This window comes from Gordonia jinghuaiqii, from assembly GCF_014041935.1.
Taxonomy (GTDB): Bacteria; Actinomycetota; Actinomycetes; order Mycobacteriales; family Mycobacteriaceae; genus Gordonia; species Gordonia jinghuaiqii.
The window spans coordinates 806255-863444 of record NZ_CP059491.1 but is presented as its reverse complement, the minus strand read 5'-3'; the positions used below and the strand labels follow the sequence as shown (position 1 = coordinate 863444).

Sequence of the window (57190 nt, the reverse complement as noted above, 5' to 3'; positions counted from 1 at the left end):
ACGAAACGCGGGTCGCCGAGCATCTGTCGTGCGACGGCGTTCCGGTGGATGATCCAGGCGTCGCCGCCGTAGGGCATCGTGATCCTGGTCATCGGCCGGTCTTCGGCGATCGCCTTGTATCGCAGTGCCGCCTCGGACGGGGACACGGGCGCGAACGGGTACACCGTGTACTCCTCGCCCAGGTCGCTCGCGCCGGCGGTGGTTTCGGTACTCATGTCAGAACTCCAGTGCTGTGGGGGTGTTCGGTGCGGGTCAGACCGGCATCTGCGCCGGCGCGACGATCTGCGGGATCGCGTCGGGGGTGATGGCCATGATCCGGTCCCACTGCTCGGCCACCGTCTCGACCGTGAGCGACGGGTCGTGGATGCCGGTGGTGTTGACGAGGGCGAGCCGGTTCACGATGCCGCCGGCGACGTTGAACACCTCGCCGGTGACCTCACATGACGGGTGCACCAGGAACGCGGCGACGGGCGCGACATGCTCCGGCAGGAGCTGAGTTCGCATGTACTCCATGATCTCCGGCGACAGCGTATCGGCGGCGGCCTCGGCCATCCGGGTGCCCGCACCGGGTGCGATCGCGTTCACCTTGACGCCGGCTTCGAGGCCCTCCAGGGCGAGGTTGCGGGTGAGACCGAAGAGTGCACCCTTGGACCCGCCATAGTGCGACATGCCGGGATTGCCCAGCATCGCCTGAGAGATGGTGTTGACCACGCGCGGCGCGGGCGAGGAGAGCAGGTGCGGCCACGCGGCACGCAGCACCCGCATCGGTCCCAGGTAGTGCACATCGAGGTGGCGCTGGTACTCCTCGTCAGGCACCTCACGGAATGGCGCGGCACGCACGATGCCCGCGTTGTTGATCACGGCATCGAGGCTGCCGAAGTTCGCGATGGCGGCGTCGACCAGTGCCGCCGCGCCCTCGTCGGTCGTGATGTCGGAGCTGACCGCGACGGCCTTTCCGCCCGCGGCGACGATCTCCGCGGCGACGTCGGCAGCCGGGTCACCCGACTCGACGCCCGAGCCGTCGGTGGTGGAGCCCAGGTCGCCGACCACGACCGAGGCGCCCCGCGAGGCCAGGAGGAGGGCATGTGCGCGGCCGATCCCGCGGCCCGCGCCGGTCACGATCACGACGCGATCGGTGAAGTCGAGTTGTGCTGTCATGTTGTCGTCCTCGAATCGATTCGAAACAGATGGGTGGTTCGGAGATCAGGGCCGCGTCTGGCCGCCGTGGTTCTTGACGTCGGCGACCCAGATCCCCCCGAGCGCTTCGCGGGCGGATTTCTCGAAGTCGAAGACCTCGTAGCCGACCGTCATGTAGAGCGTGCTGCGGTCGGGTCCTCCGAGCAGGCAGGCGGATGCGATCCCGCCTTCGAGCGGCATCGGCACAGCGTCCGTCAGACCGTCCTCGGTGAACCGGGCGACGTATCCGCCACCGGGCATGGCCGCCCAGACCCCGTCTTCCTCGTCGAGCCCGATACCGTCCGGCATGAACGGACATGTGGCGAAATCCCTGGCATTGGACAGGGTTCCGTCGGCGGCCCGGTCGATCACGGTGATCTTCTGTGCCATCACCTCGGCCACGAAGACCTTCGCGCCGTCTGCACTGATCCCGATACCGTTGCCACAGTTCAACTCCGGAATCCCGGCAGGGGTGTGCACAGTGCCGTCGGGCTCGACGACGATCAGCGACGACGTGATCGGTGTCTCGCCCTGGAAGATGTCGAAGCCGAGCTGGGTGATGTAGGCACGGCCGTCGGCGTCGACGACCATGTCGTTGACGGCCTTGATCGCGAACTCGCCGACGTCGGCGTACACGCTGAGATCGTCGATCCCGTTGCCGCCGTGGACGAGGACCTTCTGCTCATGCATCGAGTTCACGATCAGACGACCGTCGGGCAGCCACCCGAACCCGCCGAGAACGATCGGAACATCGGTGTTCGCCGAACGCCCAGTGGCGTCGATGACCACGGTTGCGTTGCCTTCTGCGTCCAGGGTCTTGAGCGTCCCGGTGTACATGTCCGAGAACCAGAAGGCCCCGTCGTGCCAGCGCGGACATTCCGGCCAGGAGAACCCAGTCGCGATCTTGCGGGCCTCGAACGTGGGGGCATCCGCGGCGGCTACAGCCGCTGCGACGGCGTCGACAGGAGTGGTCATCGGTGAACCTTCCGGAGCATGGATTTCTGAGTTGTGTTGTGCGACAGAGGGTGCGGGCTCCGATGATCGCCGTGACATGGATCACAGGTCCGCATACAGACGTACGTTAAGTGCTCGGCGGCGGGGCGGCCGGGGCCGTCCCATTCAGTGGACCCCCCACCCGAACTGATCAGTCGGGGACGGTCTCGGGATACACCTGCTGGAACCACGCCCGCTGTTGTTCGTCGAAGGTCCCCAGCTCCATCGCACGGCGCCCCCACGCCTTGATGAGGTCCAGGAAGCTCGTGACGTCGTAGACGTCCCGCTGCTGACAGAACTTCCCGTCACCCGCGTAGGTGAGGACGCTGATGTGCGGAGCCCCGAATCGGCTCCCGTCGCCGGGATCGCTCATCACGTTGTCGAGCCGCGCAACGATCGTCGCGTTCGTCTCGTCGATGACATGCCAGTGCTCGGGGAAACTCTCGGTGTGCGAGCCCGGGAATTGCGCGAGGCTCGGTTCGGCCCACGCCCAGATCCCCTCCTTGCCCTTCAGTTCACCCGCCATCTGCTCGTGATAGACGACATCATCGGTGAACAGGTCGAGGAAGTCCCGCCAACTCCCCTCCCCCGAGCCCGCTCGATTGATGGTGGTGAACCACCGCTGGTACGCGTCTTCGAGTTCCTGCCTGGACCACGTGTTCGTCATGCCGGCACGGTATGCCCGGCGCCTCCGCCGGTCGTGGGCCTGATTCCACTCACCGGGAGATCGGAAGGCCTTGTCGCTCGACCTGTCCGACAACTCATCTCATCCGACCACGGTGCCCGTGACGTGGTTCCCATTCAGCGGAAGGGCTCGGCCACGACGGCTGCCGATGAATCACCATGCAGAAGGCCCCACCGCGGGGCGGACGGAACGAGTCGTCACCACAAAGGACTGAGACCCACCATGACCATCGACACGGGCACGGCCGTCGACACCACTGCGCTGGTGTCCCGATACCTGGCGACCATCTCGAACGGAAGCTCGACCGACATCGCGGCGCTCTACGCCCCCGACGCGCGTCTCGAGGACCCCGTCGGCGCCGAACCCCGGATCGGCCGGACCGCGATCGAGGAGTTCTATCGCGGGCTCGACGGCACAGACACGACCGCAGAGCTTCTCGTCGTGCGTGCGGTCGGCCGCGAGGCCGCATTCCACTTCCGGGTCACCACGAAGCTGCCCGAGGGTTCCTTCGTGGTGGAGCCGATCGACGTGATGACCTTCGACGCCACGGGTGCGATCACGAGCATGCGCGCTTTCTGGGCGCCCGGTGACATGAAGACGCAGGACAACCCCACGCCCATGAGTTCCGGCGACTGAGTCGACTCACCCTGGCGGCACGTTTCTGTAACGTGTTCTAATTCAGGTAGAACACGTTCCAGCTGCGTGCACGAAGGGGACCCCATGGCCGGCTCGACCGAACCACACTCGACCGATTCACCGCAGACCACCACCGAACCCGAGACCTATGACGTGATCGTCGTCGGTGCAGGTGGCGCGGGGTTGAGTGCGGCGATCACCGCAGCTCAGAAGGGCCTGAAGACCGTTCTGATCGAGAAATCGCCGTACTGGGGCGGCTCGACGTCGCGATCGGGCGGCGGCGTGTGGATTCCGAACAACTCGGTGCTCCGCCGCGACGGCGTGACCGATACGCCGGACAAGGCGCGCGAGTATGTCCACGCGATCATCGGTGAGCACGCCCCGGCCGACCGCATCGACGCCTACATCGACCGTGGACCCGAGGCACTGGACTTCCTCATGGCCCACGCACCGCTCGACCTCGAATGGGTGAAGAACTACTCCGACTACTACCCGGAGGCACCCGGGGGCCGCATCGGCGGACGGTCGGTGGAGCCGCGGCCCTTCGACGCGCGGCGCCTCGGCGACGACCTCGACACCCTGCACCCGCAGTACACCAAGGCACCTCTGAACATGGTCGTGCTGCAGTCGGACTACCGCTGGCTCAACACCGGCATGCGGCACTGGCGCGGCCCGCTGCGCATGGCCAAGGTCGGCAGCCGCTTCTTCTGGGCCCGTAGCCGCGGCAAGAAGCTCATCGCCATGGGCGCCGCGCTGGCCGCCGAGCTCCTCATCGGCGTGCGCCAGGCAGGCGTACCGGTGCGGCTGAACACCGGGCTGATCGACCTGATCACCTCCGACGACCGCGTGGTCGGCGTGATCGCCGAATCCGAGGGCAAGCGCTTCGAGATCCGCGCCCGGCACGGGGTGATCCTGGCCTGCGGCGGTTTCGAGCACAACGACGAGATGCGCAAGAAGTACCAGCGCGAGCCGATCGGCTCGGACTGGACCACCGGCGCCCCGAGCAACACCGGCGACGGCATCAACGCCGGCCTCAAGATCGGCGCCGCGGTCTCGCTGATGGACGACGCCTGGTGGGGCCCGACGATCCCGTTGCCGCGCGGCCCGTGGTTCGCGCTGTCGGAGCGGTCGGTGCCCGGCACGTTCATCGTGAACATGCGCGGACAGCGCTACATGAACGAATCGTTGCCGTATGTCGAAGCGGTACACCAGATGTACGGCGGGGAGTTCGGGCAGGGCGAGGGCCCCGGCGAGAACGTGCCGTCGTGGCTGATCTTCGATCAGCGTTGCCGCAACCGGTACCTGTTCGCCGGGATCACCGCGCGACAGCCGTTGCCCAAGAAGTGGTACGAGTCCGGCGTCGTCGTCAGGGCCGACAGCATCGCCGAACTCGCGGAGAAGATCGGCGTCCCCGCCGACGCACTGACGGCGACCACGGAACGGTTCAACGGGTTCGCCCGGTCGGGCACCGATGAGGACTTCGGCCGCGGCGCAAGCGGTTACGACCACTACTACGGCGACATCACCAACAAACCCAACCCGAGTCTCGGCGAGGTCAGCAAGGGCCCGTTCTACGGGGTCAAGATGGTCCCCGGTGACCTCGGCACCAAGGGCGGCATCACCGCCGACGCCTCGGGCCGCGCGCTCCGGGCCGACGGCTCGGTCATCGACGGCCTGTATGCGGCCGGCAACACCAGCTCGCCGGTGATGGGTCACACCTACGCGGGTCCCGGCGCGACCATCGGTCCGGCGATGGTCTTCGGATACCTCGCCGCCACCGACATCGCCGCCAAGGCCGCCGCCCAGACATCTTCAGGAGCCTGAACCCATGCCGATCGATCCTGCCGTCGCCGTCGGAGCCGAACTCCCCGAGGTGAGTTTCGAGTGGTCGGCGTCGGACGCCGCGCTGTACAACCTCGCGGTGGGTGCCGCGGCCGATCCGATGGACACCACCGGCCTCGGGTACATCCACGACGTGACACCCAAGGTGCTGCCGACGTTCGCGACGGTGGCGGCCGGGTTCCACACGACCGAACCGCCGAAGGTCTCCTTCCCCGGCGTCGACATCGACCTCGCCAAGGTGGTCCACGGGAGCCAGCAGGTCAGCGCCTTCCGACCGCTGCCGGCCCACGGGAAGGCGACCACCCGGACCCGGATCGCCGAGGTCCAGGACAAGGGGTCGGCCGCGGTCATCGTGCAGGAGTCGGTGACCTCCGACGATGCCGGCCAGACGCTGTGGACGGCACGCTCGTCGATCTTCGCCAAGGGCGAGGGCGGTTTCGGCGGTGAGCGGGGATCGTCGGCCAAGGTCGACTACCCCGACCGCGCGCCGGATCATCGGCTGCTGGTGGCCACGCTTCCCCAGCAGGCGTTGCTCTATCGGCTCTGCGGTGACCGCAATCCGCTGCACTCCGATCCCGGCTTCGCCTCGGGCGCCGGTTTCCCCCGGCCGATCCTGCACGGCCTGTGCACATACGGGATGGTGTGCCGCGCCATCATCGACGAGGTGCTCGGCGGCGACGTGGCCGCGGTCGCCGACTACTCGGCGTCGTTCGCCGGTGTGGTCTTTCCCGGTGAGACCCTGGAGGTCGCGGTCTGGGACGACGGTGCCCGGCTGCTGGCCACCGCGACGGTCGCCGAGCGGGACGGCGCCAAGGCCCTTGCCAATGTGGTCTGCGCGCGCAACTGACCCGCGCGGCGCAGCCCGGAGACGGAACGGTTCCGGGCCAGTACGCTACACACGCGGACCGGGATCCGGTCCGCGTGTTCTACGCACATCCCTGAGGAGACCGCATGAGCGATTCGCTGACGCCCCTACTCGCCGACAACCGCAGCGCCCTGGTGACCGACCTCGTCGGTGTCATCGACGCGGAGGTGGCCGACCAGTCGGGTCTGAGCGGCGCCGCTGTGAAGACCGCCTACGCGGCGGTGCAGAAGGTGAAGCCCGGTGTCGTGACCAATGCCACGAATCACATGGCGGAGGATTTCCTGGCGGCACTCGCACCGTTCTGGGATTCCAAGCCCGCCGGTGTGGCCTTCGGCGATCACCTCTCGGCCAACGGCGATGCCGCGGCCGAGGCCCTGCTGTCTGTCACCGATCAGCAGGCCGACACCGCCAAGCCCGCGCTCGCGAAGGCGTACAACTCGCTGCGCGGCAAGGGGAAGAAGTATGTGACCGCGGCGCTGCCGCGGCTGGGTGCCGCTATCGAGCGGCACGCGGCCTAGTCGGTCCCGCGTCGTCGGCGGTTCACGCCATCCCGACGGAGTCGGCCCAGACGATCCCGACGGAGTCGGCCCAGACGATCCCGACGGAGTCGGCCCGGACGACCCGTCTTGTCAGACCGCCGACGACGCAATGACCACGAGGACCATGACGATGCCGATGAGGGCGAACAGCATCGACAGCACGCGCCAGACATGGACGCGTGCGGGCGAGATCTCGGCACCGTTCACGTCCGAGACGGCCGATGTCGACGCGCCGGTTGTCGCCGCGATTCCTGTAGTCGACGCAATCCCTGTAGTCGACGCAATCCCTGTAGTTGACGCAATCCCTGCAGTTGACGCAATCCTTGGTGAGGCCATGACCTGTCACCACTTTCGGTTGTTCGGAGCCGATCGGACCGGGACGGTCACATGTTCGCCCGGTATCGGTACTGCAGTGACAAATGTGTCACAAGTTACGCACGTTGCGTGGGCGCGCACCCTGCGTGTCGCGATAACGAAACCGCAACACGATGATTCGCCCGGGCGATCGCACCACTGACCGAGCACGTCCCGAAGCAGACACGGAAAGCACAGGGCGCAGATGAAATTGCCGAATGCCATACGTCTCGACGCCAGGTCCGCGTGGCTCGTCCTCATCTCGTGCCTCTCGGTCAGCATGGTCGTCGCGGCCATGGCGGCACTGAACACCGCCCTGCCCGACATCGCCATCGACACCGGCGCCGACGCCGGCCAGATGACCTGGATCGTCGATGGTTACACGCTCGCGCTCGCCGCACTGCTTCTTCCGGCCGGCGCGATCGGTGACCGGTTCGGCCGCCGCGAGGTACTCATCGTGGGCCTGGTGCTGTTCGGCATCGCCTCACTCGCGGCCATCTGGGTCGACGGCCCGACGCAACTCATCGGAGTGCGTTGCCTCGCGGGTGCGGCGGCCGCCCTGATCATGCCGACGACGTTGTCGCTCATCACCTCCGGGATGCCCGAGGGCAAGCGCGCGGTCGGTATCAGCATCTGGTCGGCCATCGCCGGCGGCGGCGCCATCGCGGGCTTCTTGGTCACCGGTGTGCTCCTCGAGTTCTTCTCCTGGCACTCGATCTTCATCACCTTCGCCGCCTCCTCGGCGGTCGCGGCCGCCCTGTGCCTCACCATCGGGACATCCAAGGACGCCGACCCCGGCAGATTCGACATACTAGGAACCCTCTGTTCGGTCTTCGCCATCACCGGCGTCGTGCTCGGGCTCCTCGAAGCGCCACATCGGGGGTGGGCCGATCCACTGGTGCTGGGTTGCATCATCGGCGGTGTGCTGCTGGCGGCAGCCTTCGTCGTGGTCGAGCTCCGTTTGGCGTCACCGCTTTTCGACGTCCGACTGCTCCGCAATCGAGCATTCGGATCCGGATCGCTGTCGGTCGCGGTCCAGTTCCTCGCCTCGTTCGGCATGTTCTTCCTGATCCTGCAGCTGCTGCAGCTCGTCTTCGAGTACACGCCGCTGCAATCCGCCCTGGCGCTGATGCCGTTCGTCGCCGGTGTGGGTATCACCACGCTGATCGCGAACTGGCTGGCCGTCCGCCTCGATTCGCTCAAGTTCGTCATCGCCGGCGGGGCACTCGTGTCGGGTGTCGGGCTGATCCTGCTCGGCCTGTTCCGTTACGAGACGTACTGGGCGCTGGCCGGGGTGGTCGCGGTCATCGCGGTGGGCATCGGACTGGCGTCGGCTCCCGCGACGACCGCGATCATGTCCAACACCCCGCTCGACAACCAGGGCGTCGGGTCGGCGGTCAACGACACCGCACGCGAGATCGGTGCCGCGATCGGTATCGCCATCGCAGGCAGCATCGTCGCCGCCGGGTACCAGTCCCGGATCGGCGAGACCGCACAGCTGGCCCGCGATCAGCTCACCGCCACCGGAACGCAGCAGATCGCGGCCGGCGACACCGCAGCCGGCCAGGCGACGATCGCCCAGGCAGAACAGGCCGGCACGCTCATCGAGCGGTCACTGGCCGAGGCCAGCGTCGTCGTGGAGAGATTGTCGGGACAAGCCGCACCGCTCGCCGAGAAGATCGCCGAGGGCAGCCAGGACGCTTTCTACGCGCCGTTCGAACAGGCGTGCCTGGTACTCGGCGCCATCCTGCTGATCAATTCGGTGTTCCTGCTGTGGTTGACGCCCCGCCGCGTCGTGGAAGGTCCGGTTGTCGTCGAGCGCCGGGGCGAGCCGGACCCCGGCAATCCCACAGCTCACAACCCCACACCCGGCAACCCGGCGTCCGGCAACGCAGTACCCGCCGACTCCCCCGGCTCCCCGGACAGCGACGACAGTTACGCCCGCGACTGACTCACGTAACCTGTCCCGGTGATGCTCACCGTGGACAGCGTCGGCGGCACGGCCGTCAGCATCGCCGCCCTGGTGGTGGTGATCGTCACGACCGTTGTCGCGCAGCGTGTCCCGGCGGTGGTCGTGGCCGCGCCCGTCGCCCTGGTGCTGATCGCCCTCGGTCTCACCGACGTCGCGGACGCGGCCGACGAGGTCCTGAGGATGGCGCCCACCATCGGCTTTCTCGCCGCGATGCTCGTGATCGCCGACGCCTGCGCTCGCGGCGGCGTGTTCACCTGGATCGGTTCGGTCCTGGCGGCGTGGAGCCGCTCATCCCCACATCGGCTGTTGCGCATCGTGTTCGTCGCGGCGGCACTCACCACCGCCGTCCTCAGCCTCGACACGACGATCGTGTTGCTGACGCCGGTCGCCGTCGCCACCGCCCGCCGGATCGGGGCGCGCGTGACTCCGGTGGCGTTCTCGAGTGCGCACCTGGCCAACACGGCGTCGACGCTGATGCCGGTGTCGAACCTGACCAACCTGCTCGCCTTCTCGGCAACCGGGCTGAGTTTCCTCGGTTTCACCGGTGTGATGCTTGCGCCGTGGATCGCCGCGATCGTCGTCGAATACCTGATCTTCCGCTGGTATTTCGCACGGTCGCTCGCGGGCACGGTCGCCCCCTCGTCACCGGCGGCCTCACCGGCGGCCGGTACCGACTCCGATACCGGCGAACCGCATCGGCCCACCTTCATGCTGGTGGCACTGGGGGTGCTGCTCCTCGCGTTCGTGGTGACCGAGCCGCTGGGCATCCCGCTCGTCGCGGTGGCCGCGGTCGGCGCCGTCGTGTTCACGCTGCCGAGCCTGCTCGACGCCCCGCTGACGGCACTGCGGAGCACCGTGCGGTCGGTGAACCTCCCATTCCTGGGGTTCGTCGCCACGCTCGGCGTCGTCATCCTGCCGGTTCGCGACGGACCGCTCGGCGAGTGGATCGCCGGGCTGATCCCCGCGGAGTCGACGCTGCTCGGACTGCTCGTCGTCGCGGCGCTCGCGGCCGTCCTGGCCAACCTGGTCAACAACCTGCCCGCGACGCTGTTGCTCATCCCGTTGGTCGCCCACGAACCCGGACTCGTCCTGGCGATGCTGCTGGGTGTCAACATCGGACCCAACCTGGCCTACTTCGGCTCCCTGGCCAATCTGCTCTGGCGCGACATCATGCACCGCGACGGCTCCGAAGAGGGCAAGGGCTCCCCCACCTCGCGCGAGTATCTGCGGCTCGGCGCACTCACCGTGCCGGCGACGCTGGGGGTCGCGGTACTCGCACTGTGGGCGGGACTGCAGCTGACCTGACCGCACGTCCACACGAATCGACAAACGCACCCCCAGATGTGGACTCGGGGGTGCGTCTGTCCAGAACTGGTGGCTCTGCGGATCAGACCGGCGCGCTCTCCTGCGCCGCGGCGGCCTTGGCCCAGCGGTAGTCGGCCTTACCCGCCGGGGTGCGCTTGACCTCGTCGACGAAGATCACGGTCCGCGGCACCTTGTAGCGGGCCAGGGTTTCGCGGCAATGCTCCTGGATGTCGTCGAGGGAGGGCTCGGCCGCCCCGTCGGCGACCTTGACGACCGCGGCGACGCGCTGCCCGTACTTCTCGTCGGGAACCGGGACGACGAGGGCGTCGGCGATCGCCGGATGCGCGTGCAGTGTGGCCTCGACCTCTTCGGCGTAGACCTTCTCGCCGCCGGAGTTGATGCACTGCGAGCCTCGGCCGAGGAACACGATCGAGCCGTCGGCCTCCACCGTGCCCATGTCACCGAGGATCGAGATCCGGGTGCCGTCGGGCAGGGTCGGGAACGTCTTCGCCGTCTTCTCCGGGTCCTTGTAGTAACCGAGCGGCACGTTGCCGATGCGCGCGATGTAACCGACCTCGCCCGACCCGGGCTCGATCTTGTTGTTCCGCTCGTCGACGACCATCATGCGGTCGGTCGGCGGAACCTTCAGATTGCCGCTGTCGTCCATCATGATCTCGCCGTCGTTGCCCGACTCGGAGGCGCCGAAGTTGTCGCGCAGCACCAGATCCGGCTTCACCGCGAGCATCCGGTCGCGGACGTGCTGCGACCAGATCGCGCCGCCGGAGGTGATGGAGAACATCGACGACAAGTCGACCGAGTCCTTGCGCTTCTCCAGCTCCTCCACGAGCGGCATGCCCATCGCGTCGCCGACGATGAGCACGATGTTGACCTTCTCCCTCTCGACCTCGGTCACGATCGCCTCGGGGTCGAAGTCACGCTGGATCACGAGCCGGCCGCCGAGGGTGAAGAAGGTGAACAGCGAGTACGACGCCGCACCGTGCATCAGCGGCGCCGCCAGCAGGAACGCGATGGACGGGAAATCCTTGACCGCCGTACCGAGTTCGGCGAGATCCTGCCGCGGCTCGCCATACGGGTTGCCGCCCGAGAGCGGCTTGCGGAAGAAGTCGTCGTGCTGCCACATGACGCCCTTCGGGTAGCCCGTGGTGCCGCCGGTGTACAGCAGGTACAGCTCCTCACCGTTGCGCGGTTCGAAGTCGCGCCCGTCCGGCTGGGATTCGTGATCGGCGAACGACACGAGATCCACCGTCCGGCCGTCGGGTAGACCGGCGACAGCTGCGGTCAGCTCGTCGACGACCTGACCGATCACGAGAACCGTTCGCACGGTGTCGAGTTCGGCTAGCAACGCCGCGACGCTGCGCTGGTGCTCCGGGAGTTCGACGATGATGGCCCGCGAGTCGGAGTTGTCGAAGATGTACTGCAACTCGGCGTTGGTGTAGCGGTAATTGATGTTCACCGGCACCGCACGGACTTTCAGCAGACCGAGCAGGCTGGTCACGTGCTCGACACTGTTCTTCAGGAACAGGGCCACGTTGTCGAAGGCACCGATCCCGGCGCCGGCGAACAGGTGGGCCACCTGGTTGGACAGCGTGTCGAGTTCGGCGTAGCTGATCTGGCGTCCCTGGTAGCTGAGCGCGATCCGATCGGGAACCGAGTCTGCCACGGTCTCGAAGACATCGGCGAGGTTGAACTTCATCGTGCGCGCTCCTTGTTGGTGCGGAGTGGGTTGGTGGTGGGGGTTCGCCATCTGCTCCCTGAGGTGCGAGGAGCGATAGCGACGAGCCTCGAAGGGTCGTCCGGGGTTCTCGGATCGGCAGCTGTCATGCGCTCAGCACCAATCCGCTTGTGGGAACGCCGGTTCCGGCGGTGACGACGATCCTCTCGGCGCCCGCGACCTGGTTGACCGAGGTGCCCCGCAGTTGCCGGACACCCTCGGCGATGCCGTTCATGCCGTGGATGTAGGCCTCGCCGAGCTGGCCGCCGTGGGTGTTGAGCGGCAACCGTCCGCCCACCTCCAGGGCGCCGGGCTCACGGACGAAGTCCTTGGCCTCGCCGCGCCCGCAGAAGCCAAGCTCCTCGAGCTGCAGCAACGTGTACGGGGTGAAGTGGTCGTAGAGGATCGCCATGTCCATGTCGTCGGGACCGAACCCGGACTGCGACCAGAGCTGACGACCGACGAGCCCCATCTCCGGCAGGCCGGCGAGCTCGTCGCGGTAGTAGCTGGTCATGACGTACTGGTCGGCCGCGCTACCCGCTGCGGCAGCCGAGATCACCGCGGGCTTGTGCGGCAGGTCCTTCGCCCGCTCGGACGACACGATCACGAGCGCGACACCGCCGTCGGACTCCTGGCAGCAGTCGAGCAGATGCAACGGCTCGGCGATGTACCGCGAGTTCTGATGATCCTCGAGGGTGATCGGCTTGCCGTAGAAGAACGCGTCCGGGTTCACCGCCGCGTGTTTGCGGTCGACGACGGCGATCCGGCCGAAATCCTCACTCGTGGCACCGTAATCGTGCATATATCGTTGCGCGATCATCGCGACGAACGCCGCAGGCGTCGACAACCCGTGTGGATAGCTGAAGGCGTTCTCGGTGCCGGAGGAGTTCTCCTGGTTGGCCACCGCCGAGTTCACCTGCCCGAACCGGAGTCCCGACCGCTCGTTGAAGGCACGGTAGGCGACGACGACGTCGGCGACACCTGTTGCCACCGCCATCGCGGCCTGCTGCACCGTCGCGCATGCCGCGCCACCGCCGTAGTGGATGCGCGAGAAATAGGTGAGCTCACCGATTCCCACGGCGCGCGCCACGGAGATCTCGCTGTTGGTGTCCATCGTGAAGGTCACGAGACCGTCGACGTCGGCAGGTGTGAGGCCCGCGTCGGCGATCGCGGCAGACACCGCCTCGGCGGCGAGTCGCAACTCGCTGCGGCCCGAGTCCTTGGAGAACTCGGTGGCGCCGATCCCGGCGATCGCGGCCTGCCCGGACAGTGACCCCATCAGGACTCCCCTTCTCTGGTCTGGGTCGGGCCCCGATCACCGACGGTCAGCGTGACCGTCGAGATGACATGTTTGCCGAGCGAATTGGTGCCGGTCACCGCGACGGTGATCACCTCGTCGGAGACGTCGGTGACCTCCCCGGTGAAGGTGACCGAATCGTAGGCATACCAGGGCACACCGAGTTTCAGTGCAATCGAACGGATTCGGGCGCCGGGCCCCGCCCAGTCGGTGACGAACCGCTCCACCAGTCCGGTGTCGGTGAGGATGTTGACGAAGATGTCCTTCGACCCCTTGGCCTGGGCGAGGTCGCGGTCATGGTGCACGTCCTGGAAGTCGCGGGTGGCGATCGCCGTCGCGACGATGAACGTCGGACTGGCGTCGATGACCAACGGCGGCAACGTGGTTCCGACCGTCACGGGATCGGTGGCGACACTGGTCATGCGGACTCCCCTTCACCACTCGGGACCGGTTCCCACGCATACAGCGTCCACGCGGCCGCCCCGGTGGCGTCGTCGGCGGGAAAATCGAGGAACGTGGCACGGACCGGCATCCCGATCGACACCTCCTCGGGTTCGACGCCACGCAGCTCGCCGAGCATCCGGACCCCCTCGTCGAGTTCGACGAGGGCGACGACGAACGGCAACTGACGTCCCGGCACCTTGGGGGCGCGGTGGACGACGTAGCTGTAGACGGTGCCTGTTCCGGCGGCAACGGTGTAGTCCGTCTGCGGCACAGTGCCGTCGGGCTCGCGGGGCTTCCAGGTGGCGGGCACCGGCGGGTGGCGCAACACTCCGTCGCCGTCGCGCTGGATACGCAGTTCGTGAGCGGTCACGCCCTCCCAGAAGAAGGCGGTGTCACGCGACACACTGGGCTTCAGCAGCTTGCCCGCGTCCAGGTCGTCGGGCACGGTGCCGGTCGAGACCTGTTCGGGCTCTGTCTTCTTGGCCGCCGGACGGAACTTGAGGATCCGGAAGCGCATCTCGGCGACGACCTCGTCCGTCCCGTTCTCACCGGCAACCGACCACACGTTGCGGGTGGTGAAGAACCACCCCTCGCCGAGAGCGGTGTTCTTGGGGCCGACGACTTCGACGAGTTCGGCCGACAACGCCACCTCCTCGCCGGGCCGGGTGTAGCGGTGATAGACGGTGTCGCAGTTGGTCGCGACGACCGAGGTGAACCCGGCCTCGTCGAACAGCTCGGTGGCCCGCCCGAGCGGGTCGTCGGACGTGCGCACGCCGTGCAGGCCGCGCATCGTCCACACCTGGGCCATGGCCGGCGGGGCCACGATGCCCGGATGCCCGGCCTGACGTGCGGCGTCGGCGTCGGTGTAGACGGGGTTGGTGTCCCCCATCGCCTCGACCCAGTTGTTGATCATCGGCTGGTTGATCGGGTCACGCCCGCGGACCGGTGCACTCGCGCCGGAATCCATGATCGACTGCGCGGCTGCGCGAATCGCCTCGTCGCCGGTCAACTCGGGGGCGCTCACCGCTTGGCTCGCGGAAGTCCGAGACCGGCGGTCGCGATCATGTCCCGCATGACCTCGTTGACCCCGCCGCCGAACGTGATGACCACGTGGCGCTTCTGCTGGACGTCGAGCCAATCCACCAGCGCGGCGGTCTCCGGGTCGGTGAAATCCCCGTAGCGCCCGATGATCTCGTTGACCATGAGGCACACCTTCTGGATGCGCTCGGTGGCGAAGACCTTGGTCGCGGCCGCATCGGCCATCGAGATCGCCTCACCGGTGGAGGCGACCTGCCAGTTCAGCAGTTCGTTGATGCGACCGTAGGCGTCGATGGTCGCCAGCGCCCGACGCACGTCGGGGTGCTTGGCGATCACGGTGCCATCGGGTCCGGGACGCTGCGCCCAGGCGCGGACGCGCGCGGCCAGGCCGTCGATCCGGCCGGCGGGTCCGAGCATGACGCGTTCATGGTTGAGCTGAGTGGTGATCAGCCGCCAGCCGCCGCCCTCCTCACCCACGCGCATCGACACCGGGACCTTGACGTCGTTGTAGTAGGTCGCGTTCACGTGGTGCGCGCCGTCGGCGGTGATGATGGGCGTCCAGCTGAAGCCGGGATCAGAGGTGTCGACGATGAGGATCGAGATGCCCTTGTGCTTGGGGGCGTCTTTGTCGGTGCGTACGGCGAGCCAGATGTAGTCGGCGTCATGGCCGCCGGTGGTGAAGATCTTCTGACCGTTGACCACGTAATGGTCGCCGTCGCGAACCGCCGTGGTGGTCAGCGAGGCGAGGTCGGTACCGGCCTCGGGCTCGGTGTAACCGATGGCGAAATGCACGTCCCCGGCGAGGATCGCGGGCAGGAACTTCTTCTTCTGTTCCTCGGTGCCGTGGACCTGCAGGGTGGGGCCGACGGTCTGCAGGGTCACCGACGGCAGCGGCACGTCGGCTCGGACCGCCTCGTTGGTGAAGATCTGCTGTTCGATCTCCCCGAACCCTTTGCCGCCGAACTCCTTCGGCCACCCCACGCCGAGCCGGCCGTCGTCGCCCATACGCTTGATGACCTTGCGGTATGTCGGGCCGTGACGCTCCGTGAGCATCACCTGCGCCTCTTCGGGTGTGACGAGGTCGGCGAAGTACTCGCGGAGTTCGGCGCGAAGCGCGCGCTGCTCCGGCGTCAGATCAATGAACATCGGGCACCTCTGCGATCTGCTCGTCCGTGGCGGTGATGTCGGCGAGTTCGTCGAGGCGGACCCCGGAACCGCCGACGAGTCGCGCGAGATCTTTCGTGAGCGAGAAATACCGGTGCAACGGGTAGGTGATGTCGACACCGATGCCGCCGTGCAGGTGGGTCATCGTCCGCATGGTCGGCGGGATCTCTTCGGCCAGCCAGTAGGCGGCGATACCAAGATCTGTTGCGGCGTCCAGACCTTCGGACAGGCGCCAGGCCGCGGCGGTCGTGGAGAGTTCCATCGACCGGCCGATGACGTAGATGTCGGCGAGCTGCTGCCCCACCGCCTGGAACAGCGCGATGGGTTTACCGAACTGCTCGCGTGTGGAGACATGGTCGGCGGTCAGGCGGGTGGCACCGGCAACCAGTCCGTCGGCGTAGGCGCACAGCGCGAGCCGGTATCGGTCGCGGAGGATCGCCAGATCCCGGACCACGATGTCGGCGTCGTCGACCGCGACGTCGTCGAAGGTGACGGTGTACTCACCCCATCCGCTCGACGACGGTGTGCCGACGACGGTGACGCCGGAGGCCTCCGGCGACACGGCCACGACGCCGGCATCGGTGGCGACGAGGAGCAACGAGGCCCCCTCGGCGTGCAGGACGCCCACCTTGGTGCCGGTGAGGCGTCCGCCGCGGACGGTGGTCTGCGGTGTGGCGGTCAGGGTGTCGCCGTGTTCGCCGATCGCGATCGACGCCCAGTTGCCGCCGGTCACCGCCTGCCCCCACCTCGACCACACCGACCGATCACCGTCGGCCTCGGGCGTGTCGGCGTCGGCTCTGGCGAAGACCAGCGCGGCGGTCAGGGTGCCGAGCGCCGGGGTCACCGCCGCGGCGCGACCCATCCGGCGGAACAGCGGGAGCAGTCCCGACTCGTCGACCTCGTCGCCGTCGAGCGCGGCCGGTAGCGGCAGCGCGAGCAGTCCGGCCTCGACGAGGGCCTGCCATGCGTCGGCCTCGAAACCGCCGCCGCCGGGCTGCTCACCCGGCCCGTGTCGCTCCGAATCCCGCCTGCCGAACGTCGACTCCCAGTCGGGTTGTCGTCGTGCGAACACGTCCTCGGCCACATCGCGGACCGCGATCGCCGTGCCGTCCAGGGCAAAATCCACCCTGCGCCTCCCTCACCATGAACCGGTCAAGAACTAGAACCTGTTCTAGTTGTATCAGAGCCGATGCGCAAGGGTGTCGGAATCGGCGCTTATCTGCGCTTTCTCGCGAGGGCGAGCGGTCAGCCGCGCGGCAAACCGAGAATGCGTTCCGCGGCGGCCGTGCGGAGGATCTGCGTGGTCCCACCTGCGATCGACAGGCACCGGTTCTGCAGGACCGCCTCGGACGCCTCGGTGGCCGCGAGACCCTGCGCGCCGAGGAGCTCCAGCGCGAGATCGGGCACCGACTGGCGATGTTCGACGCCGATGAGCTTGCGCACGCTCGACAGCGCGCCGGGGTCCAGGCCCTCGAGCTGTTGCGTCGCGGCCCGCGCGTCGAGCACCCGGCCCACGTGCGCGTCGGCGAGCTGGGCGCCGAGCGCGGCCGATTGCGCCGGGGTCAGGGCGGCGGGCGTGTCCTGCACCTGCCGGAGCAGCGCCTCCATCTCCTTGCCGAGGCCGGTGCCGCCCATCGCCACCCGCTCGTTGGCGAGCGTGGTGCGGGCCAGTCGCCACCCGTTGTCGACCTCGCCGACCACGCACTCGTCGGGCACCACCACGTCATCGAGGAACACCTCGTTGAAGTTGGCCCGGCCGGTCAGCTCCCGCAGCGGCCGGATGTCGATGCCGGGCGAACTCATGTCGACGAGGAAGTAGGTGATGCCCTTGTTCTTCGGGGCGTCGGGGTTGGTGCGTGCGAGGCAGATCGCCCACTGCGCGTTGTGGGCCTGGGACGTCCAGATCTTCTGGCCGGTCAGTTTCCATCCGCCGTCGACCCGTTCGGCCCTGGTGCGCAGGGCGGCGAGGTCGGAGCCGGCCTCCGGTTCGCTGAAGAGCTGACACCAGACGATCTCGCCGGCCAGCGTCGGGGCGACGAAGCGTTCGCGCTGGGCGTCGGTGCCGTACTGCAGGATCGTCGGGATCGCCCAGGCCCCGATGACCAGATCCGGACGTTCGACGCCCGCGGCATCGAGCTCGGTGTCGATGAGCAGTTGCAGCGCGGCGTCGGCGCCGATTCCGTGCGGCGCCGGCCAGTGCGGGGTCAGGTACCCGCTCTCGGCGAGGAGCCGACGCCGGTCCGCCGGATCGGCGGCGGCGATCTCCGCGACGGTCGCGCGCACCTCCTCGCGCCGGTCCTCCACCTGCGAGAGATCCAGGCGAAAGCGGCGACGAGCACCGTCGAGGCCGAGCCCGGCCAGGGCGGCCGCGTGGGTCCGGGCGTTCTCGAGTCCGGCCTGCGCGGCCAGGGCGGACCGCAGATAGAGGTGGGCGTCGTGCTCGAAGGTGAAGCCGATGCCGCCGAGAACCTGGACGCAGTCCTTGGTGTTGGCGACGGGGTCTCTGCCGACGACGACATCGGCCGCCAGCCTGCTGATCTCCAGTTGCTCACGCGCCGTGGCGAGTTCGTCCTGGGTGGCCGCGGTGAGCACGTCGTCGACCGCGCGCGCGGCATCCCACGCGACGGCGGTCACCCGCTCGCTGCGGCACAACATCTCCGCGCAGATGTGCTTGATCGCCTGGAACGAGCCGATCGGGACGCCGAACTGCGTCCGGACCTTCGCGTAGTCGACCGCGGTGTCGAGGGCCCAGCGGGTGACGCCGCTCTGGTAGGCCGCGACGGTCGCCGACAACAGTCCGACGACGAGGGCGGCGTCGGGGAGCTCGATGAGATCGGCGGTCGAGATGCCCGACAACCGCACCCGCCCGACCGAGGTGGTGCCGTCCAGCGGCGCCTGCGGGGCGACGTCGGACGTCCCGACACCCGGCGGGATCATCCACCAGGCCGGCTCACCGTCGGCGGCGGCGATCATCGCGAGCACCGCGCATCCGTCGACGAAGCCGCCGACGAGTCCCAGGTCGAGCGAGCCGTCGACGAGCTCGGAGGCCGTCGACGTGCGGCTCCCCACGGGCGTCACCACCGGGACCGTGCCGCTCAGCACCCCGTCGAGCAGCGTGTTGGCGGCGTCGCTGCCGGACTCGGCCAGCGCGATGGCCGCGGTCACCGTCGGGGCGATCGGACCGGGGACCAGCTCGACGCCGCACTGTTCGACCATTGCCGCGACGTCGACGAAGCTCGCGCCGAGCCCGTCGGCGGCCTCCGGGACGGCGGCGGCGAACACCCCGAACTCGGCGAGCTGCGCGAACAGCCCGGTCCACTGATCACGGGGTTTGTCGATGTCGGCGCGGACGAGCTCGGTCGCCTTCTCCGCGCGGGCCCAGGACTCGATGCTGTGGCACACCGCTATTTGTTCGGACGACGTGGCGATTGTCACGGGGGATCCTCTGTATGTCGAGTTGTGACGCATAATTAGAACCTGTTCTAATATGCCATGGGTGGTTCCGGATCGGGTAGCCACTCGAATTTCACCCACCCGACGACTGATGACGTGAGGAAGCCCGAGCTCATGGCCCGTTCTGCACCTGGCAATGCCTCGGTCGATGCTCCCAACGGGACCACCGCTCCCGTCGCCGCGTCATCCGAAGCCGGTTCCACCGCACAGCGCGAACGGCGTCGCCGCATCCTCGACGCCACGCTTGCCCTGGCATCCAAGGGTGGTTACGACGCCGTCCAGATGCGCACCGTCGCCGACAAGGCCGACGTCGCGGTCGGCACGCTGTACCGCTACTTCCCGTCGAAGGTCCACCTTCTGGTGACCGCACTGGCTCGCGAGTTCGAACGGGTGGAGACCAAGGTCGATCGCTCACAACTGCGGGGCGACACCGCCATCGACCGCCTGCGCCACGTCCTGGACATGATCACCTTCGCCATGCAGCGCGATCCGCTTCTCACCGAGGCGATGACGCGCGCGTTCATGTTCGCCGACGCCTCGGCGACCGCCGAGGTCGACCAGGTCGCCGGGATCATCGACCGGCTCCTCGCCGGCGCGATCGTCGACGACGGCGAACCCACCGAAGAAGACCTCGCGATCGCGCGTGTCCTCTCGGACGTGTGGATGTCGAACCTCGTCCAGTGGCTCACGCGGCGCGCCTCGGCCACCGACGTCACCAACCGGCTGGAGCTGACAGTCCGTCTGTTGCTCAAGGACCGGGCCCAGTAGCCACGTCACAACTGCCTAACGAGAGCCGTCTCGACTTGGGCCCCCTCGAACATCTCGGCTACGTTTGTGAAGTCTGAGAATATTGTTAAGTAAAGGGGCTAGAGGTGCGATCCTCCTGGTTGCGGCGACTGAGTGTCGTCGGGTGTGCGGTTGCTGTCGCGATGACCGGATGGGCGCCTGCCGCCTTGGCCGAGCCAGAGCCCGACCCCGATGTCGCACGTGTCGACACCGTCATCCATGACTCCGCACAGCAGTCGACGCTCATCGTCTACTCGGCCGCTATGCGCAAACTCATCCCGGTCAACGTCCTGCGCCCCAAGGACACCACCAAGTCCCGTCCCACCCTCTACCTGCTGAACGGCGCGGGTGGCGGCGAGGACTCGGCGACCTGGGCGGCCAAGACCCAGTACGCGAAGTTCTTCTCCGACAAGCAGGTCAACGTCGTCACACCCATCGGTGGCGCGTTCTCGTACTACACCGACTGGCAGCACGACGATCCGGTGCTGGGCCGCAACAAATGGACGACCTTCCTCACCAAAGAGCTCCCGCCGCTGGTGGACAAGGAATTCGACACGACCCGCGTGAACGCGATCGCCGGCATCTCGATGGCGGGCACCTCGGTGCTGAACCTCGCGATCGCCGCACCGAAGCTGTACCGCTCGGCCGCCGCCTACAGCGGATGCGCACGTACAAGTGATCCGGTGGGACAGGCCTACATCCGGATGGTCGTCGCCGACCGCGGCCAGGGCAACCTGAACAACATGTGGGGCCCGGTCAATTCGTCGGGCTGGCGCGACAACGACCCGTACATCAATGCGGCCAAGTTGCGCGGCACCAAGGTCTACATGACCAGCGGCACCGGCATGCCGGGCATGTTCGATCGCCTCGAGGCACCGCTCGTCCAGGGCGATCCCGCAACGCTGGCCAACCAGATGGTCATCGGCGGCATCATCGAGGCCGCGGTCAACGAGTGCACCAAGCAGATGGTGGCGCGGATGAAAGCGCTCAAGGTCCCGCATCATGTGTCCCTGCGCCCCACCGGAACCCATTCGTGGGGTTACTGGGAGCGCGACCTCGAGACGACCTGGCCGATGATCGCCGCAGACCTGAGGTGAGCGACGACCCGGACAAGCTGTGGGCCGACGATCTCGCGGTGGGACAGGTCTTCGAGTTCGGCACACACCACGTCACCGAGGACGAACTCCTCGGCTTCGCACGCCAGTGGGATCCCCAGGACTTCCACGTGGACAAGGCCGCCGCCGAGAAAGGCGTCTACGGCGGCCTCATCGCGAGCGGACTGCACACGATGTCGATCTACCAGAGGCTCGCCGTCACCGGGGTGCTCGTGAAGTGGCGGGTGATCGCCGGAAAACGGCTGGGCGACGTGGTCTTTCTGCGTCCGGTCCGGCCCGGCGACACCCTCACCGGTTCGACGGTCATCGACGCGATCGACTTCGACGACCGTAACCGCGCGTTGGTCACCTCCTCGGCGGAACTGCGCAACACCGACGGAAAGCCGGTGATGCGCACCGTGGTCGAGGCATACGTCCACGCGCGACCCGACCGTACCGAGGACTGACGCACCTCAGCGCGGCTGACGGTGCACACATGTTCGGCGCGGCTGACCGTGCGGATGTTTCAGCGCGGCTGACCGTTCACATGTTTCAGCGCGGCTGAAAGCGCTGCGCCCCGTCGAGCCGGATGATCTCGCCGTTGATGTAGGTGTTCTCCAGCAGATGCTGGGCGAGCGCGGCGAACTCGTCGGGCAGGCCGAGCCGCTTGGGGAAGGGCACGCCGGCCGCGAACTTCCCGAGGGCGTCCTCGCCCATCGACTCCATGGTCGGCGTCCGCATCGTGCCGGGCGCAATCGTGTTGAGGCGCACGCCGACCGATCCGAGATCGCGGGCACCCGACAACGTCAGACCCATCACCCCGGCCTTCGCGGCCGCGTACGACGTCTGCCCGATCTGGCCCTCATAGCCCGCTATCGAGCTGGTCATCACGATCGCGCCGCGCTCCCCCGATTCCTTCGGTGCCCCGGCGGCGAGCTCGGCCGCGGTGAGACGCAGGACGTTGTATGTGCCCGTCAGATACAGGTTGATGGTGTCGGTGAAACCCTTCATGGGATGGGGCGAGCCGTCGCGGTTGACGACCTTCTTGGCCACACCGAAGCCGCCGTGCGCGATCACCGCGTAACGCAGCTGACCGAGACCACTCGCCTGCTGCAGCGCCTGGTTGACCGAATCGTCGTCCAGGACATCGGTGCGGGCGTAGATCACCCGCTCGCCGAGCTCGTCAGCGAGCTTCTTGGCCGGTTCGTCGGCGAGGTCGGCGATGACGACCGCCGCCCCCGCCGCGTGCAGACGACGCACGGTCGCGGCTCCCAGGCCGCCCGCGCCACCGGTGACCAGTGCGACTTCACCGTCAAAAGACATCTGTTCTCCTCGAATCGATTTGGTGGGTGACTGCTGGTGTCGGCGGCGAACTCAGGCGCCGGTCCATTCGGGCTTGCGCTTCTCGGCGAACGCGCGGGCGCCCTCGATCGCATCCTTGGAGGTGAAGACGGGAACCAGCAATTCCCCCTGGCGGTCCCACTTCTCGTCGTCGCTCCACGATTCGGACTCGGCGATGATGCGCTTGGTCACCGCGACGGCCAGCGGCCCGTTCTCGGTGATCCGTTCGGCCAGTGCCAGCGCACCGTCGAGCGCCCCGCCCTCATCGGTGAGGATGTTGACGAAGCCCCAGCCGGCTGCCTCTTCGGCGGTGAAGTTGTCACCGGTGAGAGCCAGTTCGAGTGCCTTCTGGTACGGGATCTTCTTGGGCAGGCGCAAGAGTCCGCCCGCACCGGCGACCAGGCCGCGTTTCACCTCGGGGATGCCGAACTTCGCCGACTTCGACGCCACGACGAGGTCGGTGGCCAACACCAGTTCGGTACCGCCGGCGAGGGCGAATCCCTCGACGGCCGCGATGACCGGCTTGGCCGGGGGCTTCTGCGTGAACCCCAGACCGCGCCCCTCGATCGCCACCGGCTCTCCGGCCGCGAACGCCTTCAGATCCATACCGGCACAGAAGTTCCCGCCCGCGCCGGTGAGGATGGCGACCGACAGCTCGGGACTGTCGTCGAGCTCGTCCATCGCATCGGCGAGCGCCTGACTCACCTCATGGTTGATCGCGTTCCGCGCCTGCGGACGGTTGATCGTGATGACCAGGATGCGCTCACGACGCTCCACGAGAACTGCTGCGTCCGACATGGACCACTACCCCTCACTCGACGACACGACGATCGCTGCGCAACGCGCGGGGCGTCGCAGCTCAGGTGTGATCGTAGAGACTCGGAACGCCTCGAATGGTCGAAATGAGTTAACTGGATGAGACAGGTCCGTTTCCCCGCGCCTCGCCCGTCAACCCCCGATCGCGTCGACGAGCCCCCACGACAGCGCCTGCGTCGCATCGATCTCGGCACCGGTCACGAACAGATGCAGGGCCCGCCACCGGCCGATTCGTCGCGGAACGCTCACCGTGCCGCCGGCCCCCGGGATCAGCCCCATCGACACCTCGGGCAGCCGGATTCGTGTGTTCGCCTCCGCGACAACATGACCCGCGAAGGCAGGGATCTCGATCCCGGCACCCACGCAGTGGCCGTGCAGCCGGGCCTCGATGCGATCGGACATCGCCGCGACCAGCCGACCGGCACCGCCGCGCGTGCGGATGAGGTGAGCGGTCGCCGCGTCGGGCATGTGACCGAACTCGTCGAGGTCACCGCCGGCGCAGAACGAGGCGCCGGCGCCGGCGAGGATGACGTGGTCGACGGTGTCGTCGAGGATCGCGATCCTGAGTGCCTCGACGAGGGCATCGCGCAATGCCGTCCCGTAGGCGTTGCGCCGCTCCGGACGGTTCAGGGTGATGCGCAAGGTGTCCCGGACGCTCCCGACCCCGTCTTTGTCGCTGAGACCCCGCTCGAGGAGGACGGGGTCGGCTGCGGGCGGCGGCGGGAGGGACCGCCCCTTGGCGCGACGTTCGTCGAGCCACCGGCCGAACTCGGCGCCGCCCTGCAACGTCGAGTACGCCAGGGATTCGACATCGATCGCGGGTACCGGGTCGAGCGGCTCGGCGACCCGCAGCACCTGGGCTGCCACCAGGGAGGCCTGCGGGCACCGCGCGGCTGCCTCGACGAAGGCGGCCACCGAGGCGTCCACATCGTCGGCCGAGACCCCGACCACGGCCCGATGTCCGGCTGCCGGGGCGTAGGCGACGTCGAGAGCCTCCAGCAGGGGGGTCAGCGCGCCCTGGATCGGGCTGCGAGCACACCCGACCAGGATGGTGTCCGACGCCGATGCACGGCCGGCGGCTCGGGCGATGTCCGCGGCGGTCGACGCCGCGCCGGTGTCGAGGTCCACGAGGGTCACGGGCCGGGCGATCACCGCATGGTCGCCGAGCAGGTCGCCTCCGGAGATGACCGGGGCATCGGCCAGTTCGGCGATCGAGATGCGGCGCGTGTCCATGGCGGTGAACCTCCTGAGCGTGTCGGAGCGGACGGTAGCATTTCGCCCGTGCCCAGCGACGCGTCCCGTGACCCGGTGCGCGCCTGGGCGGACAGCGGGATTCCCCACCTCACCGGTAGGCCCGACGGGCCGCCTCTCATCCCGCCCGGCACCGCAGCTGTGCGGGCCCGCGAACTCGCCGACTGGATACACCTGGCCGCCGACGGCGCCGTGCGGGTCGACGGCGCCGCGCTTCTGGGGGAGCGGGCGGCGCACACCGGGCACCGTCGCAGCGGCGTCATCTCCCCGGGCGGGTCCGGTCGTCTGCTGCCGGCCGCCGACGGGTGGGTCGCGGTGAGTTGTGCCCGGCCCGACGACCCCGCCCTGCTGGGCGCCCTGGCGCAGCGCACGGTCGGTGACGACCCGTGGCCGGCGCTCGAGGACTGGGTGGGCGGACACTCCCGTGCCGAGTTCGACGAACGCGCGAGGTTGCTGGGCGTCGCCGGCGGTGGTGTCGCCGCCGCCGGCGACGTCCCCGCGGCCGCACAGGGTGCATTGCTGCCGCGCGGAACCCCCCGATCGGTCGAGGGCATGCTCGTCGTCGACTTCAGTGCGCTGTGGGCCGGCCCGCTCTGCGCCCATCTCCTCGGCCTGGCCGGTGCACGGGTGGTCAAGGTCGAGACACCGCAACGCCTCGACGGCGCCCGCCGCGGGAACGCCGACTTCTACCGACTGCTCCACGGGGGGCACGAGTCGGTGGTCCTGGATCCTGCGGTGCCCGCCGAACGCGCTGCGCTACACCGTCTCGTCGAGGCCGCCGACATCGTGATCGAGGCGTCACGCCCGCGGGCCCTGCGCGGATTCGGGCTGGACAGTGCGGAATTCGTGGCAGGCGGCACCACCTGGGTCTCCATCACCGCCGCGGGTCGCGGTTCTGACCGCATCGGTTTCGGTGACGACGTCGCCGCCTCGGCGGGACTGGTCGCCGAAGATGTCGCCGGGCCGATGTTCGTCGGAGACGCGATCGCCGATCCGCTGTCCGGGCTGACCGCCGCGGCTCTCGCGATGTGTGAGACCGGATCAGCCGGCGCACTGTGGGACGTGTCGATGCGCGCGACGGTGGCCGCGACCCTCGACGATGAACCCGCACCCACGGCTCGTCGAGACGGACACCGCTGGATCACCCACTCCGACTACGATTCCGGGCCGATCGAACTGGCGCGTCCCACGCTACGGCTCCCGACCTCCGACGCCCCGCCGCCGGGGCGCGACACCTCGGCGGTGCTCGCGGGGCTGGGGATGTCCCGGTGACCCGCCTGGTGTTTCGCGAGGTGTCTCTGCCCGAGGGCATCCGGGATGTCGCCGTCGACGACGGGATCATCAGCGCCGTCGGCGAGTCGCTGCGGTCGCGGGACGCCGCGGTCATCGACGGGGCCGGCGGTGCACTGATCCCCGGCCTCCACGACCACCATCTCCACCTGCATGCGCTCGCGGCCGCGTCGGCGTCGGTGCGGTGCGGCCCACCGCATGTCACGAGTCCGGATGAGCTCGCCGCCGCACTGGATACGGCCCCCACCCGCGATTCGGGCTGGATTCGCGGTATCGGATACGTGGAAACGGTTGCCGGGCTGCTCGATTCGGTTGCCCTCGATCGGCTCCACGGTCGCCGTCCCGTTCGGCTCCAGCATCGCAGCGGGGCGGTATGGTTTCTCAACTCCGCGGCGGTCGACGCGGCGGGCCTGGCGTCGGGCGACCATCCCGGCATCGAGCGCGACGCCGCGGGCAAACCCACCGGCCGGGTGTGGCGTGCCGACACCTGGCTGCGATCGCGCGTCGGTGACGGGCACCCACCCGATCTGAGGCCGGTCGGCGAGACCCTGGCGCGGTTCGGGATCACCGGCGTCACCGACGCCACGCCCGATCTTCCCGGGGACACCCTGGACCACCTCGTCGCCGCGCATCGCAACGGCGATGTGCCCCAGCGCCTCCACCTCCTCGGCGTCGGGCCGGACACCGTCACGGACCTACCGCCGACGGTGACGGTGGGGCCGTACAAGATCGTGCTGGCCGATTCAGGCCTCCCCGATTTCCCGTGGTTGTGTGACCGAATTCGTGCGGTACACGACCGCGGGCGCGGGGTCGCCGTCCATTGCGTGACGCGCGAGTCGCTGCTCCTGCTGCTCGCCGCCATCGACGAGGTGGGCGCCCACCCTGACGACCGCGTCGAACACGGCGCGATCATCGCGCCGGAGACGGTGAACGAGCTGAGCAGACGCCGGCTGCCCGTGATCACCCAGCCCGGCTTTCTCACCGATCGCGGCGACGACTTCCTCGACCGTCTCTCCGCATCCGATGTGCCGGACCTCTACCGCTGCGGATCACTTGTGCGGCAGCGAGTTCCACTGACACTGTCGAGTGACGCCCCATACGGGCCGCTCGACCCGTGGACGGTGATCGCCGCCGCGGCGACCCGGATGACCCCCGGCGGGCGCGTCGCGGGGCGTGCCGAACGGATCGATCGGGCAACCGCTCTGGAGCGCTGTCTCGCGCCGTTGGACGCACCCGGATCGGCGCCGCGCACCGTGACCCCGGGACGCCCCGCCGATGTCGTACTGCTCGACAGACCGCTGCAGAAGGCGTTGGACACCGGATCGGAGTCGGTGCGCTGCACGATGATCGGCGGCCGCATCACCTACCGGCGGTGAACTCTCAGCCGACGCCGGGCACCGGGACCTGCGCGCCGGTCACCGCACTCGAGGCGTCGGAGACCAGGAAGGCGATCGTCTGCGCGATGGTTTCCGGCGACACCCAGCCCGAACGCGACGAGTCCGGCTGACTCTCGCGGTTGCCCGGGGTGTCGATCACCGACGGCAGGATCGCGTTGGCCCTGATGCCGTCCCCCTTGTACTCGGCGGCGAGCGCGCTGATGAACGCCCACACAGCGGCTTTCGAGGTGATGTACCCGGCCGCGCCGGAGAAGGGCGCGAACGCCGCCTTCGCCGACACCCCGACGATCGAACCGCCACCGGACTCGATGAGTGTCGGTATCGCCGCGGCGGACAGCAGATACAGGGGCCGGAGATTGAGTTGCAGCAACCGCTCGAACTCGGCGATCGGGGTGGCGTCGACACGCTCCCCCATCGCGAATCCGCCCACCAGGTTGACGACCGCGGTCACCGGGGCGGCCGCGTCGGACGCCGCCGCGGCCACCACCTCACCGACCGACTCCTCGTCGAAGAGGTCGGCACGCAGGGTGACGAGCCGGTCGGAGTCCGGCAGGCGGGTCAGCTCGTCTTCGGCGACCCACGGCACCACCACGCGCCACCCGTCGTCGAGCAGCTTCGCGGTGACCGCGGACCCGAGTCCGCCGGTTCCACCCGACACGATCACTGTCCCCGTCATCGCACTCCATCCCGTTTGTGCTGCTCACCGGCACGACGCCCGCCTGCCGCGCCGCTGACACTACTGTAGTTGGTTGAATGTCTGTATTGATCTCACCGATTGGAAACCACAGCGCCGATGACCGCGAACACCACCGCCGATGCACCGGAATGGTTCCGCGATGCAGTGGCCACGCCGCCCGACTTCGCCTCGGTCACGGTCGACGGAGCCCGCATCACCTACCGCTGCTGGGGTGAACCCGGCGCACCCGGCCTTCTCCTCGTGCACGGCGGAGCCGCGCACTCCGGCTGGTGGGATCACATCGCGCCCCGCTTCGCACCCGTCCGCCGGGTCGTCGCTCTCGACCTGTCGGGCCACGGCGACAGCGGCTGGCGGACGTCCTACAGCCTGGCGGCGTGGGCGGACGAGATCGCCGCGGTCGCTGCCGCCGGCCGCGCGCAGGAGAACGCAGTTCTCGTCGGACACAGCCTCGGTGGCCTCGCCGGCATCCGGGCGTCGCTCGACCACCCAGGCCTCGTCGGCGACCTGATGGTCGTCGATTCCCACATCGTCGACGCCGCCGGCCTCGACGAGATCCAGCGCAACCACCGCGACGGGATCTCCCGCGCAGACAAGCACTACCCGTCGAAGGAGGCGGCACTTCAGCGATATCGCCTCGTCCCCGACCATGCGAGTCTCGGGTACGCGAAAGACCACGTGGCCGAGCACTCGGTCGTCCGCGACGAGCACGGGTGGCGGTGGAAGTTCGACCGCGGCTTCGCCGACGAGATCGTCGACCTCCCACCCCGCCCGCCCCGCACCTGCCGGCTGTCGGTGGTGTACGGCGAACACGGTGTGATGACGGCCGAGATGGCGCGGCAGCTCGGAGCCGACCTCGACGCCCCGCCACGGATCGTCGAGTTATCCGACGCCGGCCATCACATCCCGCTCGAGCAACCCCTGGAACTGATGGCTGTGCTCGACGAGGTGCTCCGCGAGCAGTCCGATCGGCTCGACCTCCGGCAGGCCTGAGACGCCACCCGCCTAACATGGTCGTCGATGACCGACGACCGGACTCCCGAGATCAGCGACACCGGCTCCCGGGAACGAGGACCGTCACCGACCCCCTCCCGACCCGGACGCAGCGACACATTCGCGTCGCTGCGCAACGCCAATTACCGGATCTACTACGGCGGCATGGCCGTGTCGATGACCGGATCGTGGATGCAGGCCACCGCACAGGCCTGGCTGGTGTTGTCACTGAGTGGATCGGCGTCCGTCCTCGGACTGGTCGTCGCGCTGCAGGCCCTGCCGGTGCTGCTCATCGGCCCGTACGCGGGAGTGATCGCCGATCGCGTCGACCGTCGTCGCCTCCTGATCGCCGTGCAGGCCATGATGGGACTACTGGCGGCGATACTCGCCGCCATCACCCTCGCCGGTGTGGTGCAGGTGTGGCACGTGGGGATCCTCGCGGTTCTCCTCGGCCTCGGTCATGCATTCGAACAACCCGCCCGCCAGGCCTTCATCCATCAGATCGTCGGCATGGACCTCATCCGCAACGCCGTCACCTTGAACTCGGTGCTGATGAACGCGGCACGTGCCGTCGGTCCGGCCGTGGCCGGCATCATCCTCACGCTGGTCGGCGCCGGCTGGTGCTTCACGATCAATGCCCTGAGTTTTGTCGCCGTGATCGCCTCGCTCGTAGCCCTCGATGCATCGCGGATCACCCCGGAATCACCGGTCGCCCGCGCCAAAGGCCAGCTGCGCGAGGGGCTGACATACGTGCGAGGCAACCCCGCATTGTGGATTCCGCTCGCCACCATGGCGCTCGTCGGGTGTTTCGCCTACAACTTCCCGGTCACGTTGCCTGCGGCCGCGGATTTCGTCTTCGACGGTGGTCCCCAGGCATTGGGCTTCATGACGTCGGCCATGGGGGTCGGTGCGGTGTTCGGTGGGCTGGTGGTCGCCGCCCGCGGCACCACCGGCCTGCGCCCACTCACCCTGGCCGCCATCGGTTTCGGTGTCACGCTCGCGGTGGCGGCCTTGGCCCCGAATCTGCCGACGGTCATCTGCGCCCTGTTCCTGGTGGGCTGGCTCAGCGTCACATTCATGTCCACGGGGAACGCCACCCTCCAACTCAACGCCGACCCACAGATGCGGGGCCGGGTGATGGCGTTGTGGTCGGTCGCGTTCATGGGGTCGACACCGATCGGCGGCCCGATCATCGGCGCGATCATCGAAGCGACCAGCGCCCGTGTCGGCCTCGCCGTCGGGGCAGCCGCGTGTCTGGTCGCGGCGTTGATGGCCTTGCTGGTGCATCGCCACACCCAGGCCCGCACTGCCGCGACCCGTTAGACGAGCGGACGACCCAGCCGGCTCCGCAGACGGACGTCCCACAGGAGCAGGCGAAAGCCGATCTGGGACAACCGCAGTGGCTTGCGTCGTTCCTGCTCGACGAGCTGCGCGACGTAGGCGTCGAACCACCGCTGGTCCTCCTCGGTCCACTCCACGCGGAGTGCGTCCCGGAACGGCTGAGGTAGATAGCCGACGGTTCGTCGCAGTTTGACCGGCCCGTACTTCCCCTGGACCCATTCGGGCGCATAGCCGAAATTGGCGATGTCGAGCAGAAAATCCCTGATCTCGTCGCTGATCTCGATGCGCGACACCTGGTCGTCCCAATACGCGGTGAACTCGTCGCGGGTCGCGGGCCACGCCTCGGCGGGCATCTGCAGCGTGGTGCCGCAGACCATGCCCTGCTGATAGAACCGCTCCCGGTCGTGACCGGCGAGTGGCCCGTGGACACGCTCGTAGATGTCCTCCCAGCCGAAGTACAGGCAGGCCGCGACCCACAGCTGGAGCTCCGGATTCATCGCGTTGTACTCGACCGGGCTGTCCGGTTCTGAGCGGACCTGTGCGTGCTGACCGTTGACGGCCTGCCGGTAGCGGCGGCGGTCGTCGGCGTTGCCCATCATCGCGACGGCGAGGTACGACGCGGTGGTCCGCGCGCGCTTGATCGGATGCAGGTCCAGTCGCCCGTTCTCGACCTTGCTGCGCGCGACGCCGTACCCGACTGCGGGGTTGGCGAGCTGCATGATGACGTTGGTCGTGCTCATCGTCTGCCCCATCGACAGCAGCGACCGCGCGAAAAAGCTGCTGTCCAGGTTGTCCATCTCCACCCGCGACATGCGGTTCTCGCGCTGCGTCATCCCCACCCCATCTGATAACGAATGTTGCCTGATGGGTCTCAGGCTAGTGGCTTCCAACCGCCGCGGTCGGCAAAAGACGCAATCCGCTCCCCGGGGAGGTTCCCCGAGGAGCGGTACATGCGTCCCGCAAGCGGGTCAGCGCACGCGGATCAATAGGTGTAGAAGCCGCGCCCGGTCTTGCGGCCGAGGCGACCGGCGTCGACCATGCGACGCAGCAGGGCCGGCGGCGCGAGGTGCGGTTCGGCGAACTCCTCGTACAGCGAATTCGCCGCTGACAGCGTCACGTCGAGACCGATCGTGTCGAGCAGCGTCAGTGGGCCCATCGGGTAGCCGCACCCGCCCTTCATCGCCGTGTCGATGTCCTCCGCGGAGGCGTATCCGGAGTCGTACATACGGATGGCCTGGCACAGGTACGGGATGAGCAACGCGTTGACGATGAAGCCCGACCGGTCACCGGCGTTGACCGGATTCTTGCCCAGGGCGTCCTTGACGTAGGCGGTCACCGCGTCGGCGGTCTCGGGGGCGGTGGTCAGCGTTGAGATGATCTCGACGAGCGGCATCACCGGCACGGGGTTGAAGAAGTGGACGCCCACGACCCGCTCGGGGGTCGTGGTGGCCGTCGCGACCTTGATGATCGGGATCGACGACGTGTTGGTCGCGAGAATGGTGTTCGGGCCGGTCGCCTCCTCGAGGTCGGCGAAGATCTTCCGCTTGAGCTCCTCGATCTCGGGTGCGGCCTCGATGACGAGTTCGCGGTCGGCGAGGTCGGCGTAGTCGGTGGTGACCCGCAGACGACCGAGTGCCGCGTCGGCGTCGGCCTGCTCGAGCTTGTTCCTGCTCACAGCCTTGGCCAGGGACTTCTCCACCCGTGACCGCGCGGCGTCGGCGAACTCCTGTTTGACCTCGACGATGACGACATCGCTGCCGGCTTTGGCGCACACCTCCGCGATGCCCGCTCCCATGGTGCCTCCGCCGATGACGCCGATCTGTTGCACAGTGAACCTCCGATTCGAGTTGTCAGACAAACGGTAGCCTCCTCGCCGCGCACGCGAATCCGGTGGTCCGCCGACAACGGCGACGCCGACCCCGCGGACCGCGCCCTCGCGGACGGGAGGAGGTTTCGACGAATTCGCGACATCGTCTCAATCCGCCGGTTAGCGTGACTCAGATCACTATCGGGAGGACTTCGATGACGATGTCGCGCCGAGGGACACTCAGACGTCGGATGCGCGTGGCGACGTGCCTCGTAGCGGGCGCGACGCTCGTCTCGTCGATGACGGTGGGCGCACCCGCGAACGCAGCCACCCACTACTTTCCCGACATCTCCGAGGTGTCGGTCCCTAAGGCGGAGTGCGGTCCGGGGTCACGTCCCGAACCCGGACTGCAGGGCGACGTCAGCGCCGAAGACCGCCTGTCCGGGCGTAGCACTCGTGGCTACCACTGCAACCTGACGAAGCTCGGGAATGTGACCGGCGCCGGCGGCGGCATCGTGTCGGCCTCCTTCGAACACTGCAGTTACACGGGAAGCCTCTTCCCGGGCAACAACTTCGTCCCCCAGCCCGGTGTCCAGGTGATCGACGCCAAGGATCCGCGGAAGCCGCGAGTGGTCGGATCGCTCACCGACACCGCCATGCGCGGCGGCACCTGGGAGACGTTGAAGGTCAACAAGAAACGCAAGCTCCTCGCCGCGACCGGCGTGCCGTTGCTCTGGGGCGCAGGATTCTTCGCGGTCTACGACATCTCCGACTGTGCCCGCCCCAGGCTCCTCAACGCCCGGGGCGGCGGGCTCGCCTACCCGATTCCGTTCACCTCGCACGAGGGCGGCTGGTCACCAGACGGCCGCACCTACTGGGCGTCGGGCCTGTCCCCCGGTCACCTCAGCGCCATCGACGTCTCCGATCCACGGAATCCGCGCGTCATCTGGCAAGGCCTGCACAGCTTCATCGGCCACGGCTTCGGGATCACCCCGGACGGCAACCGGATGTACCTGTCGAACATGGCAGGCATCACCGTCCTCGACATCAGCGCGGTACAGCGCCGGGCGCCGTATCCGCACGTCCCGCATGTCGCCGCGTACCTGTGGCCCGACGGTCAGATCAACCAGCACTCGATCCCGATCACCTACCGCGGCCGCCCGCACGTCATCACCGCCGACGAGGGAGGCTCGGGCGGCGTCAAGATCTTCGACGTGACGCGTGTGAACAAGCCGCGCTACGCAGCCCAACTCAAACTGGAGATCAATCTCCCCGAACACCTCGACACCCAGTTCCGGTCGTCGATGGGTGGTTCGGTCTTCGGCAGCAACCCGCACTACTGTGCGGTGGACCGCCAGGTCGATCCCACCGCGCTGGCGTGCGCATGGGAGTCCTCGGGTATCCGGGTCTTCGACATCAGGGACCTCTCGACGGTCAGGGAGATCGCATATTACAACCCGCCCGCCCAGAAGGGCTCCACGGTCGTGAGCCGCCCCAACTCCCCCCACGTGCTGGGGTCCGCGGTCGGCGTCCCGGCCATCGAATTCTTCAGTCTCGGTATGGCTCTCGTGAACGGTCGGGCCAAGCTGCATGAGATGGTCGGTCCCCGGATCGGCATGGTGGTCGGCGGTGACATGTCGACCGACTGGTGTTTCTCCCCGCCGGAGTTCCACGGCGACAAGATCTTCACCACATGCTCGGACGGCGGGTTCTACGCGCTCGAACTCAGCCCGAGCGCCTACACCCCACCGCCCGACCAGAACTCCTTCCTCGGATGAGTGGCCGACTCCCACCTGCGTGGCTCCGGATGGCGGGGGCCGCCTCGGTGGCCGTACTGCTGCTCGCCATCGGCGTCGTCGTGGGATCGGCCTGGTCTCCGCTGTCTCCGCACGACGACGCGAAGGCGATGAACCCCGCCGACATCGGTTTCGCCCAGGACATGTCGACCCACCACGACCAGGCGATCCTGATGGCCCGCAGCATCGTCGCCGCGCCCGGGGTGGACCCCGAGATCCGTGGGCTCGCGGACAAGATCCTCGTGGCCCAAACCGCAGAGGCCGCCACGATGCGTGGGTGGCTGCAGTTCTTCGGGCACCCCATGAGCTCCGACTCACCCATGTCCTGGATGCCGACCGACTCCCACGGCCATCATGCCGACCGTCCCCCGCAGGGCGATCGTCCACCGATGCCCGGGTTGGCGAGCATCGACGAACTCGGACGCCTGACCACTCTCGTCGGCCTCGACGCCGAGAAACTGTTCCTGCAGTTGATGATCCGTCATCATCAGGGCGGACTGTCCATGGCTCAGGCCGCCTACAACGACGATCGGGCCGGGCCGGCGACGAAGCAACTGGCCCTGGCGATGATCGGCGACCAGGGCAACGAGATCGGGCAGATGCTGATCCTCCTGAAGGACCGCGGCGCCGGGCCCCTGCCGACCTGACCGGACGTCGACGGTGCGTCAGCGCCTCCGATGGACCTCGCCTCCGACGCCCAGACGTCGATCGACGTCTGCCAGTCGAGCCGAAGTCCACCGGAGGTCGCGGCGGCGACGGCTAGTCGGTCTGGCGATGCAGGGTGAACATCTCCCAGACCTCTTTCTGGTCCACGGCCCACGGGTCGTACACGAACGGCGCATGCCGCATCGCCATCCCCGCCTTGCGCGGCGTGCGGTCGGCCTTGAAACCGTTGCAGGACTTGCACGCCGCGACCTGGTTACCGAAGGTGCTGGGCCCGCCCTGCGACACGGGCACGATGTGGTCGACGGTGTCGGCGGGACCATCGCAATAGGCGCAGATCCATTGGTCACGCCGCAGGATCGTCGCGTTGGATGCGTAGGAGTCCATCGTCTTCCCCGCGAACGGCCGGTAGGCGTCCCGCTTGATCGCCACCACCTTGTGGATCGGCAACGACACCGTCGGGGAATGGACGACGCGCACCAACGGGGTGCCCTCGACGTTGCGCGCGACCTCGGTGGTCAACAGGACCGCGGCACGACGCCATGTGACGCGCGCCAGGATCTGCAGTCCGGCGTTGGTGACAAAGATGGTCATGACAGCTCCTCGATGCGTGGCGAGTGAACGCGCCGACCATCGAGGTTCACGACCTCAGGAACTGGTGACGCGCGATGTGATCGGTTCCGATCCGCCGTGGGTTTCTGACCCGTACCGGCAGTCGAATTCGGTCATCCGCCACTCGCAAGCGAATGCCCTGCTTCCCATCGACATCTGCGTCACCTCCTCTCGTGATCTGGCCTGCTCTTTCGCCACGATAACCGCGCTCCGGGGGACCTGCCACCGTTTATGTGCGGCGTGTTCGGAAGTTCACCCAGTTCACACGGGCTGTTTGCACGACTTTTTCATCGTCTCTCGGCGTGAGATCCCCGCCCGGGGGCCTCAGGGCTGATCGTCGAAGATGTCGGGCAGATCGGCCGACACGGTGTTGGGATAGGTTGCGGGCCGCTTCTCCAGAAACGACATCACGCCCTCGTAGGTGTCACCGGACTGTCCGCGATGGAAGATCGCGCGGGAGTCGGCGTGATGGGCGTCGAGTGGGCTGGGTGCGCCGGCCATTCGCCAGAGCAGCTGCCGGGTGAGGGCCGCCGAGACGGGCGCACTGTTGGCGGTCATCTCCCGCGCGACGGCGATCGCGGTCTCGACCACCTTGTCCTTGGGCACGACCTGCTGGATGAGACCACGTTCATGGGCTTCGGCGACGGGCACCATCTTGGCGCCGATCGTCCACTGCAGGGCGGTCGGCAGCCCGACGAGGCGCGGCAGGAACCAGCTCGACGCGGCCTCCGGGACCAGCCCGCGAGCTGCGAAGACGAAGCCGAACTTCGCATCCTCGGAGGCGATCCGGACGTCGGCGGGCAGCGTCATCGTCACGCCGACACCGGCCGACGGTCCGTTCACCGCCACCACGATCGGCTTCAGGGAGGCGAACATCCGCAACGTGAGCTTGCCGCCCTCGTCGGCGGGGATCTCGTCGGATTCGACCGTGGTTTCCCGGCCCGCTCGCTCCGCTCCCGGCGCCGACGACGACGCGTCGAACGTCGATCCCCCTGCCTCGAGGTCGGCACCGGCGCAGAATGCTCGTCCGGTACCGGTGAGCACCACCGCGCGCACGGTGTCGTCGGCGTCGGTCTCGTCGAACGCGGCGCGCAGCTCCTCACCCATCTGCACGGTGAACGCGTTCAGGCGATCGGGCCGGTTGAGGCGGAAGATCGCGATCTCCCCGTCTCGCTCGACGGTGATGGTGGGCTCGTCCTGCGTCGCCTTACGGCCGACCGCTGATGTATCGCTCGTCACACTCGCGATGCTATCCGGCGCTACGCCAGAAACGAACAACGGCGGCGCCACCCATCTCGGGTGACGCCGCCGTTGTCGGTTCAGTCAGGTCAGCTCGCGTCCGAACCGCCGTCGCCTGCCTTGGACAGTTCGACCGGAGCCTCGGGCACCATGCGGGGCCGCTCCGAACCGGTGAAGGTGAACTTGGCGTCGTCGCCCTCACCCTCGCCGTCCCAGTTCTCCACGTCGACGAGGACGATCTGCCCGGCAGCGATGTCGCCGAACAGGATCTTCTCCGACAACTGGTCCTCGATCTCGCGCTGGATGGTGCGACGCAGCGGGCGTGCACCCAGTACCGGATCGAAACCACGCTTGGCCAGCAGCGACTTCGCGCGGTCGGTCACCTCGAGAGCCATGTCCTTGTTCCGCAGCGCACCTTCCACACGGGTCAGCATGAGGTCGACCATCTGGATGATCTCGTCGCGCGTGAGCTGGTGGAACACGACGATGTCGTCGATGCGGTTGAGGAACTCGGGGCGGAAGTGCTTCTTCAGCTCGTCATTGACCTTCTGCTTCATCCGGTCGTAGTTCGACTTGGTGTCGTCACTCGAGGAGAAGCCCATCCCGACGGCCTTGGAGATGTCGCTGGTACCGAGGTTCGAGGTGAAGATCAGCACGGTGTTCTTGAAGTCGACCGTACGACCCTGACCGTCGGTGAGACGGCCGTCCTCGAGGACCTGCAACAGGGTGTTGTAGATCTCCGTGTGGGCCTTCTCGATCTCGTCGAACAGCACCACCGAGAACGGCTTGCGACGCACCTTCTCGGTGAGCTGGCCGCCCTCTTCGTAGCCGACGTAGCCGGGAGGCGCACCGAACAGACGTGAAGCGGTGAAGCGGTCGTGGAACTCGCCCATGTCGATCTGGATGAGTGCGTCGTCCTCGCCGAACAGGAAGTTGGCCAGCGCCTTGGACAGCTCGGTCTTACCGACACCGGACGGGCCGGCGAAGATGAATGAGCCCGACGGACGCTTCGGATCCTTCAGGCCGGCACGGGTACGCCGGATGGCCTTGGAGACCGACTTGACCGCCTCGTGCTGCCCGATGATCCGCTTGTGCAGCTCGTCCTCCATGCGGAGCAGACGGGTGGTCTCCTCCTCGGTGAGCTTGAACACCGGGATACCGGTCCAGTTGCCCAGGACCTCGGCGATCTGCTCGTCGTCGACCTCGGCCACGACGTCCATGTCGCCACTGCGCCACTGCTTTTCGCGCTCGGCACGCTCGGCGACCAGCTGCTTCTCCTTGTCGCGGAGGCTGGCGGCCTTCTCGAAGTCCTGCGCGTCGATCGCGCTTTCCTTCTCCTTGCGGGCGTCGGCGATCCGGTCGTCGAACTCACGCAGGTCTGGCGGCGCGGTCATCCGGCGGATACGCATGCGCGCACCGGCCTCGTCGATGAGGTCGATCGCCTTGTCCGGCAGGAAGCGGTCGTTGATGTATCGATCGGCCAGCGTCGCGGCCGCCACCAGCGCGCCGTCGGTGATCGAGACGCGGTGATGCGACTCGTAGCGGTCGCGCAGACCCTTGAGGATCTCGATGGTGTGCTCGACCGACGGCTCGCCGACCTGCACCGGCTGGAAGCGGCGCTCGAGTGCGGCATCCTTCTCGATGTACTTGCGGTACTCGTCGAGGGTGGTGGCACCGATGGTCTGCAGCTCACCGCGGGCCAGCTTCGGCTTGAGGATGCTGGCGGCGTCGATCGCGCCCTCGGCCGCACCCGCGCCGACGAGCGTGTGCAGCTCGTCGATGAACAGGATGATGTCGCCGCGGGTGTTGATCTCCTTGAGGACCTTCTTCAGGCGTTCCTCGAAGTCACCGCGGTAGCGGCTGCCCGCGACCAGGGAACCCAGATCGAGGGTGTAGAGCTGCTTGTCCTTGAGTGTCTCGGGGACCTGGCCGTTGACGATGGCCTGCGCAAGACCTTCGACGACGGCGGTCTTGCCCACACCGGGCTCACCGATGAGCACCGGGTTGTTCTTGGTGCGGCGGCTCAGGACCTGCATGACCCGCTCGATTTCCTTCTCCCGGCCGATGACCGGGTCGAGTTTGCCCTCGCCGGCGGCTGCGGTCAGGTTGCGGCCGAACTGGTCGAGGACCAGCGAGGTCGACGGCGTGCCGGATTCGCTGCTGCGACCCCCGGTACCCGCCTCCTGCGGCTCCTTGCCCTGATAACCGCTCAGCAGCTGGATGACCTGCTGGCGGACGCGGTTGAGGTCGGCGCCCAGCTTCACCAGGACCTGGGCGGCGACGCCCTCGCCCTCGCGGATGAGGCCGAGGAGGATGTGCTCGGTGCCGATGTAGTTGTGGCCGAGCTGCAGGGCCTCGCGCAGCGAGAGCTCCAGCACCTTCTTGGCACGCGGGGTGAACGGGATGTGCCCCGACGGCGCCTGCTGGCCCTGGCCGATGATCTCCTCGACCTGGCTGCGGACACCTTCCAAGGAGATCCCGAGCGACTCGAGCGCCTTGGCGGCCACGCCCTCGCCCTCGTGGATGAGGCCGAGGAGGATGTGCTCGGTACCGATGTAGTTGTGGTTGAGCATCCGCGCTTCTTCTTGGGCCAGAACCACAACCCGTCGCGCGCGGTCGGTGAACCGTTCGAACATTGTTCTCCCTCACATTGCTAGCGCCCCGGCCGCCACGAGGACCACGTCGATGTCCCGGTGGGACACCTGGTGCGGATGGACGACGACCAGCCTGCTTCCACTCTAGAGGTCGCCTTGGGTGCACCTGCAGTTAACGCCCGTGCACGGTGCACGGATCCACTGCTGCGGCGGGGATGTGCACTGTACAACTCCGCTGGCCGGGGAGGTGTTCCCCTCTCAGTACGCCGAGAGCGAACGGACCCCGCGGGGCGGCCCCATGCCAGATCGCCGATGCGCCGGATCGACCGGGTATCCGCCCGCGACGGCCCCCGATCGGACTAGGTTCGTAGTTCATGAGTGATGACGCCAGTCGTCTGTCCACATCCGCCGACGCCCCCGAAGGCCCGGCACCGTCGCGGCTGAGTTCGGTCAACTGGACGGTGTTCATCTCCTCGGGTGTCATCGTCCTCGCCTTCGCGATCTGGGCGCTGGCCACCCCGGACACCGCCGAGACGGTCATCGGCGACGTCCGCGACTTCATCACCCGCTGGTTCGGGTGGTGGTACTTCATCCTCGCCACCGCCATCGTCGGGCTCGTGGTGTTCCTCGGCCTCAGCAAGTACGGCCGCTACCGGTTGGGCCCGGAGGAGTCCCGTCCCGAGTACAGCCTGTTCACCTGGACGTCGATGCTGTTCGCCGCCGGAATCGGCATCGACCTGATGTTCTTCTCGGTCGCCGAGCCGGTGACCCACTTCCTCAACCCGCCCACCGGTGTCGCGGAGTCCAACTACGCCGCACGCGAGGCCGTCACCTGGACCGTCTTCCACTACGGCATCACCGGTTGGGCCATGTATGCGCTGATGGGTGGCGCTCTGGCGTATTTCGCGTTCCGCCACAACCTCCCGCTGACCATCCGGGCGGCCCTCTACCCGATCTTCGGCAAACGCATCGAAGGACGCTGGGGTGATGCCATCGACGTCGCGGCCGTCCTCGGCACCATCTTCGGCATCGCGACGTCGTTGGGCATCGGCGTCGTGCAGCTCAATTTCGGGCTCAACGAGATCTTCGGCATCGAGCAGGGCAAGGCGGCGCAGATCGGGCTCATCGTGTTGTCGGTGGTGATCGCGACAGCCTCGGCGACATCCGGTGTGGACAAGGGAATCCGGCGTCTGTCGGAGATCAACGTGATCCTCGCCATCGCGATGCTGATCTACATCACCGTCGCCAAGGACGCCGACTTCCTCCTCAACGGGCTGGTGCAGAACGCGGGCGACTACGTCTCGACCTTCGCCGACCGCACCCTCAACACCTTCGCGTGGGATCAGGTGAACCCGCCGCCGGGCAACGACGCCCGCGCCTTCGTCGACGGCTGGACGCTGTTCTTCTGGGCCTGGTGGGTCGCCTGGGCGCCGTTCGTCGGGCTGTTCCTGGCCCGCATCTCGCGCGGACGTACGTTGCGGCAGTTCGTGTTCGGCGTTCTGGTGGTGCCCTTCAGCTTCATCCTGGTGTGGATCTCCATCTTCGGCAACAGCGCACTCGCCGTGGCCCGCGGCGACCAGGACTTCGCCGAGACGACGGCATCGACCCCGGAGGCGGGCTTCTATTCGTTGCTCGAGCAGTACCCGGGTTCGACGCTGCTCATCGGCGTCGCGACCATCACCGGTCTCCTGTTCTACGTCACCAGCGCCGACTCGGGGTCGCTGGTGATGGGCAACTTCACCAGCAGGCTCACCGACCCGATGGCCGACTGCGCGCAGCCGCTGCGCATCTTCTGGTCGGTGGCGATCGGCTTGTTGACGCTCTCGATGCTCTTCGCCGGCGGTGCGGACGGGTCGATCCTCACGCTGCAGGCCGCCACGGTCATCATGGGCCTGCCGTTCTCGTTCGTCCTCGGCCTGATCGGCGTCTCACTGCTGCGAGCCGTGCGCAACGAGTCGGTCAAACTCGACAGCTACCGCACCACCCTGCCCAAGGTGATCGCCGTCGGTCGCGGGCCGACCGAACACGGCAGCTGGCGACAACGACTCATCGGCACGCTCCGCTTCTCGGGCCGCACCGCGACGCGCAAGTTCATCACCTCGTCGGTGATCCCGGCGATGATCGAGGTGGCCGAACAGTTCGGCAGGGAGGGCATCACCGCGACCGTCGACGAGTCGGCCACCAACGAGGGCCTGCCGTCGCCCCGCCTCATCGTCGAGCTCGCCGAGGTCGCACGATTCGAGTACTGCGTGTGGCCGGTCTCCGCGCCGACCCCCACATACGCGGTTCGTTCGCAGCGCTCGGACGACCGGTACTTCCGTTGCGAGGTGTACCTCACCGAAGGGTCACAAGGTTATTCGCTTTCCGGGTACACCCGAGAGCAGATCATCGGCGACATCCTCGACCAGTACGAACGGCATCTCGGCTATCTCCACCTCCGCGATGCGGCCGCCGACCACCACGACCACGCCGATCCCGACGCCGACCCCGACGCCGACCCCGACGCGGTCACCGTCGCAGACGCGCACACACCCGATTCCACCCCCGAAGGAGCTGCTCCATGAGCGACACCTTGTACATCGACGGCCGGTGGTGCGCCGCCGCATCCGGGGAGACCCGTGAGATCCGTTGTCCAGCAGACAATTCAGTGGTCGGAGTGGTGGCCGAGGCCGACGCCGCCGACACCGAGGCCGCCATCGCCGCCGCGCGCCGCGCCTTCGACGACGGCCGCTGGAGTGCCACGCCCGCCGCCGAGCGCGGCGACCTGCTTCTCCGAGTGGCCGACCAGATCGACACCCGCAGAGATGAATTCGTCCGAGCGGAGACCCTGGACACCGGCAAGCGGCCGTACGAGTCGGACCTGGACATGACCGACATCGCGAACTGCTTCCGCTACTTCGGCAAGCTCGCCGCGTCCGACGCCGGTCGAGTGGTCGACGCCGGCTCCCCCGATGCCGACTCGCGGATCGTCCACGAACCGGTCGGCGTATGCGGACTCATCACGCCGTGGAACTACCCACTACTGCAGGCCGCGTGGAAGGTTGCTCCGGCACTCGCCGCGGGCAACACCTTTGTCCTCAAACCCGCGGAGCTGACCCCGCACACCTCCATCCTGCTGATGGAGGTCCTCGACGGTCTCGGCCTCCCGGCCGGCGTCGCCAACCTCGTCCTCGGTGCGGGCGCCGGGGCCGGCGCACCGTTGTCGTCGCACCCCGACGTCGATCTGGTCTCCTTCACCGGCGGATTGGTGACCGGCCGGGTCATCGCCCGCGAGGCCGCCGCGACCATCAAGAAGGTGGCGCTCGAACTCGGCGGCAAGAACCCGAACGTCGTGTTCGCCGATGCCTGCGCCACCGACGAGCTGCTGGCCGCCGCCGTCGACAACGCCCTCAACGCCGCATTCCTGCACTCCGGTCAGGTCTGCTCGGCCGGCGCACGCCTCATCATCGAGGAGTCGGCCCACGATCGGTTCGTCGACGAACTGGTCCGCCGCGCAGAACAGATCAGGCTCGGCCTCCCCTACTCCGAGGGCACCGAGACCGGCCCTCTCATCTCCGAGGCGCACCGGGACAAGGTGCACGCCTACGTCGAACAGGCGCGCGCCGAGGGCGCGATCATCCGGACCGGCGGGGCCTTCGCGACCGGCGATCACGGATCGGGCAGTCTCGACGACGGCTGGTTCTACCTTCCCACCGTGATCGATCGCGCCGACCGTTCGATGGCGTGTGTGCAGGACGAGGCCTTCGGACCCACCGTCACGGTGGAGACCTTCACCACCGAGGACGAGGCCGTGACGCTGGCCAACGACACCGTGTACGGCCTGGCCGGAGCGGTGTGGTCGGCCGATGCCGCCCGCGCCCGCCGGATCGCTGCGCGTGTTCGGGCAGGAACCGTGTGGGTCAACGACTTCGGGCCGTACCTACCGGAGGCCGAGTGGGGTGGCTACGGGCAGTCCGGCTTCGGGCGTGAGCTGGGGCCGTCGGGTCTGGCGGAATACCGCGAGACCAAGCATGTGTACGAGAACCTCCGGCCGGGAGTGACCGGCTGGTTCGCCGACAGGGACGAACAGGGCCGGGGTCACGACCAGCGAGGGAGTAACCAGTGAGCAACGCCCAGCGCACCGAGACCTACGACTATGTGGTCGTCGGGGGCGGTTCGGCCGGGGCGGCGGTGGCGTCGCGCCTCTCCGAGGACCCGTCGGTCACCGTGTGCCTCCTGGAGGCCGGACCCTCCGATGTCGGCGACGAGGCGATACTGCGTCTCGACCGGTGGATGGAGCTGCTCGAATCAGGGTACGACTGGGACTATCCCATCGAGCCGCAGGAGAACGGCAACGACTTCATGCGGCACGCACGCGCGAAGGTGTTGGGCGGGTGCAGTTCTCACAACAGCTGCATCGCCTTCTGGGCGCCCCGTGAGGATCTCGACTCGTGGGAGCGGGACTTCGGCTGCGCCGGCTGGGGGGCGGCGGAGTTGTACCGCCTCTACCCGCAGATCGAGACCAACGACGCGCCCGGTGATCACCACGGTCGCAGCGGACCCGTCCACATCATGTCCGTGCCGCCGAACGACCCGTGCGGCGTCGCGGTGCTCGACGCGTGTGAGTCGGTCGGCATCCCGCGCGTCGAGTTCAACAGCGGGACCACCGTTGTCAACGGCGCGAACTTCTTCCAGATCAACCGGCGTCCCGACGGCGTCCGCGCGTCGTCGTCGGTGAGTTACCTGCATCCGCATCTCGACCGCCCGAACCTGACCGTCCGCACCGGCTCCTGGGCCAAGCGCATCGTCATCGACAACGTCGACGGGGAACTGCGTGCCGTCGGGGTGGACATCACCGACAACGCCTTCGGGCGGACCACGCGCATCGGGGCCGACCGTGAGGTGATCCTGTCCGCCGGCGCGATCGATTCTCCGAAACTGTTGATGCTCTCCGGGATCGGCCCGGCCGACGATCTCCGCGAGCACGAGATCGACGTCCTGGTGGACTCGCCGGGCGTCGGCGAGCACCTCCAGGACCACCCCGAGGGTGTCATCGGCTTCGAGACGAAGAAGCCGATGACGCAGGAGTCCACGCAGTGGTGGGAGGCAGGGATCTTCACCACGGTCGATGACAACCTGGACCGGCCGGACCTGATGATGCACTACGGCAGCGTCCCGTTCGACATGCACACGCTGCGCCAGGGCTATCCGACCAGCGACAACACCTTCTGCCTGACCCCCAACGTCACCCACGCCCGATCACGGGGCACGGTTCGCCTGCGTTCCCGCGACTTCCGCGACAAGCCGCGCGTCGACCCCCGGTACTTCACCGACGTCGAGGGCTACGACATGCGCATCATGATCGCGGGCCTACGCAAGGCACGCGAGATCGCCGCTGCCGCGCCGTTGTCGGAATGGGTTGCGCGCGAGCTCTATCCGGGACCGGACACGACGAGCGACGCCGAACTCGCCGACTACATCACCCGCACACACAACACCGTCTACCACCCGGTCGGCACCGTCCGGATGGGTCCGCCCGACGACGAGCTGTCGCCACTCGACCCCGAACTGCGGGTCAAGGGCGTCGCCGGCCTGCGGGTCGCCGACGCGTCGGTCTTCCCCGAGCACACGACGGTGAACCCGAACATCACCGTCATGCTCGTCGGCGAACGGTGCGCGGAGTTGGTCGCGGGGAGCCGCTGAACAGTCATACTTCCGGTCCGCTTCGTCTGGGGCGCGACGATCGCTGATTCACCGTGGCACACCGGCGACGCTTCGCCGCGGTGTTCCCCGATGCGCACTTCGTCGAGGTGCCCGACGCCCTGACGTTCGTGTCGCTCGACGCGCCGCGAGCCGTCGTCGAAGAGATCATCACCGGCACCACCCGATCGGCCACGTAGAAATACTTTTCCGATCGACCGTCGGATTGTGGGGCCCACGGACGACGATGAGGGTGTGAGCAACCAAACGGGTCTCCGGGGACAGGGACCAGAGGGTTTGCTGGCGGTGTACGACCAGGCACTGCCGGCAGTCTACGGTTTCGTCATCCGACGATGCCCCGACCGCCGAACCGCCGAGGACATCACCTCCGAAACCTTCCTGGCCGCGATGGACACCGTCCGTCGGCATCGCACCACCGAACCCAGCACGCCGTGGCTGATCGGCATCGCCCGCCACAAACTCGCAGATCATTGGCGGCGCGCACAGCGCACCCCCGAACCGGTCGACGAGCTACCCGAGCAGCGCGACGACCCCTGGGACACCGAACTCGACCGGCTGGTCGCCCACCAGACACTCGGTCAACTGTCGCCGATCCACCGCTCGGTACTGACGCTGCGCTACGTCGACGACCTACCCGTGGCCGACTGCGCCGAGATCCTCGACCGCACGGTCGGGGCAACCGAGGCACTGCTCACCCGGGCCAAGCGGGCGTTCCGTGCCGCCTACCCCGAACAACAACCTCAGACCAGCGGGAGAGGGGGTCACGTATGAGCACCCGGAACAACACCAGGTTCGGTGAGTCGCGGGAGCCGTTGCACGCCCTGCGCGCCGCCGACACCCCTGGTTTCGACGCACCCGTCGCACCCGACGCCGGCTTCGCAGCCACACTGCGCGACCGGCTCGAGCGCGGGGCATCACTACCCGAAGGAGTCATCATGGCCACCGCAACCCAACTGGACGAGCCGGCTGTCGCGACCTCGGCCGAATCCCCGAGCGTCGTCGAACGCCCCGGCGCCCTCCCCTATCTGGTCGTGGCCCAACCCCAGGCGGCGATCGACTGGTACATCGACAATCTCGGTGCACGCCTGCGCGGCGAACCGATCGTCATGGAAGACGGCGTGATCGGTCATGCCGAACTGGAGATAGGCGGTGGTGCAATCTATCTCGCGGCCGAGTTTCCCGACCTCGGTCTCCGTTCCCCCGCGCCCGGCCACGTGTCGGTGAGCCTGATGCTCGCCGTCGACGACACCGACGACGCCGCCGCGACCGCGGCCCGTGGCGGCGCGGCAGTGACCCGCGAACCGTACGAGGGATACGGCGCCCGCACAGCGGTCATCGTCGACCCGTTCGGGCATCGCTGGATGTTGAGCGGGCCGTCGAAGACACAGCTGTCCAACCGGATTCACCAGGGCGACATCGGCTACATGTCGATCAACACACCCGACGCGACGCGCGCACGCCGCTTCTACGGCAGCGTCCTCGGCTGGCAGTTCGATCCGCAGGGCCGGCGGGTCACCAACGTCGGACACCGGTTGGGTGTCTTCGAGATCGAGGGTGTGCCAACCGTGTTCTGCGCCTACGCGGTCGACGACCTCGAGGCCGCGTACGAGCGCATCGTCGCGGCCGGCGGACGCGGCGAGTTCGGGTCGAGTCCGGATGGTCGACGAGTGATCGATGCCGTCGACGACCAGGGCGTGCGTTTCGCGGTGTACGCCGCCGAACCCGGCGACGTCCGGCCCGACCAGCACTCCCGCAACCTCGGCGCGATGACCTATCTGACCGTCCTCACCCCCGACAGCGTCCGCTACCGCGCCTTCTACGGCACGGTCCTCGGCTGGACGTTCCACGGCGGCCGGATCGACGACGGTTGGGAGGCCGACGACTCCCGTCCCCAGGTCGGGATCGCCGGCGGCGCCGACACATCGGTGGCGGTCCCGATGTGGGTGACCGACGACGTCGTGGCGGCCGTCGAACGCGTTCGTGCCGCCGGCGGAACCGTGCTGGAGGAACCGAGCACCGCCCCCTACGGGATCTCGGCACGGTGCACCGACGACCAGGGGGCCGAGTTCTACCTCGGGCAGTTGTTCTGATGCAGGACCGATGGAGCGACGACAGCCGAGCCCGCTGCTGGTCGGGGCGTCCGGTTCAGCACCCCGGGGTGGCGCTGAGGACGTTGCGCAGTGCATTCAGCGAGTCCGGCCGCGCGCGGTAGTAGACGTTCATCCCCCGCCGGTCGGGTGTGACCATGCCCGCTTTGCGCAGCTGACCCAGGTGGTGACTCGTCGTGGCTTCGGTGAGTCCGACCGCGGCCGCGAGGTCGCACGTGCAGATGCCGCCGCCGTGGTCCGCGAGCAGGATCGAGACGAGCTTGATCCGCACAGGGTCGGCAAGCGCCTTGAGCCGCAAGGCGATCTCCAGCGCGGCATCGTCATCGAGCGGCGCCGCCGACACCGGCGCGCAACAGATCGGGGAACTCATATCGACCATCGGCAAGGTCTTCGGCATGACCCGACCGTACCCGCCTTATTGACATATGTCGAAAAGGTGAGCACTCTGCATGGTGACCGTAGTTAGATATATGTCTCAGAGGTGAAGGTGATGGCCATGTCCCGTATGCAGCTCGCGCTCAACGTTGATGATCTCGATACCGCGATCGAGTTCTACTCCAAGCTGTTCAACACCGCCCCGGCCAAACGTAAGCCGGGGTACGCCAACTTCGCGGTCGTCGAGCCTCCGCTGAAACTCGTGCTTCTGGAGAATCCCGGCCGAGGCGGCACGATCAACCACCTCGGCGTCGAGGTCGAATCCAGCGAGAAGGTGCACGCCGAGATCGCCCGGCTGTCCGGCGAGGGCCTGTTCACGCAGGAGGAGATCAACTCCACCTGTTGTTTCGCGACCCAGGACAAGGTGTGGGTGACCGGGCCGGCGAACGAGAAGTGGGAGGTCTACACCGTGCTCGCCGACTCCGACACCTTCGGGACCAGCCCGAAACTGTTGGAACAGAACGCCGTCGATGACGCCGACAAAGGTCCGGCGTGCTGTGGGGGCAGCTCCGCCGACCCGGCCGAGGCGCGCACAGCCTGCTGCTGACGAGCCGCAGCTCGCGCTCTCGCCTACCGCGTAATGCGGTCGGTGAGGGCGCGGATCCGGTCGGTGATGTCGTCGCGGATCAGGCGCATCCGTTCGATGCCGTCAATGCCACGTTCGGAGGGTTCGTCGGTGTTCCACACCTCGAGGGCAATGCCCTCCGGTGCGGTGACGTCGGCAGTGCCGACCACCACGACCAGATCCGCTGCGCGCATCAGATCGTCGGTGAGTTGCCGCGGTTGATGTCCGGCGACGTCGGCACCGACCTCGGCGAGTACCCGGGCGGACAGTTCGTTGACCTGGCCGCCGATCTTCGCACCGGTTCCAGCGGACGACGCCGCGATCCGATCGGTGACCGTCGGCGTGAGATGTTCGGCCATCACGGATTTGCCGCGGTTGCTCACACACACGAAGAGCACATCGATGGGTTCAGGCATGGCGAACGCGCTCCCCGGTTGAGTTGGTGTTTGCGGTGAAGCGTTTCCGCAGTGCGAGGGACACGTAGACGAGGGCGACGAGGACCGGGACCTCGATGAGTGGTCCGATGACCCCGGCGAGGGCTTGGCCGGAGGTCGCACCGTAGGTGGCGATCGCGACGGCTATCGCGAGCTCGAAGTTGTTGCCGGCGGCGGTGAACGCGAGTGTGGTGGTGCGCTCGTACCCCAATCCCATCGCGGCGCCGAGAACGAACCCACCGCCCCACATCACCGCGAAGTAGATCAGCAGCGGTACAGCGATCCGCACGACGTCCCAGGGCTCAGAGGTGATTCGCTCACCCTGCAACGCGAAGAGGATGACGATGGTGAACAGCAGGCCGTAGAGCGCCCACGGACCCAGGCGCGGCAGAAACGACGACTCGTACCACTCGCGGCCCTTGGTCCGTTCGCCGATGCGTCGGGTGAGATAGCCCGCGGCCAGCGGGATTCCGAGGAAGATCAGCACCGACTTCGCGATCTGCCACGGCGAGGCGTCGATGGTCGTCTGCTCCAGGCCGAGCCAGCCGGGCAACACCGAGAGATAGAACCAGCCCAGCACGGCGAACATCACCACCTGGAACACCGAGTTCAGGGCGACCAGCACCGCAGCGGCTTCGCGGTCGCCGCACGCCAGGTCGTTCCAGATGATGACCATGGCGATACATCGGGCCAGACCGACGATGATCAGTCCGGTGCGGTACTCGGGCAGGTCCGGAAGCAGAAGCCAGGCCAGCGCGAACATCAATGCCGGTCCGATGATCCAGTTGAGCACCAGCGACCCGAGCAGCAAGCGACGATCACCGGTGACCGAGTCGAGTCGGTCGTAGCGCACCTTGGCCAGCACCGGGTACATCATGATCAGCAGTCCGAGGGCGATCGGCAGCGAGATGCCGTCGAGCTCTACCGACGCCAGGGTGTCTCCCAGACCCGGGACAGCCCGGCCGAGCAGCAGTCCGGCGACCATCGCCGCGCCGATCCACACCGGCAGGAACCGGTCCAGCATCGACAACTTGCCCGCGACCGCGGTGTCGGCGGTGTTCACTGGCCCGCCTCGCACGAGCGGGACTCCCCCACCACCGACGCGAGGCTGTCCATGAGGCCGGCCAGTTGTTGCAGCGCAGAGGTGTTCACGCGGTAGTACACCCAGGTCGCCCGGCGCTCGCTGGTCACCAGGCCTGCTTCCCGGAGCACTTTGAGATGGTGCGAGATCGTCGGTTGCGACAGGTTGAACGGTCCGGAGATGTCACACACACACGCTTCCCCTCCCGGGTGCGCGGCAACCTCCGACAGCAACCGCAACCGGACCGGGTCCGCGAGCGCCTTCAACAACGGGGTGACAGCCCCGATCTCGTCACCACTCAGGCCGCGGGCCGGTGAGAGGAGCACATTCTTATTCGACACCTGTCAATATTGACACACGTCGATTCAGTTCAGGACGTCATCCCACGAGCAGACCGGCGACCAGGACCGCGACCGCGGCGGTGGTCAGCAGAGATCGCGCAATGTTCCAGGGCACCCAGACGGCGGTGAACTCCGACCACATCCGGACCGCTTCCTCTCCTCGTACGTCACCGGCGGCGTCGAGGCGGTTGTTGGCCGGAACGTTGACCGCCATCGTGATGACGACACCGAGGAGTGTCAGGAGTGTCGCCGCGACCACCCACCATCGCAAGCCGGTGTCCCATGACGTCCAGGCACTCAGCACGCCGAACACCACGCCGCCGCCGAAGATGACGGCGAACAGCGGGTTGAGAATGGACCTGTTCATCCGCTGCATCGCAGGGACCGCTATCTCGGCGCCGGCGCGGGTGAGTCCGGGGATCACGGCATAGCCGAACCCGGCCAGTACGCCGGCGCTGAGCCCGGTGGTCACGACCGTCAACGTCACCAAGACGTCCCGCAGCAGATCCATGGGACCAGTTCACCGTGTCCGGCCTCGAAACGCCATGGTCATATCGCCGGCGATTCGCGGTCCGGCCCCGACGGCACCGGGCCCCGAACCGTCCGTCAGCGGCCATGGTTGACTCTTAGCCATGTCCTCTCGCTCCCGCGCCCGGACCCTTTCCGCGCGCCTGCCGTTCGGCATCGGGACCGTCGTGTTGTTCCTCTGCGCCGCGCTGCTGATCACCGGCGGAGTGGTTCTCGCGAGCGGCGATTCGCGGGTCGACAACGCCGACTACGCCTACGGCGAGCTGCGCGACTATCACCGTGCACCCACCATCGGGTGGACCATCGTCGGCCAGGAGGACCTGCCCGATTACCGCGGTGAGGTCACGATCGAGGTTGCCGACACCTCCGACGAGGGCTGGCTCATCTCCTATCCGTCGGGCCTGGGCCGCTCGTTTGCGATGGTGGATCGCCGCACCGGAAAGATGCTGTGGGACAGCCCCGTCAACGCGGGTCAGGGCGACTGCGCGGTCAACGAAGCAGGCCAGGTGGGATGCGCGGTCCAGCTGGGCAACCTGCTCGACGACGGCTTCTACCTCGTCGACGATGCCGGCGTCCCCACCCAGACCTCCGAGTACTCCGACACCAAGAAGGTGGAGGGACTCGGCACCAACTTCCTGCGCGTCAACAAGGTGGGACATCAGGTCTCGCTGAACACGCCGAGCGGCAACAGCATCTGGGCCCGTACGTTCGCGGCTCCGGTCATCGAGATCGACGTCACCGGTGACATCGTGATCGTCAAGACCGCCGACGCCAGCCAGCACCTGGTGAACCCGACCACCGGCGACGACCGGATCGGCTGCGACCAGTGCACCATCCGGCTCTACCCGACCGGCGTGGCCGTCCACCATCAGGAGTACGGCAACGAACGGGTGGTGACCTACGCCACCGTCAACGGGCGCGTCGACCCGGACCCCGTCGCCGAGGCCGACGGCCTCCAGGTGCTCGCCGGGCCGTCGACGCTGCCGGTACTCAACGCCGCCAACCGCATCTTCGCCGCGGAGGGTCAGTACGAGGTCCGGGACCCGGCGCGGTCGGGCGCCCTGTGGCAGATCAGCGACACCGAACTGTCGAAGGCGAACGCCGTCTCCTGCGGGTCGCTGGTGAACTTCGGTCTCCGTGACGGCTCGCGCACCACCTACGCGCTCGCCGACGGCCGGCACGTCGGCATGGGGCCCCCGCCGGGACCGGAGCAGCCGATCCTCGCGAACCCCGCGTGCGTCGGGTCCACGGGCACCACGATGATCGTCGCCAATCAGGGCGTGCTGACGGCGCTCACCCCGGAGAACACCGTGGCCTGGGAACAGAGCCTGACCACCCCCGGTCTGATCCGCGTGCTCGACGGTTACATCGTGGTCAGCGAGGGCAGCACCCTGTCTCTTCTGCGCCCGAACTGACGACTTCCGACGGCCCGCCGGGACCTGTTTCGGGACCGTATGTGCCCCGTCTCACAGAGATGTCCCGATTTTTCGCTTACCTGCATAGACACAAAGCAGCGTCGGCGTCCAGACCATTATTGATCACAGGATCATAACGCTTTGCTCACATTGAGGTGTACGGTCGGTCCGGTTCAGAGAGCACGAACCACCAGATGTACACGCGAGGTCGATCAGTTTTGGGTAAGCACTCCAAGCCACGGGGAAAATTCGGGCCACGGGGGAAACTCGGGCCACGGAACTTCGGGCCACGGCAGAAGAGACGGACAGCGTTGTGGGCCACGGCCCTGCTGCCGGTCGGCGTCCTCGCCGGCGCCGCCACTGCCGGCGCGGAGCTGTCCAGCCACACCGCAGCCCCCACCCCGGTCTCCGCTCCCCAGTCGAGCGTCGACTCCACGACGACGCCTCCCACGGTCACACCCGTGGTCGAGGCCCATCCGATCGCTCCGCCGCCCCCGGTGCGCCCCGCGAGTGTGACCACCGGTGCGGTGCCTGCGACGAACTACGACGCCTACGAGGCCGCTGCGAACTCCGTGAAGATCACCCACCCGCGATGCAACATCGACTGGAAGGTCATCGCCGGGATCGGCAAGGTGGAGTCCCATCACGCCGACCACGGCAACGTGGCGCCCGACGGCGCACTGCGCAGCGCGATCTTCGGCCCGCGCCTCGACGGCACCCTGGCGGGCAACGAGGTCATCAACGACACCGACGGCGGCCAGCTCGACGGTGACGCCGCCTACGACCGCGCAGTCGGCCCCATGCAGTTCCTGCCGTCGACCTGGAAGGCGTACGCCGCCGATGGCAACAAGGACGGGAAGTCCGACCCGCAGAACATCTTCGACGCCGCGTTGACCACCGCGAACTACCTGTGCGACGGGAACCTCGACCTGCGCGACCCGTCGTCGCTGGTCACCGCGGTCCTGCGCTACAACAACTCGATGGACTACGTGAACAAGGTCCTCGGCTTCGCTCGCGTGTACTGATCGTCCCCGCCTGAACGCCGGTCAGTCCTGAGACAGAAACGCCTGCAGCGCAGCGGAATACATGGGCACATCGGCGACGCCCATCAGTTCGCGCGCCGAATGCATGGCGAGCTGGGGCGCACCGACGTCGATCGTCGTCAACCCGGTACGGGACGCGGTGATCGGCCCGATGGTCGATCCGCACGGCAGATCGGCCCGATGCACGTACCGCTGCATGGGCACCCCGGCGGTGTCACAGGCGAGCGCGAAGATGGCCTCGCCCAACGCATCTGACGCATAGCGCAGGTTCTGGTTCACCTTGAGCACCGGTCCGCCGCCGATCGTGATGCGGTGACCGGGCTCGTGCCGTTCGGGATAGTTCGGATGGGTGGCGTGGGCCATGTCGCCCGACAAGCACACACTCGCCGCCATCGCCTGCAGGAAGTCGGCGCGAGAACCGCCGCGTGCCAACACGATCCGCTCACAGATCGAGGCCAGAAAGTCCGATGCAGCCCCACGCTCGGACCCGCTGCCGACCTCTTCGTGGTCGAACAGCACGAGCATCCGGGTATGTGTCGTCGACGACCCGTCCAGCAGTGCGCGCAGCCCGGCGTAGCAGGTGCCCTGATTGTCCAGACGCGGTGCGCTGAGCAGGTTCTCGCCGGCACCGACGATCGCCGACGGCGCGGCGTCGTGGGTCATCAGCTCCCACCCGAGAAGAGCGTCGGGATCGATGCCCGCATACTCCGACACCCAGCGCAGGACATCGGGGACGGCGTCGCCGAGACCCCAGATCCCATCCACGTGGCGTTGCGGGTCGAGCGTGACGCCCTTGCGGTCCTCCGACAGATGAATCGCGAGTTGCGGCACCCGCAGCACCGGCTCGGTCACGTGAACCAGCGTGTGCGCCACGCCCTCTGCCGATCGATATGCGAGGCGACCGGACAGGCCCAGATCGCGGTCGAGCCATGAGTTCAGCCATGCGCCGCCGTAGGGTTCGAGCGCGACCATCGCCACCCCCGCCGAGGACCGGTCCGGATGCTGTTTGACCCGCAGGTTGGGGCTGTCGGTGTGCCCACCGACGATGCGGAACGCCCCGGCCTCACCGGCCTGCCAGGCGATGATGGAGCCGCCCCGGATGACGTAGTGACGCGCCGCCGGTGCACTCAGCTCGGTCGACGACCATTCCCTGTCCTCGAAAAGCCGTGTGTAACCGGCGGTCTCGAGCTCACGGGCCACGGTTGCACAGACATGGAACGGCGACGGCGAGGCGTCGACGAACTCTCCCAGCCCGAAAGCGGTTGCGCTGGTCGGCAGCTTCGGAGACGGGGTGCGCGGTGACGATGCCATGGACCCGGAGCCGCTCACGCCGAGGCGAGTACCGAGTCGATCACCGAGTAGAACAGACCGAGACCGTCATCGCTGGGACCGGTGAGCGCCTCGGTGGCGTGTTCAGGGTGGGGCATGAGCCCGACGATCCGCCCGTCAGGACTGGAGATGCCCGCGATGTCGAGTGCCGACCCGTTGGGGTTGCGCTCGGGGAACCGGAACACGATCTGCCCCTCGCCCTCGAGCTCCTCGAGCTTGCGCTGCGACGCCACGTAGCGCCCCTCGCCGGACTTGAGCGGGATGAGGATCTCGGCGTTCCGCTCGAATCGGGTGGTCCACGCGGTGGTGTTGGACTCCACCCGCAGCCACTCGTCGCGACAGATGAAATGCAGCCCCTCGTTACGGGTCAGGGCACCGGGCAGCAGTCCGGCCTCACACAACACCTGAAAACCGTTGCAGATGCCGAGGACCGGCATGCCCTTGCCCGCGGCCTCGACGACCGAACCCATGACCGGCGCGAAGCGGGCGATGGCTCCGGCGCGCAGGTAGTCACCGTAGGAGAAACCGCCCGGCACGATGATCGCGTCGACCCCTTTGAGGTCGGCGTCGCCGTGCCACAGGGCGACGGGCTCGGCGCCCGCCAGCCTGACCGCACGGGCGGCGTCCACGTCGTCCAGGGTTCCGGGGAAGGTGATGACCCCGATGCGTGCTGTCATCGCGGCGCTACTCCGCGACTCGGGACACGTTGAAGTTCTCGATGACCGTGTTGGTCAGGAGCTCTTCGGCGATGCGCTCGAGGGTGGCGTCGTCGACCGAGTCGTCGACCTCGAGTTCGAATCGCTTGCCCTGACGGACGTCGCCGATGCCGCTGAAACCGAGTCGGCCCAGGGCGCCGACGATGGCCTGCCCCTGCGGATCGAGAATCTCGGCTTTGGGCATCACGTCGACCACCACTCGCGCCATGGCACGGCTCCTCAATGTTGCTGTCAGTACTCGCTGGTCACCTTACCGGGTGCGCAGATGCACTCAGAGCACGGATTCGATGGCGGCGATCACCGTGGGATCGGTGGGCTCGGTGCGGGGGCGGAACCGGTTGACGACCTGTCCGTCGGCGTCGACGAGAAACTTCTCGAAGTTCCACTGGATGTCGCCGGCCTCGCCGTCGGCGTCGGCGTGCCGGGTCAGCTCGGCGTAGAGCGGATGCCGGTCGTCGCCGTTGACATCGGTCTTCTCCAGCAGCGGGAAGGTGACGCCGTAGGTGGTCGAGCAGAAGGTCGCGATCTCCTCCGCCGTGCCGGGCTCCTGACCCATGAACTGGTTGCACGGGACGCCCACGACCGTGAGCCCCTTGTCGCCGTAGGTCTTCGCGAGCTCCTCGAGTCCGGCGTACTGCGGGGTCAGACCGCATTTGCTGGCGACGTTGACGACCAGCAGCGGACCGCTGAAATCGCTCAACGAGACGTCGGAGCCGTCGAGGGAGGTGACCGGGATGTTCTTGATGTTGCCCATGAACGCAAGGCTAGCCGCCGTCGCCGGAAACGGATCACTGAGACGGGGATCACCCGAGCCGTTGGATATGTGCGATGTCACATCACTTGCATTATTGCAATAGTTGCATCCGCGTTAGCATTTTCGGGTGTCTCGGAATTCCACCTGCGCTTTCGGCGCCGACGATCCGGTGAGTGCCGCATCGTCGGCTCTCATCGCGTTCCTGGACAAGCTGACCGACGTCAGCCGGCCCGAGACCATGGAGAGCCTGGCGGCCACCGATCTCACCTTCTCGCAGTTCCGCACACTCTGCGCGCTGGGCTGCCATTCCGGCCCCATGCCCGTCAACGCGCTCGCCGACCGGGTTCAACTGTCGTTCGCGGCCGCGGGGCGCACCGTCGACAAACTGGTCAGCAGCGGCCTGGTCGATCGACGCGAGGACCCGGCCGATCGTCGGGTCAAACGGATCTCCCTCACCGCCGAGGGCCAGAGCTTCCTGGAAAGCCACTTCGCCGTGGCCCAGGAACCCGTTCGCCGGTTCGTCAGCGCCCTCCCCGCCGAACTCAGAGACAACCTCCGGGCGGCGTTGAGCCCCATCGTCGACGACGAGGTCGACTACTTCCGAGCACCCGCAGAATCCGGCCACCGGGCGCCATGACCACACCGAATCGCCCGCAGCCGCACAGTTCTACGTCCGACCGATAGGAAGCACTCCCATGACATCCTCCACCGGGGGCCACCTGCACGAGGGCCCACCAGACACCAAGCTGGACAAACGTGTCCTGATGATCGCCGGTGTGGTCGTGCTCGGCGCGATCATGTCGATCCTCGACGTCACCGTCGTCGCCGTCGCACAGAACACCTTCCAGCAGGAGTTCAACACCGACGCCGCCGGCGCCGCATGGACCGCGACGGGTTACACGCTCGCGCTCGCCGCGGTGATCCCGCTGTCCAGCTGGGCGGCCTCGCGTTTCGGCACCAAAAAGGTGTATCTGGTCTCGCTGGTCCTGTTCACCCTCGGTTCCGTGCTGTGTGCGCTGGCCCCGAACATCGGCATGTTGGTCGCGTTCCGCGTGATCCAGGGTCTCGGCGGCGGAATGCTGATGCCGATCGGCATGATGATGCTGACCAAGGCCGCGGGCCCCGAGCGCGTGGGTTCGGTCATGGCGGTTCTCGGCATCCCGATGCTCCTCGGTCCGATCTCGGGTCCCATCCTCGGCGGCGTCCTCATCGAGCAGCTGAGCTGGCACTGGATCTTCCTGATCAACGTCCCCATCGGTATCGGCGCACTGATCTTCTCCTGGATCGTCCTGCGCGACGACGCGGTGCCCACCCGTTCCTCGATCGACGTCGTGGGTCTGCTCCTGCTGTCCCCGGGTCTGGCGCTGTTCCTGTTCGGCATCTCCTCGAGCGCCGAGCACCGTACCTTCATGTCGGGCACGGTGCTGATCCCCGCGATCATCGGCGCGATCCTCATCGTGGCGTTCGTCTTCCACGCACTGCGTAAGAAGAACCCGCTGCTCGATCTGCGCCTGTTCAAGAACCGCACCCTG

Annotated in this window: 55 protein-coding genes (2 of these 55 cut by a window edge); 26 read left to right on the top strand and 29 right to left on the bottom strand. The window is 67.6% G+C overall.

All coding sequences use genetic code 11. The annotated features are described in order from the left end of the window. The 4 genes from H1R19_RS03825 to H1R19_RS03810 all read right to left on the bottom strand — a co-directional run. Positions 1 to 215: the 5' portion of a cytochrome P450 gene (locus tag H1R19_RS03825; protein WP_188329500.1), read on the bottom strand. The gene continues 1036 nt to the left of window position 1, outside the view; only the first 215 of its 1251 coding nucleotides appear in the window; the start codon lies at positions 213 to 215; the stop codon falls past the left edge of the window. A 37-nt stretch (positions 216 to 252) separates the two neighbouring features. Continuing rightward, on the bottom strand, positions 253 to 1158 hold the full coding sequence (locus H1R19_RS03820) for an SDR family NAD(P)-dependent oxidoreductase (protein WP_188329499.1): 906 nt from the start codon (positions 1156 to 1158) through the stop codon (positions 253 to 255). A 45-nt stretch (positions 1159 to 1203) separates the two neighbouring features. Further along, complete coding sequence (locus H1R19_RS03815) at positions 1204 to 2151, bottom strand: SMP-30/gluconolactonase/LRE family protein (protein ID WP_188329498.1); 948 nt, start codon at positions 2149 to 2151, stop codon at positions 1204 to 1206. Positions 2152 to 2320: 169 nt separating this feature from the next. Continuing rightward, entirely contained in the window at positions 2321 to 2836 is a 516-nt protein-coding gene (locus tag H1R19_RS03810; RefSeq protein WP_188329497.1) for a nuclear transport factor 2 family protein, read from the bottom strand. Positions 2837 to 3076: 240 nt separating this feature from the next. Between H1R19_RS03810 and H1R19_RS03805 the strand changes: the two genes are divergently transcribed. The 6 genes from H1R19_RS03805 (at position 3077) to H1R19_RS03775 (ending at position 10367) form a co-directional block, all read left to right on the top strand. Continuing rightward, positions 3077 to 3490 (top strand): nuclear transport factor 2 family protein, encoded by a 414-nt coding sequence (locus H1R19_RS03805; RefSeq protein WP_188329496.1) that lies wholly within the window; start codon positions 3077 to 3079, stop codon positions 3488 to 3490. Between the two features lie 84 nt (positions 3491 to 3574). Next, positions 3575 to 5314, top strand: a complete 1740-nt coding sequence (kstD, locus tag H1R19_RS03800; protein ID WP_219850610.1) for a 3-oxosteroid 1-dehydrogenase — start codon at positions 3575 to 3577, stop codon at positions 5312 to 5314. A 4-nt stretch (positions 5315 to 5318) separates the two neighbouring features. After that, a complete protein-coding gene (locus tag H1R19_RS03795; RefSeq protein WP_219850609.1) occupies positions 5319 to 6179 on the top strand; it encodes a MaoC/PaaZ C-terminal domain-containing protein in 861 nt (286 codons plus the stop codon). Positions 6180 to 6283: 104 nt separating this feature from the next. After that, on the top strand, positions 6284 to 6715 hold the full coding sequence (locus H1R19_RS03790; protein ID WP_188329493.1) for a DUF6918 family protein: 432 nt from the start codon (positions 6284 to 6286) through the stop codon (positions 6713 to 6715). Positions 6716 to 7295: 580 nt separating this feature from the next. Continuing rightward, on the top strand, positions 7296 to 9041 hold the full coding sequence (locus H1R19_RS03780; protein WP_223205139.1) for an MFS transporter: 1746 nt from the start codon (positions 7296 to 7298) through the stop codon (positions 9039 to 9041). Between the two features lie 21 nt (positions 9042 to 9062). Beyond that, positions 9063 to 10367 carry an SLC13 family permease gene (locus tag H1R19_RS03775; RefSeq protein ID WP_219851516.1) on the top strand — a complete coding sequence of 435 codons (1305 nt, stop codon included), beginning with the start codon at positions 9063 to 9065 and terminating at the stop codon, positions 10365 to 10367. An 82-nt stretch (positions 10368 to 10449) separates the two neighbouring features. Here the strand turns inward: H1R19_RS03775 and H1R19_RS03770 are convergent, their stop codons facing one another. The 7 genes from H1R19_RS03770 to H1R19_RS03740 all read right to left on the bottom strand — a co-directional run bounded on the left by H1R19_RS03770 (position 10450) and on the right by H1R19_RS03740 (position 19477). After that, positions 10450 to 12081, bottom strand: coding sequence for an acyl-CoA synthetase (locus tag H1R19_RS03770; RefSeq protein WP_219850608.1), 1632 nt, complete (start codon positions 12079 to 12081; stop codon positions 10450 to 10452). A gap of 124 nt (positions 12082 to 12205) precedes the next feature. Beyond that, positions 12206 to 13378 (bottom strand): lipid-transfer protein, encoded by a 1173-nt coding sequence (locus H1R19_RS03765; protein WP_188329490.1) that lies wholly within the window; start codon positions 13376 to 13378, stop codon positions 12206 to 12208. Then, positions 13378 to 13818, bottom strand: coding sequence for a MaoC family dehydratase (locus tag H1R19_RS03760; RefSeq protein WP_244970861.1), 441 nt, complete (start codon positions 13816 to 13818; stop codon positions 13378 to 13380). Before H1R19_RS03760 ends, H1R19_RS03765 begins: the two co-directional genes overlap by 1 nt. Further along, positions 13815 to 14864: a bifunctional MaoC family dehydratase N-terminal/OB-fold nucleic acid binding domain-containing protein gene (locus tag H1R19_RS03755; protein WP_280527229.1), complete on the bottom strand. Its 1050-nt coding sequence runs from the start codon at positions 14862 to 14864 to the stop codon at positions 13815 to 13817. Before H1R19_RS03755 ends, H1R19_RS03760 begins: the two co-directional genes overlap by 4 nt. Beyond that, a complete protein-coding gene (locus H1R19_RS03750) occupies positions 14861 to 16024 on the bottom strand; it encodes an acyl-CoA dehydrogenase family protein (RefSeq protein ID WP_188329489.1) in 1164 nt (387 codons plus the stop codon). The genes H1R19_RS03755 and H1R19_RS03750 overlap by 4 nt, the downstream gene beginning before the upstream one ends. After that, positions 16014 to 17168: an acyl-CoA dehydrogenase family protein gene (locus tag H1R19_RS03745; RefSeq protein WP_219850607.1), complete on the bottom strand. Its 1155-nt coding sequence runs from the start codon at positions 17166 to 17168 to the stop codon at positions 16014 to 16016. Before H1R19_RS03745 ends, H1R19_RS03750 begins: the two co-directional genes overlap by 11 nt. A 119-nt stretch (positions 17169 to 17287) precedes the next feature. Further along, on the bottom strand, positions 17288 to 19477 hold the full coding sequence (locus H1R19_RS03740) for an acyl-CoA dehydrogenase family protein (RefSeq protein ID WP_219850606.1): 2190 nt from the start codon (positions 19475 to 19477) through the stop codon (positions 17288 to 17290). A 132-nt stretch (positions 19478 to 19609) separates the two neighbouring features. Between H1R19_RS03740 and kstR the strand changes: the two genes are divergently transcribed. From kstR to H1R19_RS03725, 3 genes are all read left to right on the top strand, one after another. After that, positions 19610 to 20263: a cholesterol catabolism transcriptional regulator KstR gene (kstR, locus tag H1R19_RS03735; RefSeq protein ID WP_188329486.1), complete on the top strand. Its 654-nt coding sequence runs from the start codon at positions 19610 to 19612 to the stop codon at positions 20261 to 20263. Between the two features lie 104 nt (positions 20264 to 20367). Continuing rightward, positions 20368 to 21378, top strand: coding sequence for an alpha/beta hydrolase (locus H1R19_RS03730; RefSeq protein ID WP_188329485.1), 1011 nt, complete (start codon positions 20368 to 20370; stop codon positions 21376 to 21378). Then, a complete protein-coding gene (locus tag H1R19_RS03725; protein ID WP_219850605.1) occupies positions 21375 to 21842 on the top strand; it encodes a MaoC/PaaZ C-terminal domain-containing protein in 468 nt (155 codons plus the stop codon). Before H1R19_RS03730 ends, H1R19_RS03725 begins: the two co-directional genes overlap by 4 nt. A gap of 85 nt (positions 21843 to 21927) precedes the next feature. Here the strand turns inward: H1R19_RS03725 and H1R19_RS03720 are convergent, their stop codons facing one another. The 3 genes from H1R19_RS03720 to H1R19_RS03710 form a co-directional block, all read right to left on the bottom strand. Continuing rightward, positions 21928 to 22698 (bottom strand): SDR family NAD(P)-dependent oxidoreductase, encoded by a 771-nt coding sequence (locus H1R19_RS03720; protein WP_219850604.1) that lies wholly within the window; start codon positions 22696 to 22698, stop codon positions 21928 to 21930. 51 nt (positions 22699 to 22749) lie between these two features. Further along, positions 22750 to 23514 (bottom strand): crotonase/enoyl-CoA hydratase family protein, encoded by a 765-nt coding sequence (locus H1R19_RS03715; protein WP_219850603.1) that lies wholly within the window; start codon positions 23512 to 23514, stop codon positions 22750 to 22752. A gap of 150 nt (positions 23515 to 23664) precedes the next feature. Then, positions 23665 to 24765, bottom strand: coding sequence for an enoyl-CoA hydratase/isomerase family protein (locus tag H1R19_RS03710; protein WP_219850602.1), 1101 nt, complete (start codon positions 24763 to 24765; stop codon positions 23665 to 23667). Positions 24766 to 24813: 48 nt separating this feature from the next. On the opposite strand from H1R19_RS03710, the gene H1R19_RS03705 reads away from it, so the two are divergent. Next, positions 24814 to 26055, top strand: coding sequence for a CoA transferase (locus H1R19_RS03705; RefSeq protein ID WP_219850601.1), 1242 nt, complete (start codon positions 24814 to 24816; stop codon positions 26053 to 26055). Then, positions 26052 to 27449, top strand: coding sequence for an amidohydrolase family protein (locus H1R19_RS03700; protein ID WP_219850600.1), 1398 nt, complete (start codon positions 26052 to 26054; stop codon positions 27447 to 27449). The genes H1R19_RS03705 and H1R19_RS03700 overlap by 4 nt, the downstream gene beginning before the upstream one ends. 4 nt (positions 27450 to 27453) lie before the next feature. On the opposite strand, the gene H1R19_RS03695 is transcribed toward H1R19_RS03700, so the two are convergent. Continuing rightward, positions 27454 to 28146, bottom strand: a complete 693-nt coding sequence (locus H1R19_RS03695) for an SDR family NAD(P)-dependent oxidoreductase (RefSeq protein WP_219850599.1) — start codon at positions 28144 to 28146, stop codon at positions 27454 to 27456. 117 nt (positions 28147 to 28263) lie between these two features. Here H1R19_RS03695 and H1R19_RS03690 point away from each other — a divergent pair, with 117 nt between their 5' ends. Further along, complete coding sequence (locus tag H1R19_RS03690) at positions 28264 to 29157, top strand: alpha/beta fold hydrolase (RefSeq protein ID WP_188329477.1); 894 nt, start codon at positions 28264 to 28266, stop codon at positions 29155 to 29157. A 27-nt stretch (positions 29158 to 29184) separates the two neighbouring features. Beyond that, the gene (locus H1R19_RS03685) at positions 29185 to 30480 is read left to right on the top strand and encodes an MFS transporter (protein ID WP_219850598.1); all 1296 of its coding nucleotides are present in this window, start codon (positions 29185 to 29187) and stop codon (positions 30478 to 30480) included. Here H1R19_RS03685 and H1R19_RS03680 read toward each other — a convergent pair. After that, on the bottom strand, positions 30477 to 31331 hold the full coding sequence (locus H1R19_RS03680; RefSeq protein ID WP_219850597.1) for an oxygenase MpaB family protein: 855 nt from the start codon (positions 31329 to 31331) through the stop codon (positions 30477 to 30479). The genes H1R19_RS03685 and H1R19_RS03680 overlap by 4 nt on opposite strands. A gap of 149 nt (positions 31332 to 31480) precedes the next feature. Then, entirely contained in the window at positions 31481 to 32326 is an 846-nt protein-coding gene (locus tag H1R19_RS03675; RefSeq protein ID WP_219850596.1) for a 3-hydroxybutyryl-CoA dehydrogenase, read from the bottom strand. Between the two features lie 278 nt (positions 32327 to 32604). Between H1R19_RS03675 and H1R19_RS03670 the strand changes: the two genes are divergently transcribed. Together H1R19_RS03670 and H1R19_RS03665 are read left to right on the top strand one after the other, a co-directional pair. Next, complete coding sequence (locus H1R19_RS03670) at positions 32605 to 34083, top strand: LVIVD repeat-containing protein (protein ID WP_219851513.1); 1479 nt, start codon at positions 32605 to 32607, stop codon at positions 34081 to 34083. Continuing rightward, the gene (locus H1R19_RS03665; protein WP_219850595.1) at positions 34080 to 34748 is read left to right on the top strand and encodes a DUF305 domain-containing protein; all 669 of its coding nucleotides are present in this window, start codon (positions 34080 to 34082) and stop codon (positions 34746 to 34748) included. The genes H1R19_RS03670 and H1R19_RS03665 overlap by 4 nt, the downstream gene beginning before the upstream one ends. Before the next feature lie 112 nt (positions 34749 to 34860). On the opposite strand, the gene H1R19_RS03660 is transcribed toward H1R19_RS03665, so the two are convergent. The 3 genes from H1R19_RS03660 to H1R19_RS03650 form a co-directional block, all read right to left on the bottom strand. Then, entirely contained in the window at positions 34861 to 35358 is a 498-nt protein-coding gene (locus tag H1R19_RS03660) for an HNH endonuclease (protein WP_188329472.1), read from the bottom strand. Positions 35359 to 35700: 342 nt separating this feature from the next. Then, positions 35701 to 36615, bottom strand: coding sequence for an enoyl-CoA hydratase-related protein (locus H1R19_RS03655; protein ID WP_219850594.1), 915 nt, complete (start codon positions 36613 to 36615; stop codon positions 35701 to 35703). Positions 36616 to 36704: 89 nt separating this feature from the next. Beyond that, positions 36705 to 39251, bottom strand: a complete 2547-nt coding sequence (locus tag H1R19_RS03650; protein WP_219850593.1) for an ATP-dependent Clp protease ATP-binding subunit — start codon at positions 39249 to 39251, stop codon at positions 36705 to 36707. Between the two features lie 332 nt (positions 39252 to 39583). Between H1R19_RS03650 and betT the strand changes: the two genes are divergently transcribed. From betT to H1R19_RS03620, 6 genes are all read left to right on the top strand, one after another. Next, a complete protein-coding gene (gene betT, locus H1R19_RS03645) occupies positions 39584 to 41773 on the top strand; it encodes a choline BCCT transporter BetT (protein WP_244970860.1) in 2190 nt (729 codons plus the stop codon). After that, positions 41770 to 43314, top strand: a complete 1545-nt coding sequence (locus tag H1R19_RS03640; protein WP_219850592.1) for an aldehyde dehydrogenase family protein — start codon at positions 41770 to 41772, stop codon at positions 43312 to 43314. The genes betT and H1R19_RS03640 overlap by 4 nt, the downstream gene beginning before the upstream one ends. Continuing rightward, positions 43311 to 44891, top strand: coding sequence for a GMC family oxidoreductase (locus tag H1R19_RS03635; protein WP_219850591.1), 1581 nt, complete (start codon positions 43311 to 43313; stop codon positions 44889 to 44891). Before H1R19_RS03640 ends, H1R19_RS03635 begins: the two co-directional genes overlap by 4 nt. Positions 44892 to 44944: 53 nt before the next feature. Beyond that, complete coding sequence (locus H1R19_RS03630) at positions 44945 to 45088, top strand: hypothetical protein (RefSeq protein WP_244970859.1); 144 nt, start codon at positions 44945 to 44947, stop codon at positions 45086 to 45088. A gap of 97 nt (positions 45089 to 45185) precedes the next feature. After that, on the top strand, positions 45186 to 45680 hold the full coding sequence (locus tag H1R19_RS03625) for an RNA polymerase sigma factor (RefSeq protein WP_219851511.1): 495 nt from the start codon (positions 45186 to 45188) through the stop codon (positions 45678 to 45680). Further along, positions 45677 to 46999, top strand: coding sequence for a VOC family protein (locus H1R19_RS03620; RefSeq protein ID WP_219850590.1), 1323 nt, complete (start codon positions 45677 to 45679; stop codon positions 46997 to 46999). The genes H1R19_RS03625 and H1R19_RS03620 overlap by 4 nt, the downstream gene beginning before the upstream one ends. 55 nt (positions 47000 to 47054) lie before the next feature. Here the strand turns inward: H1R19_RS03620 and H1R19_RS03615 are convergent, their stop codons facing one another. Further along, positions 47055 to 47414 carry an Rv2640c family ArsR-like transcriptional regulator gene (locus tag H1R19_RS03615; protein WP_219850589.1) on the bottom strand — a complete coding sequence of 120 codons (360 nt, stop codon included), beginning with the start codon at positions 47412 to 47414 and terminating at the stop codon, positions 47055 to 47057. Between the two features lie 99 nt (positions 47415 to 47513). Here H1R19_RS03615 and H1R19_RS03610 point away from each other — a divergent pair, with 99 nt between their 5' ends. Then, positions 47514 to 47999 carry an ArsI/CadI family heavy metal resistance metalloenzyme gene (locus H1R19_RS03610; RefSeq protein WP_188329727.1) on the top strand — a complete coding sequence of 162 codons (486 nt, stop codon included), beginning with the start codon at positions 47514 to 47516 and terminating at the stop codon, positions 47997 to 47999. A gap of 23 nt (positions 48000 to 48022) precedes the next feature. Here H1R19_RS03610 and H1R19_RS03605 read toward each other — a convergent pair whose 3' ends face one another. The 4 genes from H1R19_RS03605 to H1R19_RS03590 are packed head-to-tail and all read right to left on the bottom strand — an operon-like array spanning position 48023 to position 50384. Continuing rightward, positions 48023 to 48433 carry an arsenate-mycothiol transferase ArsC gene (locus H1R19_RS03605; protein WP_188329465.1) on the bottom strand — a complete coding sequence of 137 codons (411 nt, stop codon included), beginning with the start codon at positions 48431 to 48433 and terminating at the stop codon, positions 48023 to 48025. Beyond that, on the bottom strand, positions 48426 to 49514 hold the full coding sequence (gene arsB / locus H1R19_RS03600) for an ACR3 family arsenite efflux transporter (RefSeq protein WP_280527228.1): 1089 nt from the start codon (positions 49512 to 49514) through the stop codon (positions 48426 to 48428). Before arsB ends, H1R19_RS03605 begins: the two co-directional genes overlap by 8 nt. Continuing rightward, positions 49511 to 49873 (bottom strand): ArsR/SmtB family transcription factor, encoded by a 363-nt coding sequence (locus tag H1R19_RS03595; protein WP_219850588.1) that lies wholly within the window; start codon positions 49871 to 49873, stop codon positions 49511 to 49513. The genes arsB and H1R19_RS03595 overlap by 4 nt, the downstream gene beginning before the upstream one ends. A gap of 37 nt (positions 49874 to 49910) precedes the next feature. Beyond that, positions 49911 to 50384, bottom strand: a complete 474-nt coding sequence (locus tag H1R19_RS03590; RefSeq protein WP_219850587.1) for an anthrone oxygenase family protein — start codon at positions 50382 to 50384, stop codon at positions 49911 to 49913. A gap of 121 nt (positions 50385 to 50505) precedes the next feature. On the opposite strand from H1R19_RS03590, the gene H1R19_RS03585 reads away from it, so the two are divergent. Together H1R19_RS03585 and H1R19_RS03580 are read left to right on the top strand one after the other, a co-directional pair. Then, on the top strand, positions 50506 to 51816 hold the full coding sequence (locus H1R19_RS03585; protein ID WP_219850586.1) for a PQQ-binding-like beta-propeller repeat protein: 1311 nt from the start codon (positions 50506 to 50508) through the stop codon (positions 51814 to 51816). Between the two features lie 218 nt (positions 51817 to 52034). Next, positions 52035 to 52841, top strand: coding sequence for a lytic transglycosylase domain-containing protein (locus H1R19_RS03580; RefSeq protein WP_372631601.1), 807 nt, complete (start codon positions 52035 to 52037; stop codon positions 52839 to 52841). Positions 52842 to 52862: 21 nt separating this feature from the next. On the opposite strand, the gene H1R19_RS03575 is transcribed toward H1R19_RS03580, so the two are convergent. From H1R19_RS03575 to H1R19_RS03560, 4 genes are all read right to left on the bottom strand, one after another. Next, complete coding sequence (locus H1R19_RS03575; RefSeq protein WP_219850584.1) at positions 52863 to 54170, bottom strand: M18 family aminopeptidase; 1308 nt, start codon at positions 54168 to 54170, stop codon at positions 52863 to 52865. A gap of 14 nt (positions 54171 to 54184) precedes the next feature. Then, entirely contained in the window at positions 54185 to 54865 is a 681-nt protein-coding gene (gene purQ / locus H1R19_RS03570; RefSeq protein WP_188329459.1) for a phosphoribosylformylglycinamidine synthase subunit PurQ, read from the bottom strand. A gap of 7 nt (positions 54866 to 54872) precedes the next feature. Next, complete coding sequence (gene purS, locus H1R19_RS03565; RefSeq protein ID WP_188329458.1) at positions 54873 to 55112, bottom strand: phosphoribosylformylglycinamidine synthase subunit PurS; 240 nt, start codon at positions 55110 to 55112, stop codon at positions 54873 to 54875. Positions 55113 to 55175: 63 nt separating this feature from the next. Beyond that, positions 55176 to 55658, bottom strand: coding sequence for a glutathione peroxidase (locus H1R19_RS03560; protein WP_188329457.1), 483 nt, complete (start codon positions 55656 to 55658; stop codon positions 55176 to 55178). Between the two features lie 127 nt (positions 55659 to 55785). Between H1R19_RS03560 and H1R19_RS03555 the strand changes: the two genes are divergently transcribed. Continuing rightward, entirely contained in the window at positions 55786 to 56295 is a 510-nt protein-coding gene (locus H1R19_RS03555; RefSeq protein WP_188329456.1) for a MarR family winged helix-turn-helix transcriptional regulator, read from the top strand. A 58-nt stretch (positions 56296 to 56353) separates the two neighbouring features. Continuing rightward, positions 56354 to 57190: the 5' portion of a DHA2 family efflux MFS transporter permease subunit gene (locus H1R19_RS03550; protein WP_219850583.1), read on the top strand. Its footprint extends 711 nt past the window's final position; the window shows 837 of its 1548 coding nt (coding positions 1–837); its start codon is at positions 56354 to 56356; its stop codon lies off the right edge, out of view.

Coding starts and splice junctions, on each gene's coding strand:
- H1R19_RS03795 (WP_219850609.1), top strand. CDS start 5,319: ATGCCGATCGATCCTGCCGTCGCCGTCGGAGCCGAACTCCCCGAGGTG.
- kstD (WP_219850610.1), top strand. CDS start 3,575: ATGGCCGGCTCGACCGAACCACACTCGACCGATTCACCGCAGACCACC.
- H1R19_RS03610 (WP_188329727.1), top strand. CDS start 47,514: ATGTCCCGTATGCAGCTCGCGCTCAACGTTGATGATCTCGATACCGCG.
- H1R19_RS03665 (WP_219850595.1), top strand. CDS start 34,080: ATGAGTGGCCGACTCCCACCTGCGTGGCTCCGGATGGCGGGGGCCGCC.
- H1R19_RS03695 (WP_219850599.1), bottom strand. CDS start 28,146: ATGACGGGGACAGTGATCGTGTCGGGTGGAACCGGCGGACTCGGGTCC.
- H1R19_RS03715 (WP_219850603.1), bottom strand. CDS start 23,514: ATGTCGGACGCAGCAGTTCTCGTGGAGCGTCGTGAGCGCATCCTGGTC.
- H1R19_RS03810 (WP_188329497.1), bottom strand. CDS start 2,836: ATGACGAACACGTGGTCCAGGCAGGAACTCGAAGACGCGTACCAGCGG.
- H1R19_RS03770 (WP_219850608.1), bottom strand. CDS start 12,081: ATGAAGTTCAACCTCGCCGATGTCTTCGAGACCGTGGCAGACTCGGTT.
- H1R19_RS03640 (WP_219850592.1), top strand. CDS start 41,770: ATGAGCGACACCTTGTACATCGACGGCCGGTGGTGCGCCGCCGCATCC.
- kstR (WP_188329486.1), top strand. CDS start 19,610: ATGGCCCGTTCTGCACCTGGCAATGCCTCGGTCGATGCTCCCAACGGG.
- H1R19_RS03685 (WP_219850598.1), top strand. CDS start 29,185: ATGACCGACGACCGGACTCCCGAGATCAGCGACACCGGCTCCCGGGAA.
- H1R19_RS03815 (WP_188329498.1), bottom strand. CDS start 2,151: ATGACCACTCCTGTCGACGCCGTCGCAGCGGCTGTAGCCGCCGCGGAT.
- H1R19_RS03590 (WP_219850587.1), bottom strand. CDS start 50,384: ATGGATCTGCTGCGGGACGTCTTGGTGACGTTGACGGTCGTGACCACC.
- H1R19_RS03660 (WP_188329472.1), bottom strand. CDS start 35,358: ATGACCATCTTTGTCACCAACGCCGGACTGCAGATCCTGGCGCGCGTC.
- H1R19_RS03760 (WP_244970861.1), bottom strand. CDS start 13,818: ATGACCAGTGTCGCCACCGATCCCGTGACGGTCGGAACCACGTTGCCG.
- H1R19_RS03765 (WP_188329490.1), bottom strand. CDS start 13,378: ATGGGGTCACTGTCCGGGCAGGCCGCGATCGCCGGGATCGGCGCCACC.
- H1R19_RS03805 (WP_188329496.1), top strand. CDS start 3,077: ATGACCATCGACACGGGCACGGCCGTCGACACCACTGCGCTGGTGTCC.
- H1R19_RS03680 (WP_219850597.1), bottom strand. CDS start 31,331: ATGACGCAGCGCGAGAACCGCATGTCGCGGGTGGAGATGGACAACCTG.
- H1R19_RS03615 (WP_219850589.1), bottom strand. CDS start 47,414: ATGCCGAAGACCTTGCCGATGGTCGATATGAGTTCCCCGATCTGTTGC.
- H1R19_RS03780 (WP_223205139.1), top strand. CDS start 7,296: ATGAAATTGCCGAATGCCATACGTCTCGACGCCAGGTCCGCGTGGCTC.
- H1R19_RS03585 (WP_219850586.1), top strand. CDS start 50,506: ATGTCCTCTCGCTCCCGCGCCCGGACCCTTTCCGCGCGCCTGCCGTTC.
- betT (WP_244970860.1), top strand. CDS start 39,584: ATGAGTGATGACGCCAGTCGTCTGTCCACATCCGCCGACGCCCCCGAA.
- H1R19_RS03670 (WP_219851513.1), top strand. CDS start 32,605: ATGACGGTGGGCGCACCCGCGAACGCAGCCACCCACTACTTTCCCGAC.
- purQ (WP_188329459.1), bottom strand. CDS start 54,865: ATGACAGCACGCATCGGGGTCATCACCTTCCCCGGAACCCTGGACGAC.
- H1R19_RS03720 (WP_219850604.1), bottom strand. CDS start 22,698: ATGTCTTTTGACGGTGAAGTCGCACTGGTCACCGGTGGCGCGGGCGGC.
- purS (WP_188329458.1), bottom strand. CDS start 55,112: ATGGCGCGAGTGGTGGTCGACGTGATGCCCAAAGCCGAGATTCTCGAT.
- H1R19_RS03560 (WP_188329457.1), bottom strand. CDS start 55,658: ATGGGCAACATCAAGAACATCCCGGTCACCTCCCTCGACGGCTCCGAC.
- H1R19_RS03820 (WP_188329499.1), bottom strand. CDS start 1,158: ATGACAGCACAACTCGACTTCACCGATCGCGTCGTGATCGTGACCGGC.
- H1R19_RS03605 (WP_188329465.1), bottom strand. CDS start 48,433: ATGCCTGAACCCATCGATGTGCTCTTCGTGTGTGTGAGCAACCGCGGC.
- H1R19_RS03620 (WP_219850590.1), top strand. CDS start 45,677: ATGAGCACCCGGAACAACACCAGGTTCGGTGAGTCGCGGGAGCCGTTG.
- H1R19_RS03575 (WP_219850584.1), bottom strand. CDS start 54,170: ATGGCATCGTCACCGCGCACCCCGTCTCCGAAGCTGCCGACCAGCGCA.
- H1R19_RS03750 (WP_188329489.1), bottom strand. CDS start 16,024: ATGTTCATTGATCTGACGCCGGAGCAGCGCGCGCTTCGCGCCGAACTC.
- H1R19_RS03790 (WP_188329493.1), top strand. CDS start 6,284: ATGAGCGATTCGCTGACGCCCCTACTCGCCGACAACCGCAGCGCCCTG.
- H1R19_RS03710 (WP_219850602.1), bottom strand. CDS start 24,765: ATGGACACGCGCCGCATCTCGATCGCCGAACTGGCCGATGCCCCGGTC.
- H1R19_RS03650 (WP_219850593.1), bottom strand. CDS start 39,251: ATGTTCGAACGGTTCACCGACCGCGCGCGACGGGTTGTGGTTCTGGCC.
- H1R19_RS03690 (WP_188329477.1), top strand. CDS start 28,264: ATGACCGCGAACACCACCGCCGATGCACCGGAATGGTTCCGCGATGCA.
- H1R19_RS03775 (WP_219851516.1), top strand. CDS start 9,063: ATGCTCACCGTGGACAGCGTCGGCGGCACGGCCGTCAGCATCGCCGCC.